Below are 55,583 nucleotides of genomic sequence, written 5' to 3' on the forward strand. Positions count from 1 at the left end.
ATTGTACTATTTATTGTATCCATACCAGAAGTGGTTAGCCACCTAATCTGCAAATGGCTGGACGGACGTAAAGGCGATAACTAGCCTAAATTAAAAACCAGGAGTAGCCGCTCCTGGTTTTTCTGTGTCCACATGGACATATATTAACATTTCTTCTTCAGTACTATTATACCAAGGTTAAAAATAATTTCAATATTAATCTTGCTTCTCGCTTCGCTCGACCGCTCCGCGGGGCTCCTCTACGCGCCGGAGGGGCGTGTTTTTCGCTTCGCTGCGAGGTCCTCTGCACGGGCCTGCTTAATATTTCCACTCTCTTTTAAAATATATAGCAAATTTCTTATAAAATCCAAATTAAAAAGCACCCACAGGGAGTGCTTTTGATTTGGATTTTAGTACATTGGCATTTGTGGGCCGGCTGGCATAGCAGGTTCTTCTTTTGGTATATCTGCTACTGCGGCTTCTGTTGTGAGTATCATTCCTGCGACAGATACTGCGTTTTGTATGGCTGATCTTGTTACTTTTGTTGGCTCTACTATTCCTGCTTCAAACATGTTTACGAATTCGTTGTTGTAAGCATCGTAGCCTTCTTCTTTGCCGCTGTTTTTAACTTTTTCTACTATTACTGATCCGTCTAGGCCTGCGTTTGCTACTATTTGTCTTAGTGGGGCTTCTAGGGCTCTTTCTATGATTAGAGCTCCTGTTTTTTCATCGCCTATTAGGCTTTCTCTTAGGGCTTCTACCTTATCGATTGCTCCTACTAGGACTACTCCACCGCCTGCTACGATTCCTTCTTCTACTGCTGCTCTTGTTGCTGATAGGGCATCTTCGATTCTGTATTTCTTTTCTTGCATTTCTGTTTCTGTAGCTGCTCCGACATTGATTACTGCTACTCCACCTGCAAGTTTGGCTAGTCTTTCGGCTAGTTTTTCTTTTTCGTATTGGCTTTCTTCGCTTGCTTGTTGAGTTTTGATTACTTCTACTCTTTCAGCTAATTTTTCTTTATCGCCCTTGCCTTCTACTATGGTTGTATTGTCTTTGTCTACTTTTACTTTCTTTGCTGAACCTAGCATGTCGATTGTTGCTTCTTTTAGGTCCATGCCTAGCTCTTCGCTGATTACTGTTGAGCCTGTTAGGATTGCTAGATCTTCTAGCATGGCTTTTCTTCTGTCACCATAGCCTGGAGCTTTGACTGCTACTACGTTGAATGTTCCTCTTAGTTTGTTTAAGATTAATGTTGTGAGGGCTTCTCCGTCTACATCATCTGCGATGATTAGTAGTGGTCTTGATTCTTGAACGATTTGTTCAAGGAGTGGTAGGACTTCTTGGATATTTGAGATTTTCTTATCTGTTAGAAGGATGTATGGGTCATCTAGCTCTGCTATCATTTTTTCGTTGTCTGTGGCCATGTATGGTGATAGGTAGCCCTTGTCAAATTGCATTCCTTCTACTACATCTAGGTAGGTGTCTGTTGTTTTTGACTCTTCTACTGTGATTACTCCATCGTTACCTACTTTTTCCATGGCATCTGCTATTAGCTTACCGATGTTTTCATCTTGTGATGAGATTGTGCCGACATTTTCTATAGCTTGTTTATCTTCTACATCTTTAGAATTTTCTTTGATGTAGTCTACTACTATGTCTGTTGCCTTTTTAAGTCCCTTGTTTAAAACTACTGGATTTGCTCCTGCTGCAAGGTTTTTAAGGCCTTCTTTGATGATTGCATGGGCTAGCACTGTGGCTGTTGTTGTACCATCACCTGCTACATCGTTTGTCTTGGTTGCTACTTCTTTTACAAGTTGAGCTCCCATGTTTTCAAATCTATCTTCTAATTCTATGTCATTTGCTATTGTAACACCATCATTTGTGATTGTTGGTGCACCATAAGCCTTATCTAATACTACGTTTCTGCCCTTTGGTCCAAGAGTTACTCTTACTGCATTTGCAAGTTTATCAATTCCTCTTTCAAGACCATCTCTTGCATCTTTTCCAAATTTAATATCTTTTGCCATCTATATCTCTCCTTCTTAAGCTTCTACTACTGCTAAAATGTCGTTATATTTGACAACTATATATTCGCTATCTTCTAGCTTTACATCTGTTCCTGCGTATTGAGAATAAATAACCTTATCCCCTACCTTTAGGGAATCTTTTTTCTTCTCGTCATTTTCTATATCTGCGCTTATAGCTACTACTTCAGCATATTGTGGTTTTTCTTGAGCGCTTTCTGGAAGCACGATTCCACTAGCTGTTGTTTTTTCAGCTTCAGCTTTTTTAATAACAATTCTATCTCCGATTGGTTTTAAGTTCATGTCTGATCCTTTCTTTTGCTTATCGCAAATGATTAATGATAAATGATTGGTGTTAGCACTCATTAACTTCGACTGCTAACTCATAATAGTAATATACTAAGAAGATTATTTTTTGCAAGCTTAAATGGGATTTTTTATTTTGGCTGTTAAAAACCTTATAGAAGAATTTTGCTCTCTCAAGATTCTCACCATCTCTTCAAACATCAATGATTGGGCTAGATTTTTGCTGGATATTAGGGCCTTTTCGCTGGCGAGACTTGAGATCCTCTCTCCTGTGATTAGGACTATTTCGCTATTTTCTATTCTTTCTACATATTTCACATTTACAAAGGCTCTTGTTTCCTTGTCGTAATCGCTTTTTCTGTATTTGAAAGGGGAAAATACACCATTTGAGTCGATTACATAAGGCAGGTTGCGGTGGATTTGGTAGTTTGCCTTTATATGCTTGTCAATTCTTTGCTTATCCTTGCCATGATGGTAGTAGAGATTTTTAAGAAATAGGGCAGGGCCCCTTTGGTCAAGGTAGGCACCGTCTTCACAATAGATTCTAGAATAAATCCCCTTGCCCTTCACATATTCGGGAAGGATGGCAATTATTAGTTCGTTCATGAAACCTCCTTTCAAACACTAGACAATGAGTGTACTATAATTGTACAATAAAAGTTAGATAAATACAATGGACATTCGCAAGGATAATTCATCTTTATACTTTGCCAATCTTTAAGGTATAATATAATAAAAATACATACAAAGGAGAGAACATGAATTTTTCATTAGTTCCAATAGCAGATACCAAATTTCTAAACTTCATCTACCTAGGCCTAGGCTCAAATGGCAAGGGACTTATCGCCTTATTTAACACCAGAGGCAACACCATGATAAAGGAATCAGTGGCCAAATCTCTAGAAATAGAATTGATTGATAGTGACTATATAGACAAGAAAAAGACCTACAAAAGGGGATTTTTGAGCGAGCTACTTATCGGAGGGCTTAAGCTAAATAGGGTACCAGTCCTTGTAGCAAAGGATGAAGTCTTTGACCTTGGAAGAGATCAATTGGGCAATACCAATGACTGCGACATGGTCCTAGGTTGGAATGTCATAAGCCAATTTGCCTGGAGAGGAAACCTTGCCGAGGGCAAATTTGAAGTCCAAACATCAGATTTTTTAGAGCCAAACGCTATAAAAACAAACCAACCAATCCTAAATATAAGCCTAAATGACAAGATTATAAAGGCAGCCATAGACACATCTAGACCTCTAACCATTGTCTCAAAGCCAATAGGAGCTGATATAATAGATGCAGATGCAGATCTTTCCCAAACAATGAAGCTTATGGGAGATGCCACGGAAGATGTAAATTTCCTCAATAGGTTCACCTTCAAATTAGACAATAAAGAAGTAAGAATTAAGTCAGTTGCCATAGATGAGAGCCTAAATGACAAAGACATCCAAGTAGTCTTCGGAGCAGACCTCTTAAGACAGACCAAATGGTCAATCTATGGTCCACAAGCCTTCATCAAATTAGAAAATTATTAAAATCTTTAAAAACTTATTCATATTTAATACAAAAATCACCAAGGCTGGGCGAAAAATTCTTCTCCCAGCCTTAAAATATTTCTAAATCTTCTCTCACAATCCATAATTTAAAATATCACAATATCTTACATTTTTAGAAATCTATAGAAATTTTATACATATTAACATTCCAAAAAATAAAATTAAATAAACTAATAATTAATTTAAAATTTTCCCAAGAAAATCCCAATATATATAAAATTATTCTGATATTTTTAAGAAATTTATATATATTTCGCTCAAAAATATATTTAAAATCAATTTTCCTTAGCATGCAAAAGCGTCAACCATGGCATTTTTATCTGTTGTCAAAAATCAAAAAGTATTATATGATAGATATATATAGAAACTAGGCCAATGCGTCCAAAATTAATTATAAAAATATTTCTAAAAAATAACTTATCAATAAAAGGACTAGATATGATAATAATTATCCATAAAAAGAAATACCACAGAAGACACAGAGCAAATTTAGACGAAGAAAGGAGGTCTATATGAAAGTAAGATTAAGCCTATTGACAAGAAAGGTCTTTGCCCTAATAATTGCAACGTCCATGTCCATTCCGACAAACGTATTCGCAAGCGAGCCTGAGCCACAAAATTATGAAGAGGACTCATCAATAATGGGCCTTGCTCAAAATGAGACCACAGAGGACGTCAAAGCAGCAGAAATAGATTCAACAAAGCTTGTAGAAAGCAAAGACTACCTTATAGATATGAAGGCTACACTCGATGAATCCCTCACAAAGATTGACTATGAAATAAGGCTAAAGAGAAAGAATCCTCTTGCAGAAGGAGAAGATAAGGACTTAAGCCTATCTCTAGTAGCCATGCCAAATATCAACTCCCTAAGGTTAGTTTCTGCAAGCGCCATAGATGCTAATAAGGAAAACGACCTAGCAGTAGAAACATCTGATGATGAACTTAATAGCCTTATACTAAAAAATAAGGCCCACGATGAAATAATCTATAAGATAAGTGCAGACATCAGAGAAGCAAAAGATGGCAGAAACTATGACCTAGCAATTGGCCTAGCAGATGATAATGATGAGGTCTTAACCTACAAGCTAATAGCCAAAGAAGAAGACCTAGATGATGGTGAAAATACCACCAAGACAATCAAGCTAGAACAAAGTGATGCTAACAACCTCACAGCTACATACAAGGAAGAAGGAATTTTAGGAGGCATATTTGCAAAATATGACCAAATAGAATGGACAGATTTCCTAGCCAATGACACAGACGATGTCAAAGAGCTCGACTATAAGCTAAATCCAGATCAAAACCAAATCACAGACGAAACAAAAATCAGACTAGACTACTACAAGATGGGTCCAGAAGGTTTTGTAATCAATAAAGAATTTAGCCAAGAAATCGACTTTGCAGAAAAAATAAACTTCGAAATCCCAAAAGCCTACCTAGCAAGGCTAAGCCTAAGCACAAAGGTAGATAAGAAAAACACCCATATCGCATCCTACCAGCTAAATAATAGGGAAATCAAAAATCCTATATATATAGAAGGAAGTGAAGAAGAAAATAAAGAAGAAGGAGAAGACCCAGCGCCGGCTCCTACAGAAAACCAAACTCCTGCCGCTGACAAAACTCCATCAGAAGAAAATGATGCACCAGCTAGCCAAGCTGAAAAGGAAGATAAAAAAGACCCTAGCGAGGAAGAGGAAGACCCAGCCGACAAATTATCAGCCCTCCTCCTAAATAGGGATAGCCTAGAAGCCAGACTTAAAAACGAGTCTAGACTCACAGAGGCCATGGCAAAAACTGTAGATGAAATCACATCCAGACTCTATGCCTACGACAAGGACCAAATCTATTGGGAAGACCTACTAAACTACACCAAGGCCATAGCCCAAAGAGATAAGCTAGAAGAAGCTGACCTTAGAGAAATCATAGGGGACTTAATCACCGGTCTAAACAAGGAAACCTACAAGGTAGCCAATATAAATATCGACGAAATAATCAGATTTGTCTACCCACAAGAAAAGGAAAATCCTGAAAACCAAGAAAACAAGCCAGAAGAACCAACAAATCTCGAAAAGGCCGACAAGGAATTAAAAGAAGCCCTAGCCGATAAGAGTAAGGGCATCGAAGAAATCCAAGCCCTCCTAGATTCTTTTGAAAAAAAATACAAGCTTACAAGAGAAGACCAAGAAAAGCTAATGACAGCCAATAATGATGCCATTAATGCTCTTGTAGAAAAGGACAGGGAAGAAAATACAAGATTTAACAATCTTAGACAATTGCCACAAGGAAATTCAGACTCTTTTGAGGGTAAGAAGTTCAAGCTCAAGACAAAGATGCAAGTTAAGGCGACATCAGGCTGGCCAATCCCATCTGGTTGGTACTTTGATGTTAATCTTGGCCCATACCTAAAAGAAGACAAAGGTCAACCTCTAAATGATCTTTACAACAATGGTCAATTGATAGCAACTGCACAGTTTATGAAGCTTGGTAATGATACAGTTATTAGATACACATACGTAAGAAAAGTTACACAACCGATAGATCTAAATATAGACCAAAACTTAGAATTTGATGCAAAAGCAATTGGTAACCAAAACCCAATTACTCTTAACATCAAAGTAGCTCCAAAAAATAACCCGGTTCAAAACTTGTATCCAATAACAGTCTATAAAGATACACCGAGCCCAGTCACTAGCGAATATGTTGTAAAAGATGAGGGAGAAACAAAATCAGGTACTTATCCTTACCAACTAGACTGGAGGACAACCTCTCAAAAACTTAAAGACAATAAGGGAAAGGTAATAGACAAGTTAGTTGATTTGGATAAGTCCAGACTAACAGGAGCCTATGTAGAATGGGATATAGAAGTCGATACAGATAAGCTTGTTGACCCTAAAAATCCACTTGAATTTAATAATCTAAACCTAACAGTGTTTGGATCAGCTAACCAAGGCCTTACAAATATCTACTACAAGGCATCTAAAAATAAAGATGACCTAGAGACAACAGATGGTTATATTTCTTCAACAAACCTTGGAGAGCTTTTAAGCCAAAATTCTCAAATAAGTAAAGCTGATCTTGGACAGAAATTAGTTGATAATAAACCAGAAGGAAATAAGTTATACATCAAGGTCAAAGCAACAATTGACCCTGACCAAGTTCACGAAACCTACTCAATTGGCTTTAGACTAAACCCTGATAAGAACTATATTGATGGTTTGTTACAAGACATACTTAATAAATACAACTCTATCCCTACTCCACTCAAATGGCTAAAGGGAGTGAAAGAGGCTAGAAGATTTGCAGAAGTACCATTCAACCTAGTTGAAACAAATATTCCTGCAACCTTCCTCGGTCTAACAGATAGGTTTACCAACGAGAGATTCTACTACGACAACACTAGAACCATAGTTGCAAATAGAAAATCAGATACTAAGGTAGATTGGTACGCCCTAGATTTAATCAGACGTGGCGAAAGCCAAGACCCAGCCCTAGATAATCCTGATTTTGATAGAAATAATGGCAAAGACAAGAAAACAATTAGGGCAAAAAAGGTCTACTACCTACCACTCAAAGACGGTGGCTATAGGAGAACGACCCAAGCAGGAGATGTTGTCTTACAAAATGGTCAGTATTTCCCAGGAACCATAGTTTCTTATGAATATCCTAACCACTCAGGAAAAAGAGACGACACCTACAACTTTAGGCCTAACCTAAAAGACAAAAAGAAATTTAACATCGACGAGTCTTACGATTATGAAGGCGGCCGAGTAAACCTCTTTACAGAAAAAATCTCTGCCCAAGACTTAGCCAAAGGCTACATAGCCTATATAGAAAGTCCATACCCAATCATGCGTATCAATAGAAACTTCGATATGGTATCATGTTTCAACGACCGTGTCAATGCCCCAGTATACACAGGCAACACCAAGATCTTCTTAGATAAGCATGAGGATGTATCAGGTGACTACCTCCTAAATAGACTAAATGAATCCATAGGAAACCAATCTGGCACCTATAGCTTAAAGAATTACCTAGCTGGGAACACTTATGACGGAGTTTCTCTAAACCATAATGGTGATTTAAGCCAAGGCCAAGCCATGGAAGAACTTATGAAAAAGATCTACTTCTATGGTGAGGAAGTCAAGAAGGAATATTCGAAAGACAATAACAACCAAGTGATGCATAGGCTCATCGAATCATCCATGTACCAAAGGGTAATCCACCATTTCACAGATGGTAAGTCCCTAGAAAAGGATTATTTCGATGCCCCATCATCCTACAACGTAGATGAGTGGAAAGTTCCTCACACCCTATCAGGTACACGACAAACATATCCAAAAACTGGATGGGATGGTTCCTTTGAAGGTAAAGATGATGATAGAAAAACTGACCAAGGACTCAGAAAGCTAAAAGATAATGAAACTCAAATAGGAAACTACCCACCAGTCCAATCAACCCAATATGAAATGGCACAAAAGCTTTATAATAAGGTAATAGCTTCCTATAGAGAAGGCAATGATTGGAATGATGACAAGGCAGATTCTGTAAAATTAGTATTCTACTCCCACACCGACGAAGGAAAATACCAAGAGCTAATCGCTGGTCGTGTAATGGCTCCAATCGAGATTGATAAATATAAGAAAGGTGGAGAAAAGCTAAAAGACGCCAAATTCAGATTTACCAATATCGATACAGGTGAGAAAAAAGAGTGGACATCAACAGATGATGACAAGGCTCACAAACTTTACCTAAGACCAGGTAAGTACAAGGTCCAAGAAATGAAAGCCCCAAAAGGTTATCAAAAAATCCAAGACTTTGATATCGAAGTAATAAGAAAAGAAATCCATCCAGACGATGGACGATACGATGCCAAGAAGCTTCCAAGTATCCATGTCAACGATGGTTTTGAAACAGAAGTATCAATAGACCAAAAAACTGTTCCAAAAGATACAGACGGAAAAAAACCTCTTGTAGTACTTGACGAAGACAACAAAATCAAAGTCAAGGTCACAAACATAGAGGATAACCTCGGTAAGCTTGAATTTATAAAAAGAAATAAGTTTATAAAACTAGACGGTGCAGAATTTAGACTTAGAAAAATAGAAGCATCAGATTTAGCTGATGCTAAAAATAAATTCAAAGACCCATCTAAACTAACTTATGATTCAAAATACGACAAGACCGAAAAGGGCAATATTGGTGAATTCAAATTCGACCATATCCCTGCTGGTTTCTATGTATTAGAGGAAACAAAGGTTCCAGAAGGCTATGAAAAAGCCCCACTCTACCTAATCGAAGCAAAAGAGATTACTGATGCTAACCAAAAGAAAAAGGTTCAAGTAAGCTTTGTACAAGAATACAAAGAAGTTGCGAATGAAAAGGGCGAAAAAGAAGCAAAAATAGAAGACGCAAACCTTGAAACAGAAAAAGCCAAAAGAGATGGCAAGACAGTTGATCTTCCTATAATTAGGAACAAAACCAAAAAGACAGAGATCAAATTTAGAAAAGTTAGGACCGAAAACCTAGGGACAGACAAAGAACACCTAGGCCTAGGCGATGCTAAATTTAGACTCATGTCCCTAAAAATGGTAGACGGTGACTTCTACTTAGAAGAAGCCTACACAGATAATTCCAAAAAAACCGAGCCTCCAAGAGCCACAGTAGATGGCCAACAAGCTGAAGGCGGCGGATATATCACCTTCAAGGACCTAAAAGTCGGCGAATACTTATTAGAAGAGCTAGAAGCTCCAAAAGGCTACAAAAAAACCAACCTCTACGGTTGGAAGCTTGTAGTAAGCTTAGATAAAGATGGCAACTTCACCCACAAGCTCTACGAAGTTCCAAAGGCAAAAGCTGGAGAGAATCAAGATAAAATCTTTAATTCCAATAAGCTAAAAGAAGTTGAAATATCTAATATAATTAAGGGTCATGAAAAAGTTGATGCTTATCAAATAGGCAACGAAGCCAGAACCATAGATATAGACTTCAAAAAGTACAAGGGAAAAATCGTAGAAAAAGATGGCAAAACAGAAGTAGAAGCTACAGAAGTCAATGAAAAATTACTCGGCAAAGATAATAAGCCAGTAAGCTTCAACCTCTATAATTCAGACTTCTACGGGGCAATAATAGGCGAAAAGGACGAAAAAGGAAACTTTAAACCAATAAATAAAGAGCCAATCATCCAAGATGATAAGGGCATCTTCCACTTAGGAGGCCTAGAATTTGGTGGCTACTATATCCTAAGAGAAACAAACCCACCAAAAGACTACAACAAGGCTGATGACATCCTTCTAAAGGTAGAGGCAGAGGCCATAGCCAACGAAGGCCATATGAAGGTAATCGTAAGAGACCCTAACACCAATGCCAAAACCGACATTCACTCAGTATTTAAGGGAGTAGTCGACTTCCTAGAAAAAGAACAACTAGGAAAATTCTCTATAAAGAAAGTCGGTAATGCAATAGGATACACTGACAAAAACGGCAATCCAATCAGGGTTGGCCTAAGACGTGCCTACTTCAGACTCTATACAGCAAATGAAAATTACGAGATAGAGTACAAGGATAAGGATAAAAAATATCCAAAGGAATACATCCAAAAGGTAACACCAGGAGTACCAATCACAAAAGATGATGGCAAAGGCGGCCAAACTGGAAAGAGCCCAAAAGAAATCGAAGAAGAAGCCCCTAACCAAGGTATAGTAACCTTCGACCAACTAAAACCAGGCCACTACGTCCTAGAAGAATTCAGGGGACCAGCAGGCTACGAAAGAGATCCAAACCCTTGGTATATCCTAGTAGAAAGAGACGGAACAGTTAAAAAATACAGGGACAATCCAAGCAAGACCAGAAATCCAAAACAAATGGACTACTCAGCCCACGCCCCAAGATACAGGATGGCAGGCCTAGACCTATCTGAACCACTACAATTTAATAGACTAATGGCAGCACCAACAGAATCATATCTACAAGAGCTAGAATATGATGCAAGCTCTGATGATTTGAACATAAAAGTTTGGGCAAGCGAAGTTGATACTAAAAATGGAAAGAGAACTATTAACTTCTCAATAAGTCCAAAAGCTAAGGCGTCTCAAGAGACTGAAGAGCAAATAATTGGAAATAAGATTCAACTAGTATTTGTAATTGATAGATCCAAGGATGCATCAGAATTAACTAATAAAAACAATCCAAGTGGCCCAACTCTTGATAAAAACATCAATAAATTGATAACAGACATAGTTGATAAGGCTAAAAAATCAAATGCAAGTATTGATGCGACCTTCATTCAATATGATAATGCAACAAACTCAATAGTAGGTGGAGTAAATCAAGACTTACTAGCACTTGATGAGTCAATATCAGATACTCAACCTTATACAATGACAACTCCATCAAATCCAAATGGAGAAAATGTAACAATAAAAGACTACCTTGGGAAAATTGGAGTCAAAAAAAGAGTTGCAAATAATATTGACGGTAATGATAGGTTAGCAAAAAATAGAGATACCTATTATAATCAAATTACAAATACAAATGAGGCTTATGATAAGAGAATATTTATTAACATCTCAAACTTTATTTCTACTGGAGCAAAAACTTTCCGAGATAAAAATGAGGGAAATAGGATAAAATACCAAGCTGCTGAAATAATTTGGCAATTTAGAAATAAAGCTAAGCCAGTACATTTTGATACATGGATGTCCCATATAGACTTATATTCTGGTTTAAATAGTGAATATACAAATTATATGGCAAATAACACAGCAAATGATCCGTCAGGAAATATTTTAAGTGATCATTTCAAATTCTTTAGAAATGATGATTATAATAATAACGGTAGAGGTCAAAATGTAAGTAAAGACTTTTTTGATAATAATATTTTGACTGATGATAATTTTATTAAAGAAAGAAAAATCATAGAAAAACCAAGTGATGAATATCTAGTAAAAGATGCTAGCCTTAATGCAACACTTAGAAATCAAATTAACTTATTAGAAACTAGTGCTACTATAGGTTCAACTAACTTAGACCCAATAACATCTAAGAGCGGAACAAATGACTCAATTAAATTAGATAATATAAATCTTAAGAAAGGTGAAACTCTAGATTTTTCTTATACAATAGATTTAAAAGACACCACTGAATTTGATGAAGTTTATCCGATAAATGCTAGTATCAAATTTGTTAACGATGGAAAAGAATCATCAATAAGCTCGGTTTATCCATCAACTAACTCAGAAATTTCAACTAAGAAAATCAAAGAAGATACTCCTACACCAGACCCTCCTACACCAGACCCAGGAACACAAGAAGGCCACAAGGTCAACACAAGCAGTACAGGTGGCGGAAGCATTAGTGCAAGCCCACAAAATAACGTCAAACCAGGTACAGAAGTTACAATAACAATCACACCAAATCCTGGCAAGAAGTTAGCTGAACTACTAATTAATGGTGACCCTGCAGAGGTTGATGGATCTACCTGTACCTTCGAGATGCCAGATCGTGATGTAAATGTAGAAGCAAGCTTCATAGATGAAAATACCCCACACCCAACAGGTGAGATGATCTTAAAGGCAAACTTCATTTATTCCAACCAAAAGGACGGAATAGATAATAGTAAGGATGAGCCAAAAGGTTCTCCAGGTACAGTTGAACTTTTCGTCAACAAAAGACAAGGCCTAGTAGACAATTGGGTCAAAGTTCCAAATAGCAAAAGAGATGCTCCTTATAAGGGCACCTTAGAATACAAAGGTCTTGACCTAGATTCTGATTACAAACTAGTCTATACCAGAGATACAGAAATAGCTGGTGGTTGGGGATCTGAGACTGTATCAGAATACCGATTTGATTCTAGAGATGTTAAAGAGAATAATACTGTAATAGTCAATATCTCAAATGGTAACCTAACTGAAATCTTCAACCACGATGAAACAGGTTTTAGGATTCCGCTAAGAATTACCAAGGTCAATGAAAACAAGGCTGCTCTAACAGGTTCACAATTTAAGGCTCGTAAGCTTGTAAATGGTGAGAGAGTTCCAATCTATGAGAAAAAAGAAGATGGTACTTATGTCGATACAGGCAAAACAGGCTTCCCTAAATACTACGATGAGAAATTCGACGGAGTATCAGAGGCTACTGGTAAGCCAGGAGATAACTACTTCAGAGAGCTAACCCCAGGTATCTACGAGCTTGAAGAAATCAAGACCCCAGATAACACCTACAGACCTCCAAAGGATAAAAATGGCAATGACATGAAGTGGTACTTCAAGGTAGTAATAAACAAAGAAAAAGTACCAAGAGATGCCAACTACATGGATATCACCTTTGACTTTGAACACACTTTCTCTGAAAATGACGATTTCAACATCGGCATAACAGAAGCTGAAAAGAAAGAACTTATAGGCAAAACTATCAAGGGCTTCAAAAAGGGAGACCCTGACTTTGCAAGATATATCGAAGAAGTAAAAGATGATGGTCGTTCCGACCCGGCAAGGCCAGATGCCCCATACAAGTGGATCCACGATGCTAGAGTTACCAACTACAAAAACAAAACAAAGCTAAACTTCTTCAAAAAGGATAAGGCATCCTACCAAAATATAGGAGGAGCAGAATTCTCCTTAAGAAAAGCTAAGCTTGATAAAGATGGAAAGCTAGTATTTGAAAATAACAAGCCAGCTTATGAGAAAGAAACAACTAAAGGCGCAGATGGATTAGACCTTACACCAGAACAGCTAGACTCAATGAGAGTCCAACCTTATGATGAGAAAGAGAAATTTGCCAAGGCAATTTCAAATGACCAACTAGGTGTAGAATTTACCAACATAGGTGAAGGCACCTACATCCTAGAAGAAATAAAACCAGCCAATGGCTTCAAGCCAACCGACTCCTTCCTTGCTATCACCTTTACAGAAGATGAAAAAGGTTCATGGAAGCAAGAGGTAAAAGGCTACGAGAAAAACGAACAAGGCATTTACCAAGAGATGTCTGATACAAACAAGTTCTTCTCCAAAAACACAAAGGGCGAATTTGTAAGTGTAAACAACGAAAAAGCCTACATCGACCTCAAATTCCAAAAAATTGAAGGCAAAAAGGCCAAAGTAAAAGAGGGCGATAAAATTGTTGAAAAAGAAGTTCCAGTAGAATCTGCCGACTTTAAGCTAACCCAAGTCGATAAGGATGGTAAGAAAATTGAGGGTGGTTATGAAAAGACTATCTACTCATACTCCAACTCCAACTTCGAATTCAGATACCTTCCTATTGGCCGCTACAAGCTCCAAGAAACCAGGGCTATTACAAAATTTGAAAAACCAGACCCATGGTTCTTCAATGTAGACCAAGACTCAACAACTCACAAATTGAAATTGGTGTTTGAAAGCGACCCAGACGGCAAACTTGACGAGTCTATAGGCTTTAAGACAAAGCAAAATGGAGACCCTGATTATGATGACGATGGTAACCTCCAAGACATCAAAATCAGAAACTACTCCAAGACCAACTTCTCCTTCAAGAAATTTTCTAGTGACCTAGATGATAAGGGAAATAAAAAACCACTAAAAGACGCTTACTTTAGACTTACAAAAGTAAGATTCTCAATGGACGAGAAAGCCAAAGCCTACGAATACTATGGTGAGGATGATAACGCAACCCTTAAGAAATATACTAACGGCAAAAAGGTCACAGAATACACTACTGAAGGTAATGTGCAAAAATTCACCTACGATAACAAAGAATATAAGTATGATGAAAATAATAATCTTATCAGCGTAGGTGGACAAACCCCAACAGAGGAAGACAAAAAAGTCAAACCAGACGCAATCTCAAATGCCACAGGTAAGTACAGTGCCCTACGTCGTTCCCAATCATCAGGTAAGGTAGACTTCCAAAACCTCGGAGAAGGTATCTACCAACTAGAAGAAGTAGGAATCCCAGAAGGCTACCAATCTAACACCAAGCAATTTAAGTGGATATTTAAAGTCGAAAAAACAGATGACGGCTTACAAATAGTAAGAACTTACAAAGACAAAGATGGTAAAGAACTTAATGTCGAAGAAGAATACTTCAAGAAGTACGAACCAACCTATTATACCGATGTCTACTCAAAGAAATTTAAGGACAACTCAAATGTTAAAGGTGATGGCATAAAATCTCCTTACGAGATAACCAACACCAAGACCACAACAGACCTTAAGTGGAAGAAGATTGGATCAACTGAGAAGACTAATGTAATTACAAAGGACACCAAGTTCGTCTTACTAAAGACTTCTGACAATCCAGGAGACATTGATTCTGATAATAAAGAAACGGTCAAGAAGGTCATATCTGGTCAATCAGAATTTCCACCTTACCAAGTGGAAAGTGATAGTGGTGTGTTTGAAATCAAAGACCTAGCCAAGGGTGTCTATGTATTGATAGAAACCAAAGCCCCAGATGGCTACGAAATTATGACTAGAAAGATAGTCATAAAAGTCTATGAAGATGCAAAAGGAGTTATCAAGAAGGCTTTCTATGAAGTAGATCAGAATGGCAATTTGGTAAAAGAAGCAACAAGCTTTGAAAACTTAAGAACAACGAATGTTAATAGTCAAACAATAGTTGATACAAAGCCAGAAGACACCTTCTATGTTATAAACAAGCCAAAGGAATACTTCCTCTTAACTAAGGGATATTTGGATGATAAAGATAAGTTTACTCATATCACTAAGGGCAAGCTTGATCTTAAGCTCTATCCAGAAAATAAGGATGATAGAAATACCTATCAAACCTATAGTCAATCTATCAACCTAGATACTGATAAAGAGCCAAATCGTAACGACCCAGCTTACAAATTTAGTATCGACGGTATTCGCCAACAGATGGTTGAGTATAAGAAGGGTGAAATCACCTATATCCTAGAAGAAACCTCTGCTCCAGATGGTTTTGTAAAAACAACTAACAAGTATAAAATTAAGTTTGTTTACACTAATAATAAGTTTTATGTAAAACTAATGGGAGTAGAAGTAAATGGCCAAGTTGTTAATGAGACTGACGATAAAAAACCTATCCCAAGTGAAGGACTGAATATCTATAATGGAGATGGTGAGACTCAAAGTTCAATACTTCATATCGTCAACACCAAGGCTGAAGTTGTCTTTACCAAAATAGGTAAATACAAGGTAGAAGAAAATGGCAAACTAGTAGATAAAGAAACTAAACTAAAAGATGTTGAGTTCTACCTAGAAAAACAAGACCCAGACGATATCCAAAAGGAAAACCAAGGTTATTATCCATTGACAGCAAATATGGAAATGATAAAACCAAGGAAAAACGATGATGGAACTACAACTTACTATTATATAAGTAAGAAAACTGGAGAAGAAGTAAAAGTTAAAAACTACGACCCAGAAAAAATAACAGATCCACCTGTCGGAATCTACAAGTCTGACGAAGATGGTAAATTCAAAATAACCAACCTAACCGACGGCTACTATAGAGTAATCGAACCAAAACCAGCCACAGACGAAAATGGCAAAGATTACATGAAAGTCAATGGCCCAATCAAGACCTTCAAGGTAGTAGACGGTAGGGTAAAGATTTATACCGTAGATAAAGATAATAAGACTATAGAAAAAGAAGTAGATGGTACAAGTGAGGCAACCGTAACCCATATCATCAACCAAAAACCAGGCAAGGGTGAATTTACCCTAACCAAGGAAGATGAAGATGGTGGTAAATTAGATGGCGTTGAGTTCACTCTCTATAAGACAGACGGGGAAACCCAAGTCGGAGAAAAACAAACAACTAATTCTAATGGTGAAATCAAATTCACCGGCCTACCTTATGGCTACTATTGGCTCAAGGAAACAAAAACCAAAGACGGTTTCATCCTAGACACCAAGAAAAAGCTAATAAGCCTAGGTGGAGATAAAAAATGGGATGTTCCAGGCAGAAAAGAAGATGTTTGGAAAGCAATCAAATTTGAAGGCAAACAAGATGAACTTGTATCAACAGCTGATACACCTAATAAGGATACAGTATATCCAAACAAGGCCGAAGGCATCTTTGCTAAATTCAATTTCAAGATTGACGAAAAAGCTGACATCAAGCCAGGAGATTATTTCACAATTAAATTCTCCGATAATGTAGACCTAGATGGTATCAACAAAAATAATTCTGACAAGGGACAAAAGGGTGACCAATACTTTGACATCATAGGACCTGCAGGACTTTTAGCAAAGGCAGAGGTAAATCCTGACAGAAGATCAATCACCTACATCTTTACAGAATATGTAAAAGACTACAAGCCAAACTCCATGTCCATGTTCCTACAACTCTTCCCTAACAGAAGAAAAGTAGACCACAAGCAAGACATAGAAGTCACTGCAGATATAGGACATAATACTGATCCAACAAATCCTAACTATTCTAACTATCATTACTCAGACTCTATAACCATAGACTACAGAGGAAAAAATGAAAAGATTGGATATAATGGTTACCAAAATCCAGATTCAGATATATCATCCTACATGCTAAGGTTAAACCCAGATGGCAAGACCTTTACAGCGATTTTATATCTAAACCCAAGGAATAGAGAGATGTTAGGCAAGACCCTATCATTTACAACAGATGAAGATATCCTAGTAAATGATAATCTATCAGTAAAAACCTATATCAAGAATGGAGCAGGTAGTCATCCAAGCAGTGGAAATATTGATGGATGGGAAGATGGAGACCTACCAGATTCCTACGATATCTACGAAGAAGATTCAGATGGTAAGCTCAAAGTACGCTCTGACTTAAGTCTAATTACAGATAAGGGTGATGAATACAATTGGTATCCAACTAAAACTTGGACAGAATCATTAGAAGTTAATCCTTATTACGGTTATGATTATTCTCAATATGATTACAATTATGGTAGATATAGGTATTACAAATATGTCACCAAGGACAACAGAGATGATAAAATCACCAGAAAAATAGATATCCCAACTAGATACCTAAACAGAAAAGGTGATTCAAAAACTGCAACCTATGTAATAGAAATTAAGGGTGAGTTAAACAAAAATGCCAAGTCACTAAAAACTAGGGCAGATGAAACTCACTACAACTACAGGACACAAAACCGTACAACCTACAAAGATTCCTACAAATCCTACTTCGAAACCTGGTCACAATTCTTTAACCCAGGAGCAAGTGGAAATGTCAGCAAGGAAATCAAACTTGTAAACTTCAAAAACAAAATAGAATTTGCAAAAGTAGATGGTGGTGTCCTATCAAATGTAGTAGATAAGACTGAGGAAAATTCTCAAAAACTAAAGGATTTGGGCATAGGTCTACCATTAAAGGGAGCAGAATTTAAACTTGTAAAAGATGGAACTGATGTAGACAAATCAACAAGAACATCAGACGACAATGGAATCTTCTCATGGGAAGGCCTAGCACCAGGTACCTACCAAGTCATAGAAACAAAATCACCTGATGATACAAAATATGACTTGCCAAAAGATGCAATTTCAACCTTTAAAGTAGATGAAAATGGAAATATTGTAGAAATCAAAAACAATAAACAAATCCTAGAAAACTACAGAAAAGCTGAAATAAAAATAAGAAAAACTGACCAAGATGGCAATACCCTAGATGGTGCAGAATTCTTACTAACTGCAACAGGCAAACAAAAGTACACTGCAAATATAGGAACAAAACAAGCAGATAATACAATCCTATTTGATAAGCTACCAGCAGGTACCTACACCCTAACAGAAGAAAAAGCCCCACAAGGCTACACCAAATCTAAAACAGTTTGGAATCTAGAAGTCACAAAAGATGGTAAAGTCAAATGGACAAACTCCTTTGATGATACAAATGATATGAAGAAAGTTTCTGTAAATACCTATTCTGGAGATGCTGATAAAGAAAATCTAAAATCAGAAATCCTAGGTATAGACACAGACTCAAAGACCTTCAGACAAAAAATTACCATCAAGGCAAGATCAAGCGAGCTTGAAAAAGCAAGGCTAATCTTAGACTCAGTAAACACTGACCTAATCTTAAGCCAAACAAATACCAAGGTAAGATTGGTACAAGCAAGTGGCGATACTATAATAGAACCAGATAACAGCTCTTACACAGTCGAAATCAATAACGGCAATACACCAAACTTGACCCTAAGAATAGCCCCTCCATACAGAGAGGAAAAGAAAAACAATCCAGTAGGATCAAGCTCTGGAAATACTAGCGAAGAAAACAAAAATGATGCAGACGCAGTAAGAGAATATATCCTCATAGTAGACATGCCATACAAAGACAATGCAAGAATTGGTGCCAAGGCAACCTATGATGTTGGACAAGTCGACAAAGAAACAGGAAAAGTCACATTTGGTACAGAAGATATCAAGACAGTACTAGATAAATACGTAGCAAAATCATCTACACTTACACCAAGTGCAGAAACTGTAAATATGAAAGTCTACGAAAATAAATATCTAGCCCGTGACATCAACCTGCTAATAACAGACATAGGAAACATCAAAAAACCATCAATCTACTTCCAAAAAGTAGACGAAACAACAAAAGAAGCCCTACAAGGAGCTGAATTCGAACTTCAACAAAAACAAAAAGACGGTAAATATCTACCAATCAAGAAAGATGGAACAGTAGTAACTCCAGCTGGCACAACACCAACAGACAAGTTGATAGCCAAATATGGCACAGATGGTAAATTCTCATTCGAGAACATCCCAGACGGCGAATACCGAGTCTACGAAACCAAAGCTCCAGATGGATATTCATTAATGGATAGGGTCGCATTCAGATTCAAAGTAGAAAAAGGCAAAATCTACGAGCTAGATAAACACGATGATAAGGTCGCAGCTAAGCTTCTAAAAGTAAACGGAGAAGAAAACTCCGACAAATACAGAATCAAAATAACCAACAAAAAGGCCGAATACCCATACACAGGAGGCCCAGGCACCTGGATAGGATACACCCTAGCAGGACTAGCAGTAATGCTAGGCGGAGTATTTATTTACTTTAAAAGGCAAGCCCGTCTAGCTCAGTGAAGACCTCCACAGAGTGGTCGAGCGCAGCGAGAAAATCCATAAAATCCTAAGGGAAAAGAGGAAGCTTAAAAAGCTTCCCATACTCCCTTGCATCGACTAAGGTGGCAAGCCCGTAGTCTAATTGAGACAAGCCTAAAGTTCTACCACCCTTGCATCGACCAACGTGGAGAAGCCTAACAGGGTAGTAAGAAGTCAACAAAAACCCAAGGGCAACAATCCATAAATATTCAAAAATGGATAACAAACTAAGCTAATAGCTGTTCGTAGTAATTCTAGTAGCTAAGCAGTCCTAATAGATCTCTCGACTCCGCTCGAGAAAAGGGGCAATTAAGGAAGCTCGAGAGCTTCCCACACCCTCTCCCATTTCGAGCTCTGCGAGAAATCTCATGGTTATGTGTATATAGGGTTCAGTAACTACATCGGCATTAGCTAAATACACCAACCCTTGCATCGACCGAAGTGGAGATGCCTAACGGGGTAGTAAGAAGCCAATAATAGACAATGGGCAACAATCCGTAAATATTCAAAAATGGAAAAAATCTAAACTAATAGCTGCTCAAAGTAAATCAAACACCCAAGCAGACCTAATAGATCTCTCGACAAGCTCGAGAAAAGGGGGCAAAGAAGGAAGCTTCTAAAAAGCTTCCCACACTCCTTTCCTTTTCGAACGTATGTGAGGGCAAGCCCGTCCGGCTCGTGGAGGACCTCATGGTTCTGTGTATAAAGGGTTCTGTAACTACATCGGCATTAGCTAAATACGTTTCCCTTGCATCGACCAACGTGGAGATGCCTAACAGGGTAGCAAGAAGTCAACAACAAACTAAGGGCAACAATCCATGAATATTCTAAAAAGGGAAAAAAGGAAGCTTATAAAAAGCTTCCCGCACCCTTCCCATTTCGAGCTTTGCGAGAAATCTCATGGTTCATTGAATAAAGGGTTCTGTAACTACATCGGCATTAGCTAAATACGCTTACCCTTGCTTCGACCAGCACCCCTTGCATCGACCGAAGTGGAGATGCCTAACGGGGTAGCTTGTAGTCAACAACAAACCAAGAACACCAATCCACAAATATTAAAATTGGAAAAAACCCAAGGGCAACAATCCACAAATATTCAAAATCGGATAAAAACCCAAGAACAACAATCCACAAATATTCAAAATTGGAACAACCCAAAAACAACAATCCATAAATATCAAAAATGGAAAAATGGGCGACAAAGCCCACAAAATCAATAATTATTAGGCCCACAAAAAGCCTATGATTATATAAAACAAATCGCCGCATCTACTGGGCGAAGAAGACACTTGCCCAAAAAGCAAGAAAATATGTCAAAATTCCCGAAACTATGGTATAATAGAAAAAAGGGAAATGCTTTCAAAAAAGGATAAAACCCCAAAAGAAAGCAACCGGCAATACGCCACAAAAAATAGACAACCCGTCCCCATTTATAGAAGGCTAAAAGGTACATAAACCAAAGCCCCTATAAGCAGCTGGCCCACCAGCACGAAAGGCAAGCCGCTAGCCTAAGCAAGCCCGTCCGGCTCGGAGAGGACCCGTGCGGAGCACTCGCAGCGAAGCGAGAACAAGCCCGTATGGCCCTTAGAGGACCTCTATAGGAGTGTCAAGCAGTACGGAATTGCAGAACACAGCGACACTGACAAAAAATAAAAAAGGAGAATGATATGAAAAGAAAAATTTTGTCATTATTAACAGCATTCGCAATGGTATTCGGAATAATAGCCGCACCATTCACAAGTGCTAGTGCAGCAGGCGATACTGAACTTAAGCAAACTACAACTAAGGTTACAGTTCATAAGCTTATTCCAGCAGATAAAACAACTACTGCAGCAGATATTAAAGCACAAATTGAAGCTTTAACTGGAGATAACAAATATACTGGTCAAAAATTAGATTTAGCTACAAATGTTAACAAAGCTAAAGAAATTAAAGACGTATATTTTGTTTGGACTGACAAAGACAGAAAAGTTATTGATACTGATGGTAGAGTAGTGAATCCTGAAATTCAATTAACTGAAGATGGAAAATTACCAGAAGGAAAAACAATTCCAACAAATGCTTTAGCAGGATTAACAGGCAAAGAAGGTAAAGAATTTGATACTTCAAAATTACCAGCTGGTGAATATCATATTTATGAAATTCATAGTTTGTCAAAATATGTTGGTGAAAAAGGTGAAACACTTACAGGTACTTTAGCTGTTCCGGTTGTAATCAACCTTCCATTAAATGACGTAGTAGAAGCTCACGTATATCCAAAGAACGTTCAAGATCTACCAAAAATTGATAAGAACTTTGACAGCGAGAATAATGGTGAAGCAACAGGAATTAAAAACACTGAATTTACTGATACTTCAAAAGATGTAGAAATAAAATTAGGTACAAACGAACAAGATAAAGACCAAAGAGAAAAGGGTACTGCTAAGAAACAACTTGGAGATAAAGTTCCTTACAAAGTTGTAACTGAAATTCCAAAAGATGCTAAATATAAAAAATTAGTATGGACAGACCAAATGACAGAAGGTCTAAAATATAACAAAGACTTAGCTGTAACACTTGGTACTGAAACTCTAACAAAAGGTACACACTACACAGTTATTAATACTGACAGAGGTTTCACTCTTAAGTTTACAGAAGCCGGACTTACAAAAGTAGAAGAAGCAGCAAAAACTGCAGCTCAAAAAGTTACTCTAAAATATACTGCAACAATTACAGCTAAAGCTGTTCCAGGAAAAGAAGATGCCAACGATGTAGCATTTGATTACGGAAACAAACCTGGTAATAAATCTGAACCAAAAGAAGGTCAACCAAATAATGGTGAAATCAAAGTAGAAAAATCATGGGCAGTTGATGGAAAAGAAGTAACAGAAGCTGATAGAACTGTAAAGGCATTATTTACTCTTCAAGTAAAAGAAGGTGATGAATGGAAAGATGTTGATTCATACGAAGCAACAAGTGATGAAAAATTCAAACACACATTTACTGGACTAGACAACAATAAAACATATAGAGTTGTTGAACAAGTATCTGGATATGAACCAGAATATGTATCATTTGAAAATGGTGTTACAGTAATTAAGAATACTAAAGATAGCACTAATCCTAATCCACTTAACCCATCAGAACCAAAAGTAGTAACAGGTGGTAGAAAATTTGTAAAAGCTGATCAAACTGACGGCACAAGACTAGCAGGTGCTAAATTCAAAGTTAAAAGAACTGTTGGCGATGAAGTTAAATTCTTAAAAGAAAAAAATGCAAAAGATATTCAAAAAGCTATAGCTGACTACAAAGCAGCAGACAAAGAATATAAAGATGCAGTTGCAAAATTAACTCAAGATAATGATGGCAAAATCACTTATCCAGAAGGCATGAGTGCAGCTTCTATTAAAGCCTTAAGAGAAAAAAGAGATACAGCTTATGCTGCAGCAAACATTTCTTACGAATGGGTTGAAGAAACAAATGCTACCGAGTTCACATCTAATGATAAAGGACAAGTAGAAGTTTATGGTCTTGCTTATGGTGAAGGTTACACATTAGTAGAAACCGCTGCACCAGCAGGCTACGGAACTCCAACAAATAATGAATTCCCATTCACAATAGATAAAGATTCTTATGACAAAGATGCAAATGGCGTTGTATACGAAGGAACAGATAAAGTAGTTGATAAAGCACAAGGCACAGACGCTATGAGAATTAACAACAAGAAAGTAACAATCCCACAAACAGGTGGTATTGGTTCACTAGTATTCATCGCAGCAGGTCTTGCAATCATGGGCGGAGCTTTCATAGCTTACAGAAGAAGCCAAGCAACAGCTTAATTAAGAATTAAGAAAAAATAAAAACCTTATTGGTCAGTACGTACAATAAGAAAAACACAAAGCCACAAGGGGCCTCCCGCCCCTTTACTTTGTACCTACGCACTTTATCAAAATACTAGTGAGTTGTTTTAACGTATACGTTATATACAGTGTAAATATTAACATAGTAAATATAAATAAGATAAAGTAAAAATTAGATTATCGTGTGACCAGTTGATAATGAGAATTGGTATTGGAATTTATGGGTTTTAATATTTAATTTATATATTTAAGAGCGTTTATAAGAGGTAAATATGCAATATTTTGATTTTCATTTTGATAAGGTTAATTTTAAGATTGATTAGTTGAAAACTAAGCTAGACTATTATTACTAATGAGTATAGATTGACTGCAGAAGAAGACCAGCTATCAAATGTCAAGAAAAAATCAAAAAATAATTAATCTTGTAATTTACGGCACGTCAAATAAGCCTAAAATTTAGGCTTAGAAATTATGAATTATGATAACTAAATATTAGGGATATAAGCTTTGTTATCCCTTAAAACGGCAAATATTATGTTTGTTAGCTTTCTAGCAATTGCACCAATAGCTGTACCATGAGCCTTTCCTCTTTGTCTGAGTTTTTGATAATACAAGGATAAGGCAGGATCTTTAAATGCTGCAACATTAGCAGCAATCCAAATAGCACGTCTAAGATAAGGAGAACCACGTTTAGATATTTTAGTGTCAGTAGCATTGAAATTTCCTGATTGTTTAACTACAACATCTAAGCCTGCATAGGCAACTAATTGGCTAGCTTTTTCAAAACGTGAGATATCACCAATTTCTGAAAATATAGAAGCGCCTAATATATCGCCTATTCCTGTGATAGTTGTAATAACGGGACATAAATAATTTAGCATAGAAGAAATTTCTTCTTCAATATCTAATATTTGATCTTCTAGGAAAGAAATTTGATTAATAATTTGTTTAATTTGAAAAGAAAAAGATTTTAAAGCAAACTTAATACCAAACGAATTAGAAGCCTTATCTTGAATTTCTTTTGCTTTATCAATACCAAAACGACCTTTGCTACATTTTGATAAAAGTTCAGCAAGTTCATTAGGAGAAATAGAAAGAATATCCTCAGGTAAAGGATACTTACTCAAAAGCTCTTTAGAAGTAACACCATAAATATTAGAAAAAAGTGAAGAATATTCTGGAAATACCTGATCTAATATAGCAACAAGCTTTCTTTTCCAATCACTAACTTCATCAACAAGAGCAAACCTGTATCTAGAAAGATTTCTTAAAGCAAAAGTATCCTCATCAGAAAAATGAGAAACTGAAAACTCACCAAACCTTAAAATTTGAGCTATGATAAAGGAATCAACCGAATCATTCTTGGTTTTTCTAATATACATTTTTCTAAAGGCATCTGATTGAATAGGATTGATAGCAATGCAAGTAAATCCTAAATCAATTAAGAAAGAATAAAGACTTACCCAATAATGACCTGTAGCTTCCATACCAATAATACAATTGTTAGATGAAAGAGAAAAAGAAGAAATAATTCTCTTAAACTTTTCTAAACCTCTAACAGAATTAGAAAAGGAAAAAGAACCAGTAACAAGCTTTCCATTAGAATCAATAATAGAAGCTTCATGGTTATTCTTAGCAATATCAATACCTACATAAAACATAAAATCACCTAACTCTAATATAAATTTAGATAGAGAAAGACCCCTCAGGAACTTTACGACAATCAAACCTCGTTAGACATACAGCAACAAAATGTGCTATCCAGCTCATACTGATAAGGACGTAAAGTAGAGGCGTAACCCTTTCACGGGAAGACAAGCTTCAAGGAGGTGAACTACGACCTCTATCTATACAATTATTATCCCATAAGAAAATGGGATTGAGAATAAAATGTAGTGTTTTTACTACATCTCCAATATACGAGGAGGTAGGTTATGAGATGGGGATCAGACAGGGCTTATCTAAAAAAATCGACTTATAATATTAATGTTGGAAAAAGTCTTTTTGAAAAAACAAGTGATCTACTTAAGTTTTTAACGGTTGTATTTGCACTTACTGGTGGTTTAATTTCTGTTATTGAAATGTATAGGAAAAATGAATGGGCTTTGGCCTATGCCGATTATTATGGGTTTCATAGGGCATTATCTTATGATAAAAATAGTAATTTAGGGCTTATCAGTAAAACATTAACCTTTATAATTTTTTTAGCATATTGTTTGCCTAGTATTATATGTTTTTTTAAGTGTAAGAATGTGAAGCTAGATGATCTTGATATTGTTTTATGTGCTCTTATGAATGGAATTGGAGTGTTTATATTTTTGATTAGTCTTGATTTAGAGAGCTTTTTTTATGATAAGTATCCTATAAATTATAACACAATTACCAACGATATCTATAAGGGAGTTCCTTTATTATTGTGCATTATAACATTTTTTACATTGACGATTAAGTTTAAGGATAAGAAATATATAAGAACTTCTCGTCTGAATCTAGATGATTTTAGGGATTATTATTCGACTACCTTGATTATAGCTAGCTTAATTGCTTCGTTTATTATATACTTAATATTACCAGGTTATACTAAGCCTAAGGATGTAAATACTTACCCAGTAGTTAAAAACTCTATCAGAGAAGACAAGACTTTTGATGTTTTGATATCTAATCTTGATGGGGGCAGGGCAATTTTTATGCCAGCTTCTATTGATGGTGAAAAAAAGGAGACCGATGGATTAAATGTAATAAAATTTACAAAATATAAATACTTTGTAGATACTCTTGATAAGAAAGAATTTATACTAACTACGTTTGCATATAATGAGGTAGAAGATTTAGGTGAGGATAATAATTTATTTGATATTTTGTATAAAGCTAATTAATATAGTACGAATTACAAGGTGGAGTAAATTAGTATGAATTTTAAAAAGAGAGTAGTTATTGAATGGATCAATGAAATTATAGACAAGATATATATTTATGATAAAGAAAAAGTTGAGATAGTTTGGAAATTTTATTGCTGACCTAGGATATGTTACTTATTGTATGTTGACTAATTGTATTCAATGATGGTAAAATATCAAAAAGTAATAGAGGTACTGTATAATGGATATTATAGAAGTTTTTGCTAAAAATGTTAAAAAATATCGAAATAAAATGGGTTTATCACAAGAAGCTTTTGCGGAAAAATCTGGCTTGCATAGAACATATATAAGTGCATTAGAGTGTAAAAAAAGAAGCATTGCCTTAGATAATGTACAAAAAATAGCAGATGCTTTGGATATAGAGCCATATTTATTATTCAAAGAATAAATAGTAAGAAGGGGATGGTATTAAGTGAATAGGTCAAATTATTTTAATTACATAGAAGAAAAATTAAATACTCTAGCATATAGAGTAGAAGTTAGAAGTAGACTAAATCTTTTGGAACTTAATATCCATTCGGAGAATTTTTTCGCCTATTTGTGTAATATCATTTTTGATTTAGAATTAGAAAATTTGAATTTCTCATATCAAAATATAGACGGAATAGATTTAATAGATAATAAAAATAAAGTTGTTGTGCAAGTTTCTTCAACTTGTACAAAAGCAAAAATCGAAAATTCTCTAAATAAAGAAATATATACTGAATATAAATATTATAGTTACAAGTTTATGTCTATTTCAAAGAGTGCATCTACTTATCTAAAAAACACTACTTTTAAAAATCCATATAATATGAAATTTGATCCAAAACAAGATATATGGGATGTTGGGTTACTCCTTAAAAAGATTTTTAACCAAAGAGTTTCTAAGCAAAGACAAGTATATGATTTTATAAAAGATGAATTAGGAAAGGATGTTGATTGCGTTAAAATTGAGTCAAATTTAGCTAAAGTTATTAATATTTTAGCAGCAGAAACACTTGATGTTAATGCAGCCTCACCAGAAATAAACTCTTTTGCCATAGAGGATAAAATTTCATTTAATGATTTAGAAGATGCTAAAGATATAATTGATGATTATAAAATCTTTTATCACAGACTTGATGAAATATACAGCGAGTTTGATAAAGAAGGTAAAAATAAAAGCTTCTCTGTGTTACAAGAAATTAGAAGACAGTATATAGAATTAAATAGATTAAAGAATACTCCTACGGATATTTTTTATGAAATAATTAATTGTGTTATGAAAGTCATAATTGAAAGTAGTAATTATATAGAAATGCCGATGGAGGAATTACAAATGTGTACGGATATACTGGTTGTAGATGCTTTTATTAGATGTAAGATATTTAAGAATCCTGAGGGATATAATCATGTTATTACCGGATAATATTCATCCTGAACTTAGTATTTATTATAATGGTTCTGTTATTTTAACAGAGCTTGAAAAAGAACCTGAACAAAAGCTTTTAGAATTATATCATAATGTAAAAAAATCAAATGACATGTCATTTTCCGTGTTCGTTTTGAGTTTAGACTGGTTGTATTTAATACAATCAGCTCAAATAAGCGAGAAGGGGGTAGTAAAAAAATGTTTATAGAAAAAATGAAAATTTCTACTAAAAATGAAACAATTCGAGAACTGAATTTTCATACAGGTATGAATTTAATAATTGATAACACTCCGTTAACAGATGACTTAAAATCAACAGGGAATAATGTTGGTAAAACAACAGTTTTAAAATTAATTTATTTTTGTCTAGGAGGAGAAGGTAAAGATATTTACACGGACGAAGAAAATAAAAATAAAGTGTATGAAGAGGTTAAAAATTTTTTGATAAATCAGGAAGTCTTAGTAACTTTAACCCTAACAAATGGATTTAATATACAAAAAAAAGAACGATTAGTTATTGAGCGTAATTTTTTATCGGGGAAAAATGCTATAAGGAAAATAAATGGTAAATCAATATTGAAAAAGGATTTTGAAAATGAACTATTAGCAAAAATATTTCCGGAACATAAAAACGAAAAACCATCTTTTAAGCAAATAATATCTCATAATATTAGATACAAGGATAATAGTATTAATAAGACATTAAAAACATTAAATTCTTTTACTACTGATGTTGAATACGAAACTCTATATTTATATCTTTTAGGTTGTGGATTTGATAGTGGAGCGAAAAAGCAAGCACTCACTAATAAGATAAAGCAGGAGAATGCATATAAAGAAAGAATTGAAAAAAAACAGAATAAGAACTCATATGAGGTAGCATTGGCTATCATTGACGATGAAATAATTGAGTTAAATAACAAAAAATCATTATTGAATATAAATGAAAATTTTGAAGAAGATTTAAATAGACTAAATGAAATAAAATATAAAATAAATAGAATAAGTTCACTTATCACTAAACTAGAAATAAGAAGGGATATGATCGTTGAAGCCAAAAACGAGATGGAAAAAGATAAATCTTCAATTGATTTAGAGCAATTAAGATTGTTGTATAGTGAGTCAAAAGAATATATCCCTAATTTGCATAAAACATTTGAAGACTTAGTTGCATATCATAATGAAATGATAGTCGAAAAAATTTCATTTATAACAAAAGAGTTACCAGCTTTAAGCGATAGAATTGAAAAAGAAAAGAGAACCTTAAAAGTCTTATTAAGTGATGAAAAGGAATTGTCACTAAAAATTTCCAAAAGTGATTCTTTTAATGATTTAGAAAATATTATTTCTGAAATAAATGAAAAATATAGATTAAAAGGTGAATATGAGAATACAATTTCACAAATAAACGAGGTTGATTCAGTTATCAAAGAAACAGAGAATGAACTTGAAAATATTGATGAATATTTATATTCTCCTGATTTTCAAAAAAAACTTAAAAAACAAATAAAGAAATTTAATAAATATTTTTCTTCTGTATCATATGAACTATATGGAGAAAAATATGCTCTGTCATATGAGATTGTTAATAATAAAAAGACAAATAAGCCGGTATATAAATTTAGTACGTTCAACTCAAATATGAGTTCAGGCAAAAAACAAGGAGAAATCCTATGTTTTGACTTGGCGTATATAATGTTTGCAGATGAAGAAGGAATATCCTGTTTGCATTTTTTATTAAATGACAAAAAAGAATTGATGCATGATAATCAATTGTCGAAAGTTGCGAATTTTGTTATGAAAAAAGATATTCAATTAGTAATTTCAATATTGAAAGATAAGCTGCCAGACGCTCTATTGAATAAAGCAAATGTTGTTGTAGAGTTATCACAAGAGGATAAATTGTTTAGAATTGAATAATTGTATAAAAGGGGCTGTTGCAGAATGAATAAATCGTCCCAAATCATTAGAGGAACCTCCACGAAAAGTCTCACATGCCGACAGGCTAGTCTCCAAGAGCCGACAGGCTTGCTTCATGGGCGGTGCTCTCTCGCTTCGCTCTACCACTCCTTGGAGGCCGCTCCACGAGCCGCGGGGGCTTGCTCCATACAAAAGAACCCAAGCTACAGCTTAATTAAGAACAATTAATTAATTAATTAAATAAAAACCTTATTGGTCAGTACGTACAATAAGACATCAAAGAGAGACTCCTAACCGAGTCTCTTTTAATATATCCTCAAATCTTAATACGATTCAACTTATAATAAAAACTTATATAAAAAAACATATTCAGTCCACATCCATTGATAATAATAATCTTTACAAATAGATGTGTGTATGAATCATGATTTAATAATCATCTGGGGGATTAAATTATATAATTTTTGCAGGAAGATAGCTAATGCCGGTGTAGATACAGAACCCTTTATTAACTTGTGCTATGAGGTCCTCTTAGAGACGGACGGGGTCTCGATGAGGCGACGGCCTAGTCTCCTCGCATACATTCGAAAATTGGTATCTAGTGCCTAAGTTGTTAATAGTTCATAAATTACTCTATTTCCTTTTTTGATTATTAGGGATTGTTGCTCTTAGTTCATTTTTGACTTCATACAGTACTTTTAGGCTTCTCGACCCTGCTCGAAGCAAGGGTAGGTGTTGTTATTTACCTAATGCCGATGTAGATACAGAACCATTTATAGACATGCCTATGAGGTCTTCCACGAGCTAGACGGGCTTGCCCTCACGTACGTTCGAGAAGGGAGTGTTGGGCTCTAAGTGTTATTGATGTATGGAGTTTTCCATCTATAGAGAGAACTTTTAGTCCATACCATGAGCCGAAGGTATGATCTCAGCTACCGCACCCCTCTGCAGTATGGGAAATTTTGCCTACCAGCATTTATTTCTCCAATAGTGTTAGTAAGTAACGTGGTTTATCATGTTTATTATTGGTTGAAACTGTTTTTGAGGCATTGTTGTTTTCATTATGTAGTTTTGATATGGTATAATGTTTATGAATATATGATTGTTATTGTGGGTAAAGGTTGGTTATTAAATTTGTTATAATCATTTTACTTAGTTGATTGTTTTAATAGCTGGATTTTATATATTAGGAATTATTATGGATTATTTTAAGAAAGATAATGTTATTTTGAAGATTCTATCTATTATTGGTGTTTCTTTTAATACAGTTTTTTTGCTTGCTATTTTAATATTAGAAATGAATTTATTTACTTTTATTCTTATATCTCTATGTCTTTTGGGGATATATTATCCTATTTTTAAGAAAAATAGAGCTTATAAGCTTCTAGAAAATATAGAGAATACTAAGAATGATGAAACTCAGTTAGTGAATGCGGGTCAAAAATCTGATATAGATATTGATTTATTTTCGAAGATTAAAGGTGATATCTTTGATAATATAGATTTAGAAATGAACAAAGAAAATGATATTAATCTTGAAATAATTGATGGTCTAAGATTAGAAAATATAAAATTAAATAATAAGATTAAAGAAATTAATTCTATTCATGGTGAAAAGATTAGGGCTTTAGAGAAAGAGAAAGAACTTTATATTGAACAAGTAAAAAGTCGTTATGAGGATAAGATTAATTCGCTTGAAAATCAGGTTGAAGATATGAACATATTGACTGATGAAAAACGAAATGAATTGAAAGAAGAAGCTCTTTATGAATATCTAAGCTTGATTAAAGATGATTATCATAAAAAATTAAATGAGGATAAGTATGATAATAAAGATAAGTCTGTTTACACATATGTAGCAGGGGTTAAGTATACAAACCCTTATGGTGAGAATAGGCAAAAGTTGATAAGAGAGTATGTGAAGGAACATCATGATATAAATTTATTTGATAAATATGATTATAATTATGTATCCAATAAAGAAATTGAAGAAGAAAGCGGATATGGATTTAGGAAAAAATATTATAAATATGAATTGGAAGAATTTGACACTATTAGATTGGTCAAAGAACCCGATAACCCTTATGATGAGAACGCAATAGCTATTATACATGAAGAAATGGGACATATTGGTTATATTCCAAGGGAAGATATAGATAAAGTGAAGAGACTTTTAGATAAAAATGAGAAGTTAGAATACAGACTCAAGTTTTATGGAGGTAGATACAAATATTTTGATGAATATGAGTGTAAAGTAAAAAGTGCTTCCACCACGTATTCTTTTAAGCTGTCTATTGAGTGTGTTTAAGTTTGAAAATAGGTTATTCTAAGTAGAATGATATTATAGAAAGTCGGTATAAAGACTCTAAACTTATACCATTTGGTCGGCATGGTGACTGAAAACCCATGTCCACTTTAGAGGATACTGTGAAAAACCATTTAGGGAGTGATTTAGGTCGCTCCCTATTTTTTTATAGGAGTAGTTGGTAGTGTTGAGTAAGTTTTTAAAAAATTGGTTAAGATGTGTAAAAACTGAGTTTTTCATGAAGAGTTAAGAAAAAGGAGAAAAGTTGAGTGAAATGAGGTGAAACTTATTAGAAGAGAGTTTATTTAAGTCGTTTTTATAGTACCAATGTCAGGTTAATAATAGACAGCAACGTTGGCATGGGGAATTGTCAAATATAATATGTAGTGGGCTTAAATATGTAAGGGAGCGTGAACTTCCTTTTTTTGATTTTGAGGTGGTTTTTATAGAGGTATTGACCGTGGAATTACCGAACCATCTTATACACGGAACGATAGAGATTTATGTTTCCTAGAGCCGATGGGTTTGCCCTTCGGTCTACTTTTCACACACTAGGACGCTGGGTAAATTTTATTCAACAATCAATTTGTCTCCGCCAAATTGGGATAGGGCTTCACGCACGGACCTTTCATGATCCGGCGGGATTGGTCTTCATTATCCGACGGGCTGTCTCTTCCAGCAAGATGGTGGGAATTTAGGATAAGCTCTATACAACCAAAAAAACCTGGCCTAGACCAGGTTTTTTATCGAAAGCAATGCCTCCATCGCTTAATGCTCTTAGGAGCTTTTTATATATTTCTATTATATGTTTTTTCTGTTTTATGTCAATATTTTTCTTATTTATGTCTTAAAAGACCTGTTTATTGTAAAACTTTACTTTTTATTATAGTTATAGAGTATATTTTGCGCCTTGGAGTATTGATTTTAGTTCTTCATAACTTTTGAACCCCATTTGATGTAGTAGATGATTATTAATTTCTGAAGCTTTTGTCTTTCCCATATTTTTTATATTTGAAGTTAATATAGTATTAAATATTTGTTTTAATTTACTTATATCTATGAAGAAATTTAAAATTTTTAGTACGTCTTTAAGTGATAGTATTGATGATTTTTCTCTGGATTTATTTTGGGGATTTAATTTGAATGTTCTTATTAATAATGAGTTTATATAAGTGTTTTTATTTGTTTCGAATCTAGAGATTAGTCTGTTGTGAGCACAGGAGTTTCTTAAAAGCAGTATAAAATCTAGCATATTTAGGAATTGGTTTCTTTTAGAGAGTTCTAGATCAAAGTCTGCCATTACTTTTTCCATTACTTCATCTTTTAGATAGTGGGTAAATCTTATTGTTTGACCAAATGTAAGTGTGAGTATCGCAATCCATATCGGAACAGCTACATTTAGATCAATAATCCCATTAAAGTCTCTATAGATTGCTACATTACTTGGAGCTATGTATGCTTTGTCTGTATAAAATGATTTATCTATGAAGTCATTTTGATTTATTAGGTTTGTTAGATAATATGGTTTAAATAATATGAAATTTTCAAAGTCATTATAATATTTTTTATATTGATAACTTGTAAATGGGTAGTTTTTTGAATACCTACAATATGTATCTGAGCTTGGATTATATTCTTTAGGATCCATAAAGTTATTTTTGTTAGTATACTGCATGGTATTTTCTAGTGTTGAGCAATATTGACCTGATACATGATTTGATATTGAAGTTTTTAATTTTTCTTCGACTGAATAAATGAGTTCTAAAATTGATATGCTTAGTTTTTTATCAAATAGATATATATTTAAAAAGTCATCAAAATTTACATTTTTGAATTCTTTAGGTTTGTTATTAGATAGTAGGATATTTTCAATACCATTAATGAGGTTAAAGTAGTTATATTTCTTTAATGCCTCTGATAGATTGTTTTCATCAAATTTCAAACCTCGATCTTGTAATTTTTTTATGATTTCATCGTTTGATTGATAAATTTTTATACTCATATTTTCTCCTTATATTATTTTAATTATAACATATGTTTATGGATATGTAATAGGATTAGTATAACTTGGAAATTTAAAATGAATAGGACTTTGATTTTTATCTTATCTTAAAGTTTTTTGATTTATTAATGACTTTCAGCACAATCTAGTTTATTATTATAATTAATAGGATTCTATTTAATTGTTGTAAGCTTTATTTTATAAAATTGGCGGAATATGTGTTATATATTTTTTCTAGAAAGATAGCTGATGCCGATGTAGATACAGAACCCTTTACAGAGAGAACCATGAGGTCCTACACGAGCCACGTAAATATGCCTTGATTTGGTCGTTCTAGGCTGCTAGGGCAAATTTAGCTTACCAACAAATTACTTTGTAATTTTGGACAAGCATAGACATGAGCCTGTGGGTTTAATTTTTGATTGGCTAGGTTGAAGGATTTAATTGCTTTATTATATATGGCATATATTATGTGGTTCTTATAAGAAATTGTTCAATGTTTGATGTTGAATATATTTTGCCTAAAAGTATGTTATCATTGACCATGACTTCTAGATATTTTGTGGAATGACCGGAAAATTTAAGAATATCACTCGTCTTTTTTTAGTGCTAGTTATCATCGAAGATAGAGATTTATATTGCTATTTGGTTATTTCATAAAGTGATGGCTTTTCTCATTTAGCCATATGGGGATTGTCTATTTTGTATTTGGAGGATATTTCCGGAAAATTTTTGTGATTTTCAAAAATATATATCTAAGCAAATACATTTTATTCTAGAATTTTCATGGTTTTGACCAATAAGGACGAGCTGTTTGGCTCGTCTTTTTCCATTATTGTTTGGATTTTTTTTTCTAATCACTTTTATAAAAACAAAAATCATTTAATTTGTAGGATTATATAAGGTTGTGAGGTATAATAAATCAAAAATATGGGGTGATTTTAATTTAAGGTGGTTGTTATGGACTATATTTTTAAAAAATATTATAAAAATGAGGATTATAAGCAGTCTTATGAGGATAGGGTTAATTTTGAAGCTAGTTTGAAGCTTGATTTCTTTGTGAAGGATTTTCCTTTATATTTTGTATTTAATTCCTACACTATTAATCTTATGGACAGGGTGAGGGTTTTGGATGTTAGGCTTGATGAGCTGTTTAGGTCTCTTCCTGATGTAGCTAAGTTTTCTTTTTTGGATGATATTATTGTTGAGGAGATCCATTCTAGCAATGAGATTGAGGGGGTTAGGTCTACTAAAGAGGATTTGCTTTTTACTAAGAAGGAGCTTGAGACTAATAAGGATGCTGATCTGAGGTTTTCTTCTATTATAAAGTCTTATTCTGCTTTAAGCTCTAATGATAAGGTCGATAGCCTTGAGGATATAAGGATTATTTATGATAAGGTGGTGGGTGATGAGCTTGCTAGGAATTCTTTGCCTGATTCTGATTTGTTTAGGCAAGGAGATGTTTTTATTAGGTCTAATAAGTCTTTTGATGGGTCATACATCCATAGGGGGCTTGATGCTGATTTATTGAATCCTTTTATGGAAAGATGGATTGGCTTTATTAATGATAAGGATCTGCATATTTTGCTTAGAGTGGCTATTGGGCATTATTTATTTGAGTATATGCATCCTTTTTATGATGGAAATGGTAGGGTCGGTAGGTTTGTTTCGAGTATGTATATTAGACATTCTTATTCTTTTATAACTTCTCTTGCACTTTCTAGGGGAGCTTTTATTAAGAAGTCTGATTATTATAAGTCTTTTAGGCAAACTAGTGAGAAATTTAATAGGGGAGAGCTTAATTATTTTGTGGATGAGTTTATTAAGATTATAATCAAGGCTCAAGAAGATATGAGAGATTTGTTGAGTTTAAATATTGCTAAACTTGATAAGGCTTTGGATTGGCTTGAAGATGAGTTTGCTGGAAAAGAAGAGATGATAAATATTTTGTTTGTTCTTATGCAGGATTATATTTTTGCTCTTGGGGAGGGCCTTAGCAGGAATTATTTGCTAGATGGACTTAAAGCTATTGGATATGGCAATATTTCTCAAAATATTAGATGTTTGGATTCGCTTGAGAGTGAGGGTTTTATTAAAAAGAATAAGCTTAGGCCGATTGTTTATAGCTTATCTGATAGTTTGGTTTCTTATATTGAGAATGATATATTATAGGGGCGAGCTTTTTGCTCGTCTTTTTTAAAGGATAATTTTAATTAGGATGTAAGAAAATTAAAGAGCTACTTTGATGAAAATTTTCTTGATAGCCCATTAATGCTTGCTTTAGTTGTGAAAAAATGATATAATTAGATAAGTTAAGGTATTGAAGGGAAGTGGGAGTTGCTTCCCTTTGTTTACTTATTTATTAATTTTAAGTTTTATATTATAATAGAAGTAAGAATTGATTTAAAGAAAAATTATAAAGGAGATTATGATGAGTGACGTTAGAGTTAGATTTGCACCTTCTCCAACAGGATATCTACACATTGGTGGTCTTAGGACAGCCCTTTTTAACTACCTATATGCTAGACACACTGGCGGAAAGATGATTTTAAGAATTGAGGATACTGATAGGACACGTTTTGTGGAAGGTGCCCTTGAAAATCTTCTTAAGGCCCTTAAATGGTCTGGTGTTGAGATTGATGAAGGTGTTATGCTTGATGAAAATGGAAATGTTACCGAAAAGGGTGACTTTGGTCCATATATCCAATCTGAAAGGGTTAAGGCTGGCATTTATGACAAATATATCGACCAATTAATCGATGAAGGCAAGGCTTATTATTGCTTCTGCTCTCAAGAAAGAGTGGATAAGGTTCGTGATCAAATGAGAGCTGATGGACTTACACCAAAATACGATGGTCTTTGCCGTTCTATTCCTCTTGAAGAAGCCAAACAAAGGGTTGCTAATGGGGAAGAGCACACTGTTAGACTAAAATTACCAAAGGACTATGATATTTCCTTTAATGACAGAATTAAGGGCAAGATTACCTTTAATACTGATGACCAAGATGACCAAGTTCTTATTAAGAGAGATGGTTTCCCAACTTATCACTTTGCTGTAGTTGTGGATGACCATTTGATGGGCATTACCCATGTTGTTCGTGGTGATGAGTGGATTTCTTCTACACCAAAGCATGTTTATTTATACGAGGCTTTTGGTTGGGAGGCTCCAGAATATATCCACCTACCTACAGTTTTAAATAAGGACCACAAGAAATATTCTAAGAGAAATGGCGATGGCATGGTTGAGGACTTTATCGAAGAAGGCTACACACCAGAAGGTCTTATCAACTTCCTATCATTACTTGGTTGGTCACCTGATAGTGAAGAAGAAATCTTTACTCTTGATCAATTAGCTAAGCAATTTGACTTTGATAGGGTAAATAAGACTGGTGCTGTCTTTGATAAGAAGAAACTTGACTGGGTCAATGGCCACTATGTCAGAGAATTAAGCCCAGAAGAGCTTGCAGAAGATATCAAGCCTTACCTAATTAAGGCTGGTCTAATTGATGAGTCTTATGACCATGACAAATTAGTTTTACTTGCAGAAACTTGGCAATCAGCTATTGATAAGTTCTCTGATGCAGCTGAACTTGTTAAAAACTACTATATAAAGAGTGCCGATATCGACTATGATGATGATGCAAAAGAGGCTATTTCTACAGATGATGCCAGAATCCTATTTAAGGCATTCTTAGACCATCTTGCAGAAGTTAAGGAAATTGATCCAGACTTTGCTAAATCAATCATGAAGACTATCCAAAAGGAAACAGGCATCAAGGGCAAGAACCTATGGTTCCCAGTAAGGGCAGCTGTAACAGGTTCAGTCCACGGTCCAGACCTATCAAATGCCTTCCTAATCATGGGCAAGGACCTAGTTAAGGAAAGGCTAGAATTTGTAAGGGATAATTTTTAATGAAAATTTATAATACTCTTAGTAGAAAAAAAGAAGTATTTAAACCAATCGAAGAAGGCAAAATCAAGATGTATGTCTGCGGACCTACAGTCTATGATTTTATGCACATAGGCAATGCTAGACCCCTAGTTGTTTTTGATACCTTCAGACGTTTTGCAAAATTTAGGGGTTATGATGTAAAATATGTGGTAAACTTCACCGATGTCGATGACAAGATAATCAAAAAATCAATTGAGGAAGGCATCACTACAAAAGAGGTCACAGACCGCTATATAGGCCAATATATGGCAGATGCCAAGGACCTAAACTTAGATGAAGAAGACACCATCCACCCAAGGGCAACCGAGGTGATGGATGATATAATCGCCTTCATAGATGGCCTTGTTAAGAAAGGTGTGGCCTACGTTTCAGATGGGGATGTTTACTTTGATGTAAGCAAAAAAGCTGATTATGGTAAATTATCAAGAAGAAATCTTGACGACCTCATGCACGGGGCCAGCAATAGGCTTGATAATGATGATGTAGGCCGCAAGAAAAACCCGGCAGACTTCACCCTTTGGAAAAAGACAAAAATTGAGGGCGAAGTGGCTTGGGATTCTCCTTGGGGAGCTGGCAGGCCTGGTTGGCACATAGAGTGTTCAACCATGAATAAGAAATTCTTGGGCGAAACCATTGATATACACGCAGGTGGGGAAGATTTGGAATTTCCTCACCACGAAAATGAAATAGCCCAATCTGAAGCCCTAAACGAAGTCAAATTTGCCAATTATTGGATGCACAACGGCATGATCCAGGTCAATGGGACAAAGATGAGTAAGTCTTTAGGCAATTTCTTTACTCTTGATGATATCAAGAAGGAATACGACCTAATGACCATCAGATTTTGGCTTTTGACCACATCATATAGGCAGCCAATTAATTTTACTAGGGAAATAATTGAACAAGCTCAAAATTCCCTAAATAGGCTAAATAACGCAGCCTTCAAGCTTGAAGAAGACCTAGCAAGGGCAAGCGATAGGCCTATGGATGAGAATGAAGAAAAACTTCTAGCAAATCTAGATGCGGCAGAGGCTAACTTTATAAGAGTCATGGAAGATGACCTAAATACAGCGGATGCCATTACAGTTTTATTTGACCTAGCCAAATTTATAAATACAAATATAAGCTCTGCTTCTTCAAAGGCCTTTATAGAAAAAACTAAGGCTCTTTATGACAGTCTCTACGATGTCCTAGGCCTTGTGGCCAAGAAAAAGAGCCTAGATATAGACGAAGACTTTATCTTAGCAAAAATTGAAGAAAGAGCTGCTGCCAAAAAGGCCAAGGACTTTGTAAAGGCAGATGCCATCAGGGATGAGCTTTTAGAAATGGGCATAAGCCTAAAAGATACCCGTGATGGGGTCAAGTGGGAGATAAGCTAATGGATAGAATATATGGCAGAAAACCAGTCCTAGACACCCTAGATTCAGATATTGAAATCTATAGGGCCTACATCCTAAGGCAAAATTCCAAGATAATTGACAAGCTTATAAAAAAGCTAAGGGCAAAAAATATTGAAATAGATTTTGTAGATAAGAGTTTTTTTGATAAAATAGATATGAACCACCAAGGGGTCGCCCTTGATGTGGAAAGTTTTAAATACAAGGACCTAGCTGACATCGATACTTACAAGAGGCTAATAATCCTAGATCAAATAGAAGATCCTCATAACCTAGGAGCCATAGTAAGAAGTGCCGAAGCCTTTGGCTTTGATGGGGTAATAATACCTGAAAGAAGGTCAGCTGAGGTAAGTCCAATAGTCTATAAGACAAGTGCTGGAGCAATAAATAACATCAACATAATTAGAGTAAAAAATATTTCTCGAACCATAGAAGAAATCCAAAAAGAGGGATTTTGGGTCTATGGCCTAGCAGGCGAAGGAAGCCAAGAGATAGATAAAACCGACCTTAAGGGCAAAATTGCCCTAGTAGTAGGTAACGAAGGTAAGGGTATCTCTAGACTTGTAAGAGAGAAATGTGATATACTAATTAATATACCGATGAAGGGTTTTGTAAATAGCTTTAACGCATCTGTTGCCTCAGCCATAGCCATGTATGAGGTCCTAAGACAAAATGGCTTTGACTAAAAAAAACATAACCTATGTTGATGGCTACAACGTCATAAACAAATGGCCGGACTTAAAGGACTTATCAAAAACAAACCTTGCAGCCGCAAGGGATATGCTCATAGAAGAAATGGCTGAATATAGCGTTTTGAGGGCGGAAGAGATGGTAATAGTCTTTGATGCCTATAATCTTGACAGACTTAAAGAAACCATAGAAACAAAATATAAGATGAAAATTGTCTATACAAAGAGGTTTCAAACGGCAGATACCTATATCGAAGCAGAGCTTGAAAGAGTAGGCCGTCGCCACAATGTCAAGGTCGTAACAGATGATGGGGCAGTGCAAAATATGGCCCTAGGCAAGGGAGCAAGCAGGATGACAGCCCTAGAGCTAAGGGGAGACCTCTTAGGCTTAAGGAGAAAGATTAAAAAAAGCCAAAAGGCAAATTTCAGTCACAACTACAGGTCTTATCCTATATCAAAATCTCTTGCAGCCAAACTTGACCAGCTTAAAATCAAGCTAGAAGATGAGGATAAAGATAAATAAATTCAAAATGGGTGATAATATGGATAAAATAAATTTAGAAGATAAGGAAACTTTAGAAAAGCTTAAAGATTATCTGGACAATCCGGATATGACCGATGAAGACTTGCTAAAAGTCATAGAATCTCTAACAGAAGACCAAAAAGAAGAAATCCTAGAAATAATCGCAGAAGATGACGAAGATTTTGACGATGATGATGACGATGATGACCTAATAGGATCAGCCAAAAAAGGAGTCAACACCTCCCTTGCCCCAATCAAGCGCAAGGATATGATGAAGCTATCAGACTTAAACAACGAAGAGATAGTAGAGCAATTCCAACTTGGCAACCAAAACGCCCTAGCAGCCCTAGTCGAAAAAAACCAGGGCCTAGTAAGGAGTCGTGCGTCCTATTTCTTTAGGTCCCACGGCAATGACCTAGACCTAGAAGACCTCGTCCAATCAGGTATGCTCGGCATGATAAGGGCAGCGGAGAAATTTGACCTAAGCCTAGGCTACAAATTTACAACCTATGCCTACAAGTGGATAGATAAGGCCATCAGAAAGGCCATAAATAAAGAAGGCCACACCATCAGGATCCCAGCAGGCAAATACTTAAAGCTAAATAAGCTTAAACAAATCTTAAAGGCCAACCCAGAGGCAAGCGATGAGGAACTCTACAGGATATTAGAAAACGAAGGCATCAACAAAAAACAAGCCGATGACCTCTTTTTAATAAATAGAAACCAAGTCAACTCCACCTCCCTAAATATCAACCTAGATAGCGAAGACTCCACAGGAGATGAGCTAATGGATATGGTAGGAGATGAATCGACCCCAGTAGATATGCTAATCTTAGAAAAAGACATGGAAAATTTCCTAATGCAAGCCCTAGATCAACTAACAGATAGGGAAAAGCAAATCATAATCTACAGGTATGGCCTAGACAACGAAAAACCAAAAACCCTAGAGCAAATAGGTTCTATTTACGACCTCTCCAGAGAGAGAATCCGTCAAATAGAAAACCAAGCCCTAGGCAAGCTAAAAGATTATTCTGATTTGGTTGGATAAAAAATTACAATACTCTTAGGATTTTAGATCCTAGGGGTATTTTTTAAATAAATTTTTTATAATTATTGTATATTTTTGATGTATTGAGGTAAAATGATAAAAACGATTCTTAGAGATTAGAAAGGATTTTTATGATTAAAGTTGAAAATTTTACTAAGGAATACAAGATAGGAAAAAAGGCGGTGGATGACATCTCCTTTGAGGCGAAAGATGGTGAAATCTTTGGATTTCTTGGTCCTAATGGGGCTGGTAAGTCTACTACCATCAAGTCTATTGTAGGGATAAATTCTAAGACTAAGGGGGAGATTTTTATAAATGGCCTCCGTATCGAGGATGACCCTATAGCCTACAAGAGCCAGTTTTCCTATGTGCCTGACAATCCAGAATTATTCGAAAATTATTCAGGAAATGAATATATAAATTTCATAGCAGATATCTATGGGGTGGATACTGAAACTAGGAAGGAAAGGCTTGATTCTTATTTGGATTATTTTGATATAAGAGAAGCCATGAAGGACCCTATTTCTACCTATTCTCATGGTATGGCCCAAAGGCTTGCCATAATCGGTGCCCTTATCCATGACCCACAGGTTTTAATTCTTGACGAGCCAATGGTCGGCCTTGATGCTAAGTCTGCCTTTAATCTTAAGAAGATCCTTAGGGAAAGGGCGGCAGCTGGCAAGTGTGTCATGTTTTCAACCCACGTCATGGAAGTGGCCCAGGAGCTTTGCGATAGGATTGGCATTATTTCTAAGGGCAAGCTTATCGCTATCGGAACTCTTGATGAGATTAAGCATATAGCCAACAACGACGGGTCTCTTGAATCAATTTTCTTGGAGCTTACAGATGAAAAGCAAGAATATTAAAACTATAGCAGCCTATGCTTTAAGGGAAAGTTTCTTCCCCTACAGGCCATCAAAGCAAGTCGCAAATATGCCTAAAAACTACTTGATGAGAATAATCCTATTTATCTGGACCTATGTATTTTTGGGAGCCATATTTATAGGGGTCTTTAAGGCATCCGCCATGATTTATGTGAGATCTGGTCAAAATTACATGTATTTTGTAAATTTTGCCATGGCCATCACCATGATGATCTTCATATTTTATGTGCCTGATATCCTCTCAAAGTATTTCATCAAGGCAGATATTTCTAATTACCAAACCCTACCCCTAAGCCAGGGCGAGCTTTTCTTGGGCAAGGTTATTGGTGGGATAAGCTCATTTTTTGACTTTTTCCTATTTTTTGCCATTGGCCTATATATATATTTTGGTGAGGCTGGTTTTGACCCAATGACTTTGATTTTGGGCCTTATCACCCTCCTTCCAATGATTGCCATACCTTATGGGCTTATTTGCCTGATGATTTTACTGATTAAGAAATTTACCAATGTCAATAGGCATGCCAAGCTTTTTAAGACCTTGGGTTATCTTTTGATGTTTGGAGTCATGGGAGTGATTTATTATTTCTCCTTCTCATCATCATCTAGTGGACCGAAATTTAATATAGATGTAGATAATGTCACATCAATGCTTGGAAATGTGTCAAATGTCTTCTTTAATGCTAAGATTTTTGGCATGGCACTTGCTGGGCCAATCCTTCAAAGACTGGGCTTTAGCCTTTTAATTTTAGTCCTTGCAGCTTGTATACTTTTCCTAGTTTACAAGCTTGGAGATAAATATTATTTTGATGCGGTCTTTGATGATCATATTGACATGGATAAGAAAAAGAAGGTAAAGAGCAAGGATGTTGAAATCCAATCTGCTAGCCAATTTAAGGATATTTTCCTAAAGGATATTAAGACCTTATTTTCAAATATAGTCTTCTTGTCAAGTCCTATTTCCATGGTAATAATCTTATCTATTTTGGGCTTTACCACAGGAAAGAATATACTAGAGGAGGTGGACCCAGCTATGATGCAAAGCTCCATGGCAGGTCTTATATCTTTTGTGGTAGCCTTTGGCGTAAGCCTTATGATTTGGACTAATGGCAATCCAGCGACCACTTCCCTTTCTAGGGAGGGCAAGAGCTTTTATTTAATCCAAACCCTACCAATAGACCCAAAGAGCCATCTTTTGGCTAGGTTTTCTTCTAGCCTTGCAGTTGCTTGTGCCTTTAATGTAGTCCTTACCATAGCCTACGGATTGATTTTAGATTTGGGCATCCTTAATAGCCTTTTATTCTTCCTAGGCCTAAGCATAGGAGGAGCCTTTGCGACTATGATTAGCCTTTACTTTGGGACCTTTGTGGTCAATACCAAGTGGAAGAAGCCTCAAGAAATCCAACAGTCAAATCCTGTTAAGTCAATAATTTTCTACCTGGGATCTCTATTAGTACTTGGCCTTCTTGTTGGAGGATTTTTCCTAATAAAAGAGCTTACTGGGTCAATGATTATACCATCTGTCATAATATTCATTGCATTAAGCCTAATAGTAGGCCTAATCTATATGGCTTGTCTTAAAAAATACAAGAAAGGATTTATGGACGTATAAAATTTCCCGACTTTAAAAAGTCGGGTTTTTTAGTATAGTAAGTAAGCAGAAAGGAAGAATTATGGAATATCAAAAACCCTTTATTTATATAGATACAAACTTTAGCCCAGCCGATGGGCTTTTTATAAAAATGGCCCTAGACTCTTATGATTTTGAGCTTGTGGGACTTTCAGCAAATAGGTCTTATATGTCAAGTAGGGCAGCTGGTGAAAATATTTTGGGCCTTATTAATAAGGAAGATTTATTTTTAAGTGTTGCAAAAAATTTCAATGATAAGGAATCAGTCCTTGATGAGGAGGTTTTTAAGGCAAAAGGTGATTATCTGGAAGATATGGATGCTTTTGAAAACCTCTACGACATAGCAAGCGACTGCGGAAGATTAGATATAATCGCAAGTGGGGACTTAGGAAACATTGCCAAGGGTCTAAGAGAATTTGATGACCTGATAGATTTTATCGACCACATATTTTTAATCTTGCCAGATGCCAAGAAAATGGATAAGGAAGACCTTGAAGACCTTGATTTTATCTTAGGATCAGGCATAGAAATATTTGCCATAGATGAGAAATTTGCAAAAAAATTCACCCTTGATGATGAAGATTTGGAAAAAATCAAAAACTCCGACCCAAATTTAGCAAGAATTTTGGAAAATTATGATAAAGAAGCCCTTGCTGGAGCCCTCCTTCTCTACCTATCCCAAAGGCCAGAAGCCTTTATCTTTGATGCGGCAGGTCTTAAGGTTAATTTTGATGAAAAGACTATCGACCATTCATCACAAAGACCAAAGGCCTATCTGGTAAATAAGGTGAACGAAGAAAGCTTTTATGACTACCTAAGAGGAGTCCTATGCAATTAAGGATGCCAGGGCCAAGGATTAGAAAAACGGGTATAGCAGTCCTTATTTCCATGATCATATCCCATTTTAGGCCTGGCGAGGGCCTTGCCTTTTATTCGGCAATTGCAGCAATAATTTGCATGCAGCAAAATGTCCACCAAACCTATCACAAGGGGCTAGGAAGGATAATAGGGACAATCTTTGGAGGCTTTGTGGGCCTTTTCTATCTCTTGATTTTCCCAGCTGGGTCAATTCCTGATCTTTTAAGGCTGATTATAACGGCAATCCTTGTGACAGTGGTAATATGGGTCATGGCAAATATAAATAAAAAAGATGCCGTATCTATAGCTGGCATTGTATTTTTGTCAGTTACCATCAACCACGCAGGCGACCTAGTGCCTTTTAATTTCGCCATCAACAGGATAATCGACACCTTAATCGGGGTTCTCGTGGCATTTTTCGTAAATTATATAGATTTTAAGATTAAAGAATCGTAATTTCAGACTTTTAAGAGCTAAATTTAGCTTCTTTTTTATATTTATTTTAACAAATTACTAAAATGTGGTATAGTAGGAGGGATAGAATATTGCATAGAAAAGAAAGGATTATTATGAAAAAACTTACTACTCAGAAACTCGTATACATGGGTTTATTTACAGCTCTAGTGTACATATTTTCAAGGTTTTTCCAAATTCCAATAGTAACTCCTCTTGGACAAACTAGGTTTCATTTGGGAAATGTATTTTGCCTTTTAGCAGGCCTTCTTTTAGGTCCAGTCAATGGTGGACTTGCAGCAGGTGTGGGCTCAGCTTTATTTGACTTATTTGACCCAGTTTACTTCACATCAGCTCCAGCTACCTTTATCACTAAATTTGCCATGGCCTTTGTAGCAGGCATGATTTACAAAAATAGGAAAGAACTTGTAGATAAACCAAAAATTGTTATCGGATCAATTTTAGGCCAAATCACCTATGTGGTTTTATACCTAGGTAAGACCTTTATTAAAAATAAATTTATCCTTGGTCTAACCCTAGAAGCGACTATGGCAGAAGTAATCCAAAAGGCAGGAGTATCACTTACAAATGCGGTTATTTCAATAATCATAGCATCAATATTGGCTATTCCTCTCCTAAAAGCTGTAAAATTTGACGACTAGTCTCCCAAATTGGGTAAATATTAATAATAAGTAGCCCAAGATAAGGAGATTAGACATGCAAAGAAGAGAGAAAAGATTTGAAATAGCTTGTCCCAAGTGTGGGGTAAACTTTGAAAAAGACTTGCCAACAGCAATTTTTGCTGATAAGCCAGAAAGAAATGAGATTTTAGAGGGGAAATTTGGGGAAATGACTTGTCCAGAATGTGGCAGGGCCTTTATCCTAAACTACCGCTTTGCCTATACAGATGAGTCAAAGTCTTTTATGATTATAAATGACCCAGACTTCATCGACAAGAAGGCAAGGCTAGCCTTTTCCACATCCCTTGGCCTAATTGGCCTAGATAGGAAAAACGAGCTTTATAAGCACAGGCTAAGAATAACTTATGACTATCCATCCCTCAAGGAGAAGATTTTAATCTTCGAAAAAGGCCTTGATGATAGGGTAATTGAGCTTATGAAATATTTCCTAGTCCATTCCGATGACTTTGCTTATAAGGTAGAACAAATCAAAAGCTTCTACTATGGGGCAGACAATAAATTCTACCTAGAAACAGCCCTCAATGTAGGGGCAAGCCTAGATTTTTCACAAACCCTATATGATACAATCGTAAATAATTACGGGGAAATCATCAAAAAAGACCTAAATCATTTGATAGATAGGTCCTGGGCAGAGGAATTTTTAAGGGCTAAATAAAATATTTTAATCATTTAAAAAGACTTGGCTATTTGATTAGCCTGGTCTTTTTTTGAATATTTTGTATAATTTTCCTATGAAGATAAAATTAGAAGAAAAAAAACAAAGAAAAATCGTATATGACATCCTAAATATATTTTTTGACCACGAAGACATAATTTTTACCGAGGATGATTTTGACCTAGCTATTGGCCATGAAGAAATTTTCTACAAGGGCAAGGTCTATAGTTTTGTTGATAATAAGAGTCTAAAGAGGACTTTGTATGAAATCTTATCGGCCCTTACTGGCTATGAGTCACCTTGGGGGACCCTTACAGGATCAAAGCCCTCCAAGCTTTTAAAAGCTAAGAGTTTAGAAGAAATCAAAGAGACCTACAAGGTCTCAGATGAGAAAATTAGGCTCTTAGAAGAGGTTAAGAGCGAACAAGAAAGGCTATCCTTTGATGAGAAAGTCTTTAGCCTTTATATAAATATCCCTTTTTGTCCCACTAGGTGTGATTATTGCTCCTATCCGACTTTAGTTGGTCCCCACCACGATAGGGGAGCCTATGTGGAATATTTAATTAGAGAAATAGAAGAAATCGACCTTCCAAGAGATCTTGATTCAATTTATATAGGCGGGGGTACTCCTTCGTTTTTGAGGGCAGATGAGACTATCAATTTGCTTGCTGCCATAAATAATAAATTTACCTACCAGGAATTTACCTTTGAGGCTGGCAGGGAAGATACGCTTGATAAGGCCAAGCTTGAGGTCCTAAAGGCAGGAGGAGTTGATAGGATTTCCCTAAATCCTCAGACCTTTAATAAAAATATCCTAAAATCTCTCAACAGGCCCTATGATTATGACCATTTCCTAAATATTTATAAAAAGGCAAGGGACCTTGGCTTTATAATAAATATGGACTTTATAATAGGTCTAGAAGGAGAAAGTTCGAAAGATTTTGCCAAGAATTTTAAAATCCTAGGAGAACTCTTACCGGATAATATCACCTTCCACGCCCTTGCTATAAAATCTGGGTCAAAGTATAAGGAGAAAGATTTGGCTGGTGAGAGAGACCAAGCCCTTATAATTTCAGAAAAAATTGATGAATTTACTAGGAAATTTTCCTACAAGCCCTACTATCTTTATAGGCAAAAAAATATCGTATCTAACCTCGAAAATGTCGGTTATCAAAGAAATAATACATCGCAGAGGTATAATATTATTATTAATGAAGAAATCTCAAATATTATTGGCCTGGGCATGAATGCCAATTCCAAGCTTAAAAATGGAAATAAATTCAGAAATCCTAGAAATTTAAGAGATTATTACCAGGGTTTTGATGAGATTTTAAGGGCCAAAAATAAGATGATTAAAGAATATTTGGAGGATATAAATGGATAAAGCTTATTCAGATTACGTATTTAAATTTTTTAGACAATTAGCAGAAATTCCTAGAGAAAGCGGCAATGAAAAGGAAGTATCTGACTTTCTTGTAAATTTTGCCAAGGAAAGAAACCTAGAAGTAAGCCAAGATGAGGCCCTAAATGTGATTATTAGAAAGCCTGCATCTAAAGGCTACGAAGATCATCCAATAGTTGCCCTTCAAGGCCACATGGATATGGTTTGTGTAAAAGTTGAAGGAAGCGATCACGATTTTGAAAAAGACCCAATCAAACTAATTGAAGAAGACGGCTGGATTACAGCTGATGGAACAACTCTAGGGGCAGATGATGGCATAGGTGTTGCCTTTATCATGGCTGTTTTAGACGATGATTCCCTAAAACATGGCCCAATTGAGGCGATTATCACAACAGAAGAAGAAACCTCAATGGGTGGTGCAGGCAGACTTGACCTTAGCCAAATTACAGCCAAATACCTAATCAACATAGATTCTGAAGAAGAAGGAATCCTAACTGTAGGCTGTGCAGGGGGTCTTGACCTTGAAGTAAATTTCCCTAAAGAATATGAAGATTCCCAAGGAGACTTTGTAGAAGTTGGCCTAAAAGGCTTTGCAGGCGGCCATTCAGGTATGGAAATAGATGAATTTAGGCTAAATGCTATAAAAACTCTAGCTCGCCTTATTCAAGGCATAGATGGCCTACAAATTGCAAGGGCAAATGGTGGAGTTAAGAGAAATGCCATCCCATCAGCAGCAAGTGCTGTATTTGCAGTAGCTAATAGGGATGAGGCAATAAAGTTAATCAATGAGAGAATTGCAGAGGTTAGAAACGAATACAAGGATGTAGATCCAGATGGTGAAATTTGGGTAAAAGAAGCTAATTTTGTTGGCAAGGTCCTAAGCAAAGACCTTTCAAAGAGAATTATTGACTTTTTGTACACAATCCACGATGGTCTATATAAAAAGGTAGACGGATCAATTGTCACAAGCTCAAACCTTGGCCTTCTAGAAGATAGGGAAGATTCAATCTTTGTCAACCTCATGAATAGGTCAGAAATCGACTCTCAAAAGGAAGACTGGGCCAAAAAACAAGCCCTCCTTGTAGAATATTTTGGCGGTAAAGCTGAAGTTGTAAGTGAATATTCTGGCTGGCAAAGGGAAGATTCTCCAATAATCGATCTTGCAAAAGAAGTTTGGAAGGATGTTCACGGAGATGAAATGGAAGTTTCTACAACTCATGGTGGCCTAGAATGCGGACTTTTCAAAAAGACCCTCAAAGATACAGAGATGATTTCCTTCGGTCCTGATATAGAAGGTGCCCACTCACCAGCAGAAAGGGTAAATATAGAATCAGTAGCAAATAACTACAAATTCCTAGTAGAATTACTTGAAAGAATTTAGTTAAATTAGCAATAGCTGAAATCTGCGAGGGTTTCAGCTATATTTTAATTTTTTATAAAATCGTTTGCAAATTAACAAAATTCGAGTATCCTTATATTAGGGAAAAGAATATATGACGAAGGAGGTATCATGTACGAACAAAAAGTAACGCTTTCAAATGAAATTGGTTTACATGCTAGACCAGCATCCATATTTATAAGACAAGCCGTTCAATTTCCTTGTGATATAAGTGTCGAAAAAGCAGGCAGGTCATACAATGCCAAGTCTATCATGTCAGTTCTGAGCATGAGTGCTTCTAAAGGCGATGACATAATCATAAGAGCAGAAGGCGACGAAGAAGAAGAAGCCGTTAAATCGCTAATAGATTTAGTAGAAAATAAGCTAAATAACTATTAGCATATAAATACTTACTTACTAACAAACATCAAGACGAGCAAGGGCTCGTTTTTTTGTGCCCTTTGGGGTATTGTGATTAGTGGAAGTTTATTGATAATCCCTAGTAAAAAGGTATGATTTAAGAGTAGAAAAAAAGAGAAGTATAAAGAGGTAGATATGACTGAATTATTAAAAATAGAAAATCTTCACGTTTCAGCGAAAGATAAAGATATATTAAAGGGTATTGACCTTAAGGTAGGAAAGGGCGAGGTCCACGTAGTCATGGGGGCTAATGGATCAGGTAAATCAACCCTTATGAATGCCATCATGGCCAATCCTATTTATGAAGTTAAGGAAGGAAAGATTTATTTTGAAGGCGAAGATATAACAGATCTTAGCGTTGATAAGAGAGCTAGACTTGGTATCTTTATGTCCTTCCAACACCCAGATGAGATTCCTGGTGTAAAATTATCAGACTTTCTAAGAATTTCTGAAGAGCAAATTACAGGTTCTAAACCAAAAATCCTTTCCTTCAATAAAAAATTACAAAAAGAGATGGAAGACCTTAAGCTTGATGATTCTTATGCCAATAGGTATGTAAATGTAGGCTTTTCTGGTGGAGAGAGAAAGAAATCAGAAATCCTACAAATGCAAATGCTAAGTCCAAAGCTTGCCCTACTTGATGAGACAGACTCAGGTCTTGATGTCGATGCGGTAAGGATTGTATCAAAGGGTATAGAAGACTTCCTAGATGGGGAAAAATCTGTAATAATCATCACCCACCACAGGGAAATTTTAGCCAATATCAAGGCTGACTATGTTCACATTCTAAAAGATGGCAAGATCAAATATTCAGGAGGCGATGACCTAATGGATAGGATCGAAGCTGAAGGATACGAATGGGTGTAATATGAAAGAAATCAATATTGAAGACCAACTAAAGGATATTGACCGCGGTTATTATGACTTTTTTAATGAATTTATCTATTCAGATATCACTGAAAAGGGTCTAAATGCTGATATAGTCAACGAAATATCCGATAAGAAAAATGAACCAGAATGGATGAGAAAGAGAAGATTAAAATCTCTTGAAATATTTGAAAAGACACCAAACCCTTCTTGGGGACCAGACTTATCTGAGCTTGATATGGCAGATATCACAACCTATGTCAAGCCACCAACAGATAAGAAAACTGCCTGGGAAGCCCTACCTGAAGATATAAAAGATACCTTCGATAGGCTTGGAATACCACAAGCTGAGCAAGAAAGCCTTGCAGGTGTAGGTGCCCAATACGATAGTGAGGAAGTTTATCACTCTATCCAAAAACACCTAGAAGACCAGGGAGTAATATTTATGGACTTCACCTCAGCTATTAGAGAGCATGAAGACCTAGTCAAAAAATATTTCCAAAAGGCAATCCCACCTACACTTCATAAGTATGCAGCCCTTCACGGTGCCGTTTGGTCAGGTGGTTCCCTAATCTATGTACCAGAAGGAGTAAAGGTAGATATACCTCTCCAATCCTACTACAGGCTAAATGCCCCAGGAGCTGGACAATTTGAACACACAATGATAATAGCAGAAGATAATTCTAGGGTTCACTTCATAGAAGGTTGTTCTGCGCCAAAATACAATGTCGTAAACCTACACGCAGGTTCAGTAGAAATTTTTGTCGGCAAAAATGCCGAAGTAAGGTTCTCAACTATAGAAAACTGGTCAAGGAATATGTACAACCTAAACACCAAACGTGCCATAATCCAAGAAGGCGGCAAGATGATTTGGGTATCAGGATCCTTTGGATCAAAGGTATCCATGCTTTATCCAACTTCAGTCCTTGCTGGTAGAAAGGCCAGAGCAGAATATACAGGTATTACCTTTGCAGGTGATGGCCAATATATTGATAATGGTTGCTCTATGATCCACCTTGCTCCAGAAACCTATTCAACAGCCCTAACCAAGTCAATTACAGCAGGCAATGGTAAGTCCATGACTCGTTCCCTAGTTGAAATGAGGAAAAACTCAGCCGGTTCAAAATCAACCGTAGACTGTGAAAACCTCATGATTTCAGAAGGTTCCCAGTCAGATACCATACCAGTGCTTGATATTAGAAATGACGATGTAGACTGTGGCCATGAGGCAAAAATCGGTTCAATTGACCAAAGCCAGGTATTTTACCTAATGAGCAGGGGGATTCCAGAAGATGAGGCCAAGTCAATGATAGTAAGAGGTTTTGCAGAGCCAGTATCAAAGCTCTTGCCTCTAGAATATGCAGTTGAGATGAATAATCTAATCGATATGGAACTTGAAGGAGCAAACGGCTGATGACAAAGATAAATCAAATGAGACAGCCAACTTGGGCCTACCTAGGACTAAATTCGGCTGATTATGAATTAGTAGAAATAGAAAAAATTCCTTTTGAAAATGCAAACTCAGAAGGCAGCTTAGATAAAGTAGATGCGGCTTTTGCTAGCGAAATTTACGGTCTAAGCGATGAAATAAAAAAAGAAAACAAAGACTTTAGAAATTATTACAAGGCTTATGATATCAAGGATAAAAAGGATACAGAATTTATTCACTTTAAGCTTGATGATGAAAATAATATCCTAGTTTCTGCCATAGACATAAATGCAGGAAGGGATTCTGAGTCTTCCTTCCTGGTTGATTTTTCTGACCAAGGAGCCGAAAAAGTTTTTATCAACTCACAAATAAGGGTAAATCTAGAAGAAGACTCTAAGGTGAAATTAGTAGTCCTTGTTAATCTATTAAGTGAGGCAACAAACCTTAACTCCATAGCCACAAGGCTAGGAGATAGGGCAGAGCTTGATATCACCTATATAGAAATAGGAGCCAGCCAATCTATGGTCAACATCAGAAATATCCTAAGAGGTCATAAGGCCAAGGTCATAGAAGATGGTATTTACTTCAAATCCAAGGAAGAATACCTAGACCTAATGGCTGTAAATGAGCACTACGGCCTAGAAACAGACTCATCTGCCCTCTTCAATGGGGCCTTAAAAGAAAGAGCTGAAAAGAATTTCAAGGGCATAGTAGACCTTAGACGTGGATGTACCAAGGCAGATGGCAAGATAGGAGATTATTCTATGATGCTATCAGATCAGGTCATCAATAAGTCTGCCCCAATCCTACTCAATGAAGAAAGAGAAGTAGCAGGCAAGCATGCCGCAAGCGTGGGCAGGATGAACAGGGAAATGCTCTTTTACATCATGAGCCGTGGTTTTAGCAAAAAGCAAGCAGAATCAATGATGCTAGAGGCAAACTTTGCCCCTGCCATAGATAAAATTGAGGACGAAGATCTAAGAAATCACATCAAAGACCAAGTCCACAAGCTAAATAGCAGGCATTAATATGGATATAGAAAAAATTAGAAATGACTTTTCCTACCTTGACTCAAAAAAGGTAGGAAAGGATGTAATCTACCTAGATACAGCAGCAACTAGCCAAAAACCTAACAGGGTAATAGAAGCTGTTGATTCTTATTATAAGTACAAAAACGCCAATCCCCACAGGGGAGCCCACTATTTGTCATGGGTAGCCACAGAGGCTTATGAAAATGGTAGAGATGTCATAAAGAAATTTATAAATGCAGGATCAAGGAATGAAATAGTCTACACCAAGACTACAACCGAAGCCCTAAATCTCTTGGCCTATTCCTATGGCCTAGACAATCTAAAGGCAGGCGATGAGATCCTAATCACAATCCTAGAGCACCACGCAAATCTCGTTCCTTGGCAAATGGTAGCCAAGGCTACAGGGGCAAAGCTAGTCTATGCCTACCTTAAGGAAGATGCTTCCCTAGATTATGATGACCTAAAAGCAAAAATAAACGATAAGACAAAAATTGTCTCCATAACAGGAGCTTCAAATGTCACAGGCGAGATTATAGATGTCAAAAAAATAATCACCTGGGCCAAAGAAGTAGGTGCTACAACTATAGTAGATGCAGCCCAATTAATAGCCCACAAGAAGGTCGATGTAAGAGATTTAGATTGTGATTTCCTAGTCTTTTCAGGCCATAAAATCTACGCCCCAATGGGCATAGGCGTCCTTTATGGCAAGGCTGAGTTTTTAGATAAGATGAAGCCTTTTAATCTAGGCGGAGATATGATAGAATATGTCTATGAAGAATATTCAACTTTTGCAAAAGCACCCCTCAAATTTGAGGCGGGTACACCAAATGTAGGTGGGGTAATAGGTCTGGTTGAAGCGATAAAATATGTAGAAGAAATTGGCATGGATAATATTCACGCTCATGAGATGGAACTAACAGAATATGCCTATGACTTAATTAAGGACATAGAAAATATAAAGATAGTTCATCCAAAATCTGCCGAAGAAGGAGCCCTAATCTCCTTCGCCTTCACAGACATCCACCCACACGACATATCCTCAATCCTTGACAGCAAGGGGATAGCAGTAAGAAGCGGCCATCACTGTGCCATGCCACTTCATACCTATCTTGGCCTAAGCTCCACAGCCCGAGCCTCCTTTGCTATTTATAACACCAGGGAAGAGGTCGAAATCTTTGCAAAAGAGCTTAGAAATGTAAGAAAGGTAATGGGACTATAATGGATATGCAAGAAATATATAGTCAGATAATCCTAGATCATTCAAGAAATCAAGCCAACAAGCATGACCTAGAAGATCCTGACATCAAAGAAGACGGCCACAACCCATCTTGTGGTGACGAGATAGTATTACAACTAAAATTAGATGGGGATAAAATCGTAGATGCAGCCTTCACAGGCGATGGTTGTGCCATAAGCCAGGCAGCCACATCCGTAATGTGTGACATGTTAATAGGCAAAACCAAAGAACAGGCTGACAAGATGGCAGACATCTACCAAAGAATGATCAAAAGAGAAGATGTGACAGATGAAGAGCTAGAAGAATTAGAAGATGCAGTGGCCTTCCAAAACATCAGAAACATGCCACAAAGGGTAAACTGTGCTCTTTTGTCATGGAACACCCTAAGGGCAGTCTTAGATGAAGAAAAATAAGCTAGAAAACCTAGAATTTATCACATCCCTAATCACAGTAGGCTTAGTCTACATTCTTTGCTTCCTCCAATACAAAAAGGAAAACAAATTTTGGTGGCTAATCCTCTTAGTAGCGATATTAATGACTGCCAATGCATATGTAAAATACAAGAAAACCAAGGCTGAGAACTAAAAGTTCTTGGCTTTTTTCTTGTATGACGGGCATGTCCTCAGGCTGGGGTGAAATTCCCTACAGAGCGTAGTTACCAACGAATCTAATAGCGACCCCGAAGTTTTAGGTGGCGACATCTAGGAGAGAAGAACGGGTAGCGAAATCGTG

General features: G+C 36.0%; 36 protein-coding genes. 31 read left to right on the forward strand and 5 right to left on the reverse strand.

The window, feature by feature from the left end:
* Window positions 1–389: 389 nt before the first annotated feature.
* The 3 genes from groL to ACCQ42_RS09300 form a co-directional block, all read right to left on the reverse strand.
* On the reverse strand, window positions 390–2,009 hold the full coding sequence (groL, locus tag ACCQ42_RS09290; protein WP_410035984.1) for a chaperonin GroEL: 1,620 nt from the start codon (window positions 2,007–2,009) through the stop codon (window positions 390–392).
* Between the two features lie 15 nt (window positions 2,010–2,024).
* On the reverse strand, window positions 2,025–2,309 hold the full coding sequence (locus tag ACCQ42_RS09295) for a co-chaperone GroES (protein ID WP_106461435.1): 285 nt from the start codon (window positions 2,307–2,309) through the stop codon (window positions 2,025–2,027).
* Window positions 2,310–2,429: 120 nt separating this feature from the next.
* On the reverse strand, window positions 2,430–2,918 hold the full coding sequence (locus ACCQ42_RS09300; protein ID WP_410035985.1) for a hypothetical protein: 489 nt from the start codon (window positions 2,916–2,918) through the stop codon (window positions 2,430–2,432).
* 152 nt (window positions 2,919–3,070) lie between these two features.
* On the opposite strand from ACCQ42_RS09300, the gene ACCQ42_RS09305 reads away from it, so the two are divergent.
* The 4 genes from ACCQ42_RS09305 to ACCQ42_RS09320 all read left to right on the forward strand — a co-directional run bounded on the left by ACCQ42_RS09305 (window position 3,071) and on the right by ACCQ42_RS09320 (window position 23,741).
* Entirely contained in the window at window positions 3,071–3,847 is a 777-nt protein-coding gene (locus tag ACCQ42_RS09305; RefSeq protein WP_410035986.1) for a pepsin/retropepsin-like aspartic protease family protein, read from the forward strand.
* Window positions 3,848–4,380: 533 nt separating this feature from the next.
* Window positions 4,381–19,905 (forward strand): SpaA isopeptide-forming pilin-related protein, encoded by a 15,525-nt coding sequence (locus tag ACCQ42_RS09310; protein WP_410035987.1) that lies wholly within the window; start codon window positions 4,381–4,383, stop codon window positions 19,903–19,905.
* Window positions 19,906–20,921: 1,016 nt separating this feature from the next.
* Window positions 20,922–21,143, forward strand: a complete 222-nt coding sequence (locus ACCQ42_RS09315; RefSeq protein ID WP_410035988.1) for a hypothetical protein — start codon at window positions 20,922–20,924, stop codon at window positions 21,141–21,143.
* A 447-nt stretch (window positions 21,144–21,590) separates the two neighbouring features.
* A complete protein-coding gene (locus ACCQ42_RS09320; protein WP_410035989.1) occupies window positions 21,591–23,741 on the forward strand; it encodes an isopeptide-forming domain-containing fimbrial protein in 2,151 nt (716 codons plus the stop codon).
* 506 nt (window positions 23,742–24,247) lie between these two features.
* On the opposite strand, the gene ACCQ42_RS09325 is transcribed toward ACCQ42_RS09320, so the two are convergent.
* The gene (locus tag ACCQ42_RS09325; protein ID WP_410035990.1) at window positions 24,248–25,423 is read right to left on the reverse strand and encodes an IS110 family RNA-guided transposase; all 1,176 of its coding nucleotides are present in this window, start codon (window positions 25,421–25,423) and stop codon (window positions 24,248–24,250) included.
* A gap of 273 nt (window positions 25,424–25,696) precedes the next feature.
* Here ACCQ42_RS09325 and ACCQ42_RS09330 point away from each other — a divergent pair, with 273 nt between their 5' ends.
* The 6 genes from ACCQ42_RS09330 (at window position 25,697) to ACCQ42_RS09355 (ending at window position 32,301) form a co-directional block, all read left to right on the forward strand.
* Window positions 25,697–26,638 (forward strand): hypothetical protein, encoded by a 942-nt coding sequence (locus tag ACCQ42_RS09330; RefSeq protein ID WP_410035991.1) that lies wholly within the window; start codon window positions 25,697–25,699, stop codon window positions 26,636–26,638.
* Window positions 26,639–26,861: 223 nt separating this feature from the next.
* Window positions 26,862–27,068: a helix-turn-helix domain-containing protein gene (locus ACCQ42_RS09335; RefSeq protein WP_410035992.1), complete on the forward strand. Its 207-nt coding sequence runs from the start codon at window positions 26,862–26,864 to the stop codon at window positions 27,066–27,068.
* Between the two features lie 24 nt (window positions 27,069–27,092).
* Window positions 27,093–28,070 (forward strand): ABC-three component system protein, encoded by a 978-nt coding sequence (locus ACCQ42_RS09340; RefSeq protein WP_410035993.1) that lies wholly within the window; start codon window positions 27,093–27,095, stop codon window positions 28,068–28,070.
* The gene (locus ACCQ42_RS09345) at window positions 28,054–28,281 is read left to right on the forward strand and encodes an ABC-three component system middle component 6 (RefSeq protein WP_037328424.1); all 228 of its coding nucleotides are present in this window, start codon (window positions 28,054–28,056) and stop codon (window positions 28,279–28,281) included. Before ACCQ42_RS09340 ends, ACCQ42_RS09345 begins: the two co-directional genes overlap by 17 nt.
* Window positions 28,272–29,993, forward strand: coding sequence for a DUF2326 domain-containing protein (locus tag ACCQ42_RS09350; RefSeq protein WP_410035994.1), 1,722 nt, complete (start codon window positions 28,272–28,274; stop codon window positions 29,991–29,993). Before ACCQ42_RS09345 ends, ACCQ42_RS09350 begins: the two co-directional genes overlap by 10 nt.
* 1,198 nt (window positions 29,994–31,191) lie before the next feature.
* Window positions 31,192–32,301 (forward strand): HIRAN domain-containing protein, encoded by a 1,110-nt coding sequence (locus ACCQ42_RS09355; RefSeq protein WP_410035995.1) that lies wholly within the window; start codon window positions 31,192–31,194, stop codon window positions 32,299–32,301.
* A gap of 886 nt (window positions 32,302–33,187) precedes the next feature.
* Here the strand turns inward: ACCQ42_RS09355 and ACCQ42_RS09360 are convergent.
* Window positions 33,188–34,300 carry an Abi family protein gene (locus tag ACCQ42_RS09360; RefSeq protein WP_410035997.1) on the reverse strand — a complete coding sequence of 371 codons (1,113 nt, stop codon included), beginning with the start codon at window positions 34,298–34,300 and terminating at the stop codon, window positions 33,188–33,190.
* A 960-nt stretch (window positions 34,301–35,260) separates the two neighbouring features.
* Here ACCQ42_RS09360 and ACCQ42_RS09365 point away from each other — a divergent pair.
* The 21 genes from ACCQ42_RS09365 to ACCQ42_RS09465 all read left to right on the forward strand — a co-directional run bounded on the left by ACCQ42_RS09365 (window position 35,261) and on the right by ACCQ42_RS09465 (window position 55,436).
* On the forward strand, window positions 35,261–36,472 hold the full coding sequence (locus ACCQ42_RS09365) for a Fic family protein (protein WP_410035998.1): 1,212 nt from the start codon (window positions 35,261–35,263) through the stop codon (window positions 36,470–36,472).
* 259 nt (window positions 36,473–36,731) lie between these two features.
* Window positions 36,732–38,213, forward strand: a complete 1,482-nt coding sequence (gene gltX / locus ACCQ42_RS09370) for a glutamate--tRNA ligase (protein WP_265238701.1) — start codon at window positions 36,732–36,734, stop codon at window positions 38,211–38,213.
* Entirely contained in the window at window positions 38,213–39,631 is a 1,419-nt protein-coding gene (gene cysS, locus ACCQ42_RS09375) for a cysteine--tRNA ligase (protein WP_410035999.1), read from the forward strand. Before gltX ends, cysS begins: the two co-directional genes overlap by 1 nt.
* Window positions 39,631–40,335, forward strand: a complete 705-nt coding sequence (gene rlmB, locus ACCQ42_RS09380) for a 23S rRNA (guanosine(2251)-2'-O)-methyltransferase RlmB (protein WP_106461446.1) — start codon at window positions 39,631–39,633, stop codon at window positions 40,333–40,335. Before cysS ends, rlmB begins: the two co-directional genes overlap by 1 nt.
* Complete coding sequence (locus ACCQ42_RS09385) at window positions 40,322–40,861, forward strand: NYN domain-containing protein (protein WP_410036000.1); 540 nt, start codon at window positions 40,322–40,324, stop codon at window positions 40,859–40,861. The genes rlmB and ACCQ42_RS09385 overlap by 14 nt, the downstream gene beginning before the upstream one ends.
* Before the next feature lie 7 nt (window positions 40,862–40,868).
* Entirely contained in the window at window positions 40,869–41,909 is a 1,041-nt protein-coding gene (locus ACCQ42_RS09390; RefSeq protein WP_399525091.1) for a sigma-70 family RNA polymerase sigma factor, read from the forward strand.
* 131 nt (window positions 41,910–42,040) lie between these two features.
* Window positions 42,041–42,775, forward strand: a complete 735-nt coding sequence (locus tag ACCQ42_RS09395) for an ABC transporter ATP-binding protein (RefSeq protein WP_265212764.1) — start codon at window positions 42,041–42,043, stop codon at window positions 42,773–42,775.
* Complete coding sequence (locus tag ACCQ42_RS09400; protein WP_410036001.1) at window positions 42,756–44,402, forward strand: hypothetical protein; 1,647 nt, start codon at window positions 42,756–42,758, stop codon at window positions 44,400–44,402. Before ACCQ42_RS09395 ends, ACCQ42_RS09400 begins: the two co-directional genes overlap by 20 nt.
* A 61-nt stretch (window positions 44,403–44,463) precedes the next feature.
* Window positions 44,464–45,258: a nucleoside hydrolase gene (locus ACCQ42_RS09405; RefSeq protein ID WP_410036002.1), complete on the forward strand. Its 795-nt coding sequence runs from the start codon at window positions 44,464–44,466 to the stop codon at window positions 45,256–45,258.
* Window positions 45,249–45,734 carry an FUSC family protein gene (locus ACCQ42_RS09410; protein WP_106461451.1) on the forward strand — a complete coding sequence of 162 codons (486 nt, stop codon included), beginning with the start codon at window positions 45,249–45,251 and terminating at the stop codon, window positions 45,732–45,734. Before ACCQ42_RS09405 ends, ACCQ42_RS09410 begins: the two co-directional genes overlap by 10 nt.
* Before the next feature lie 113 nt (window positions 45,735–45,847).
* On the forward strand, window positions 45,848–46,393 hold the full coding sequence (locus tag ACCQ42_RS09415; RefSeq protein WP_410036008.1) for an ECF transporter S component: 546 nt from the start codon (window positions 45,848–45,850) through the stop codon (window positions 46,391–46,393).
* A 55-nt stretch (window positions 46,394–46,448) separates the two neighbouring features.
* The gene (locus tag ACCQ42_RS09420; RefSeq protein WP_106461453.1) at window positions 46,449–47,087 is read left to right on the forward strand and encodes a CpXC domain-containing protein; all 639 of its coding nucleotides are present in this window, start codon (window positions 46,449–46,451) and stop codon (window positions 47,085–47,087) included.
* A gap of 76 nt (window positions 47,088–47,163) precedes the next feature.
* Window positions 47,164–48,471, forward strand: a complete 1,308-nt coding sequence (gene hemZ / locus ACCQ42_RS09425) for a coproporphyrinogen dehydrogenase HemZ (RefSeq protein ID WP_410036003.1) — start codon at window positions 47,164–47,166, stop codon at window positions 48,469–48,471.
* A complete protein-coding gene (locus ACCQ42_RS09430) occupies window positions 48,464–49,870 on the forward strand; it encodes an aminoacyl-histidine dipeptidase (protein ID WP_410036004.1) in 1,407 nt (468 codons plus the stop codon). Before hemZ ends, ACCQ42_RS09430 begins: the two co-directional genes overlap by 8 nt.
* 129 nt (window positions 49,871–49,999) lie before the next feature.
* Entirely contained in the window at window positions 50,000–50,266 is a 267-nt protein-coding gene (locus ACCQ42_RS09435) for an HPr family phosphocarrier protein (protein ID WP_106461456.1), read from the forward strand.
* Window positions 50,267–50,422: 156 nt separating this feature from the next.
* Complete coding sequence (gene sufC, locus ACCQ42_RS09440) at window positions 50,423–51,154, forward strand: Fe-S cluster assembly ATPase SufC (RefSeq protein WP_410036005.1); 732 nt, start codon at window positions 50,423–50,425, stop codon at window positions 51,152–51,154.
* 1 nt (window position 51,155) lies between these two features.
* Window positions 51,156–52,568 (forward strand): Fe-S cluster assembly protein SufB, encoded by a 1,413-nt coding sequence (gene sufB / locus ACCQ42_RS09445; RefSeq protein WP_106461458.1) that lies wholly within the window; start codon window positions 51,156–51,158, stop codon window positions 52,566–52,568.
* Window positions 52,568–53,611: a SufD family Fe-S cluster assembly protein gene (locus ACCQ42_RS09450; RefSeq protein ID WP_106461459.1), complete on the forward strand. Its 1,044-nt coding sequence runs from the start codon at window positions 52,568–52,570 to the stop codon at window positions 53,609–53,611. Before sufB ends, ACCQ42_RS09450 begins: the two co-directional genes overlap by 1 nt.
* A 1-nt stretch (window position 53,612) precedes the next feature.
* Window positions 53,613–54,833: a cysteine desulfurase gene (locus ACCQ42_RS09455; protein WP_410036006.1), complete on the forward strand. Its 1,221-nt coding sequence runs from the start codon at window positions 53,613–53,615 to the stop codon at window positions 54,831–54,833.
* Complete coding sequence (sufU, locus tag ACCQ42_RS09460) at window positions 54,833–55,264, forward strand: Fe-S cluster assembly sulfur transfer protein SufU (protein WP_106461461.1); 432 nt, start codon at window positions 54,833–54,835, stop codon at window positions 55,262–55,264. Before ACCQ42_RS09455 ends, sufU begins: the two co-directional genes overlap by 1 nt.
* Window positions 55,251–55,436, forward strand: a complete 186-nt coding sequence (locus tag ACCQ42_RS09465) for a hypothetical protein (protein WP_410036007.1) — start codon at window positions 55,251–55,253, stop codon at window positions 55,434–55,436. Before sufU ends, ACCQ42_RS09465 begins: the two co-directional genes overlap by 14 nt.
* Window positions 55,437–55,583: the final 147 nt, after the last annotated feature.

The organism is Anaerococcus kampingae (assembly GCF_046365475.1).
Lineage (GTDB): Bacteria > Bacillota > Clostridia > Tissierellales > Peptoniphilaceae > Anaerococcus > Anaerococcus kampingae.

Coding starts and splice junctions, on each gene's coding strand:
- ACCQ42_RS09305 (WP_410035986.1), top strand. CDS start 3,071: ATGAATTTTTCATTAGTTCCAATAGCAGATACCAAATTTCTAAACTTC.
- ACCQ42_RS09360 (WP_410035997.1), bottom strand. CDS start 34,300: ATGAGTATAAAAATTTATCAATCAAACGATGAAATCATAAAAAAATTA.
- ACCQ42_RS09415 (WP_410036008.1), top strand. CDS start 45,848: ATGAAAAAACTTACTACTCAGAAACTCGTATACATGGGTTTATTTACA.
- ACCQ42_RS09330 (WP_410035991.1), top strand. CDS start 25,697: ATGAGATGGGGATCAGACAGGGCTTATCTAAAAAAATCGACTTATAAT.
- ACCQ42_RS09355 (WP_410035995.1), top strand. CDS start 31,192: ATGGATTATTTTAAGAAAGATAATGTTATTTTGAAGATTCTATCTATT.
- ACCQ42_RS09350 (WP_410035994.1), top strand. CDS start 28,272: ATGTTTATAGAAAAAATGAAAATTTCTACTAAAAATGAAACAATTCGA.
- ACCQ42_RS09385 (WP_410036000.1), top strand. CDS start 40,322: ATGGCTTTGACTAAAAAAAACATAACCTATGTTGATGGCTACAACGTC.
- ACCQ42_RS09295 (WP_106461435.1), bottom strand. CDS start 2,309: ATGAACTTAAAACCAATCGGAGATAGAATTGTTATTAAAAAAGCTGAA.
- rlmB (WP_106461446.1), top strand. CDS start 39,631: ATGGATAGAATATATGGCAGAAAACCAGTCCTAGACACCCTAGATTCA.
- ACCQ42_RS09300 (WP_410035985.1), bottom strand. CDS start 2,918: ATGAACGAACTAATAATTGCCATCCTTCCCGAATATGTGAAGGGCAAG.
- ACCQ42_RS09430 (WP_410036004.1), top strand. CDS start 48,464: ATGGATAAAGCTTATTCAGATTACGTATTTAAATTTTTTAGACAATTA.
- gltX (WP_265238701.1), top strand. CDS start 36,732: ATGAGTGACGTTAGAGTTAGATTTGCACCTTCTCCAACAGGATATCTA.
- cysS (WP_410035999.1), top strand. CDS start 38,213: ATGAAAATTTATAATACTCTTAGTAGAAAAAAAGAAGTATTTAAACCA.
- ACCQ42_RS09395 (WP_265212764.1), top strand. CDS start 42,041: ATGATTAAAGTTGAAAATTTTACTAAGGAATACAAGATAGGAAAAAAG.
- ACCQ42_RS09420 (WP_106461453.1), top strand. CDS start 46,449: ATGCAAAGAAGAGAGAAAAGATTTGAAATAGCTTGTCCCAAGTGTGGG.
- ACCQ42_RS09335 (WP_410035992.1), top strand. CDS start 26,862: ATGGATATTATAGAAGTTTTTGCTAAAAATGTTAAAAAATATCGAAAT.
- ACCQ42_RS09410 (WP_106461451.1), top strand. CDS start 45,249: ATGCAATTAAGGATGCCAGGGCCAAGGATTAGAAAAACGGGTATAGCA.
- ACCQ42_RS09345 (WP_037328424.1), top strand. CDS start 28,054: ATGTTATTACCGGATAATATTCATCCTGAACTTAGTATTTATTATAAT.
- ACCQ42_RS09365 (WP_410035998.1), top strand. CDS start 35,261: ATGGACTATATTTTTAAAAAATATTATAAAAATGAGGATTATAAGCAG.
- ACCQ42_RS09315 (WP_410035988.1), top strand. CDS start 20,922: ATGCCTAACGGGGTAGCTTGTAGTCAACAACAAACCAAGAACACCAAT.
- ACCQ42_RS09435 (WP_106461456.1), top strand. CDS start 50,000: ATGTACGAACAAAAAGTAACGCTTTCAAATGAAATTGGTTTACATGCT.
- ACCQ42_RS09400 (WP_410036001.1), top strand. CDS start 42,756: ATGAAAAGCAAGAATATTAAAACTATAGCAGCCTATGCTTTAAGGGAA.
- sufU (WP_106461461.1), top strand. CDS start 54,833: ATGGATATGCAAGAAATATATAGTCAGATAATCCTAGATCATTCAAGA.
- sufC (WP_410036005.1), top strand. CDS start 50,423: ATGACTGAATTATTAAAAATAGAAAATCTTCACGTTTCAGCGAAAGAT.
- ACCQ42_RS09405 (WP_410036002.1), top strand. CDS start 44,464: ATGGAATATCAAAAACCCTTTATTTATATAGATACAAACTTTAGCCCA.
- groL (WP_410035984.1), bottom strand. CDS start 2,009: ATGGCAAAAGATATTAAATTTGGAAAAGATGCAAGAGATGGTCTTGAA.
- ACCQ42_RS09310 (WP_410035987.1), top strand. CDS start 4,381: ATGAAAGTAAGATTAAGCCTATTGACAAGAAAGGTCTTTGCCCTAATA.
- hemZ (WP_410036003.1), top strand. CDS start 47,164: ATGAAGATAAAATTAGAAGAAAAAAAACAAAGAAAAATCGTATATGAC.
- ACCQ42_RS09450 (WP_106461459.1), top strand. CDS start 52,568: ATGACAAAGATAAATCAAATGAGACAGCCAACTTGGGCCTACCTAGGA.
- sufB (WP_106461458.1), top strand. CDS start 51,156: ATGAAAGAAATCAATATTGAAGACCAACTAAAGGATATTGACCGCGGT.
- ACCQ42_RS09325 (WP_410035990.1), bottom strand. CDS start 25,423: ATGTTTTATGTAGGTATTGATATTGCTAAGAATAACCATGAAGCTTCT.
- ACCQ42_RS09465 (WP_410036007.1), top strand. CDS start 55,251: ATGAAGAAAAATAAGCTAGAAAACCTAGAATTTATCACATCCCTAATC.
- ACCQ42_RS09320 (WP_410035989.1), top strand. CDS start 21,591: ATGAAAAGAAAAATTTTGTCATTATTAACAGCATTCGCAATGGTATTC.
- ACCQ42_RS09390 (WP_399525091.1), top strand. CDS start 40,869: ATGGGTGATAATATGGATAAAATAAATTTAGAAGATAAGGAAACTTTA.
- ACCQ42_RS09455 (WP_410036006.1), top strand. CDS start 53,613: ATGGATATAGAAAAAATTAGAAATGACTTTTCCTACCTTGACTCAAAA.